We start from the raw sequence: 47254 nt of genomic DNA on the forward strand, positions 1-47254 counted from the left end.
GCGCGGGAGGGCATCCCTGCGCGATGACGCAATACTAATGGGAACTGTTCTCGTTTGCCATGTGGCACGCGGGTCGGGATTGTTCGTCGGGGCTGGAAGGTGAAACCACGATCATCGGCTGGAGCGCAGAATCGGCGGCGGCTAGCCTGCCAGCGGGCTCAAGGAGATGGACCATGCACGTGCTTCTGGTGATGGTGGGTGGGGTGCTGCTGTTGGGCGTGTTCCTGCTGTTCGGGCGGCTGTGGAGCGTAGGCCAGTCGCTGCTGCCCACGGCCCTGATCGCGTTCATCGCCACCTGGCTGCTGGTGACGGTAGCCAACATGTGGGTGGGCGTGAGCAAGGCCGGTTACGCCGTGCGGGAGGAACTGCCGATCCTGCTGCTGGTGTTCGCCGTGCCTGCACTGCTGGCGGGCCTGCTGTACTGGCGCCTGGCGCGCTGAAGGATGGCCATGAGCACACGACTGCGACTGCCCGCCCTGCGTCAGCGCGATGGCCACCACGCCCGCGTGACCTACGAAGAGCTGTTCTTCGACCTCGTCTACGTATTTGCGGTTACCCAGCTCAGCCATCATCTGCTGCACCACCTGGACCTTGCCGGCGTGATGCAGACGCTGGTGCTGTGGTTCGCTGTCTGGCTGGGCTGGCAATACGCCTGCTGGGTCAGCAACTGGTTCGATCCGGAGGCGCCACGCATCCGTGGCCTGCTGTTCGTCACCATGCTGCTGGCGCTGCTGATGTCTTCGTCCATCCCCGAGGCCTTTGCCGATCGCGCCTGGGTGTTTGCCGGGGCCTACGCCACGATGCAGGTCGGGCGCACCGTGTTCGTGCTGCTGGAGGTCGGTCGCGGCCATCCGCTGGCGCCGAATTTCCGCCGGATGCTGGCCTGGGTCAGCGTCTCGGCGTGCTTCTGGCTGGCCGGGGCGGCCACCGAGGGCAATGCGCGACTTGCGCTGTGGGCGGTGGCGGTCGCCTGCGAGTATGTCTCGCCGATGTTCGGTTTTGCGTTCCCGGGGCTGGGCCGTTCGCACACCCGTGAGTGGACCATCGAAGGTGGGCACCTGGCCGAGCGATGCCAGTTGTTCGTCATCGTCGCGCTGGGGGAGACCCTGTTGGCGACGGGGGGCGTACTCAGCGAGATCGAGCACTGGAGCAGCGCTGTGGTATCGGCGGTGTTGGCCACCTTCGCCGGGACCATCGCCATGTGGTGGCTGTACTTCGGCATCTCCAGCCGCGACGCCACCGAGGCGATCACCCATGCGGCCGACCCCGGGCGCATGGGCGCCAACTTCCACTACGTGCATGCACTGCTGATCGCGGGCATCATCGCCACAGCGGTGGGCAATGACCTGGTGATGGATCACCCGGGCGCGGCGGTCACGCCGGTGTATGCGACGGTGCTGGTGGCTGGGCCGCTGATCTACCTGCTGGGCAGCGCCTTGTACAAGCGGGTGGTCTACGGGCGTGCGCCCTGGTCGCATCTGTTCGGTGCCGTGGCGCTGGCCGTGCTGGGCGTCGCGCTGACGCAGGCCCATCTGCTGGCTGCCGGCTGGCTGACCAGTGCGGTGCTGCTGGCCGTGGGACTGATGGACACGCGGTTGAAGCGCCGCCTACAAAGCGCCTGATCCGCACGTTGCCCGGCATTGCTTGCGCAGGCGTGCGACGGGTGTAGCGTTGGCAACGGGACGCATGGATCCGGGAGAGGCGCAGCATGCAGAACGTTCCGCAGTGGTTGGTGTGGGCCGGGTTGTCGGCGTGCTTCGCCGCGCTGACCGCGTTGTTCGCCAAGGTGGGCGTGAAGGGCGTCGACTCGGACCTGGCCATGGCGATCCGCACCCTGGTGGTGGCCGCGGTGATCCTGCCGTTGGTGGTGGTTACCGGCAAATGGTCCAATCCGCTGCTGTTGCCGGGTCGCACCCAGTTGTTCCTGGTGCTGTCTGCACTGGCCACCGGCGCTTCATGGCTGTTCTACTTCCGCGCGCTGCAAAGTGGTGAGCTGGCCAAGGTCGCGGTGGTCGACAAATTCAGTGTGGTGCTGGTGATCGTGCTGGCCTACCTGCTGCTGGGCGAACGACCGACCCTGCGGGAATGGAGCGGGATCGGCCTGGTGGTGGCCGGGGTGATCGTGCTGGCGACGAAGAAGTAGCGGCGTTCAAACCCATCGACGAGGGAGAGCAGGATGCAGGGCGAAGCGCACGGAACCTTTAAAGTGAACCTGCTGCCGATCGGTGGCAACGACGGCCCGATCGGGGTGATGTCGATCGACAAGGTCTTCCACGGTGACCTGCAGGGCAGCAGCGTCGGCCAGATGCTGGCGTTCCGCAGCCCGGTACAGGGCTCGGCCGGCTACGTGGCCATGGAGCGGGTGAGTGGCACGCTGGCCGGACGCCAGGGTGCTTTCACGCTGCAGCACAACGGCCTGATGACCCGTGGCAGGCCGGAGCTGAGCGTGGTGGTGGTGCCTGACTCGGGCAGTGAGGGGTTGCTCGGCCTGAGCGGCACACTGGAGATCACCATCAGTGAAGGCCGCCACGACTACCGGTTCGCCTATGCATTGCCGGAACCGGAATAGCCGGCTTCCGGATTCAAGCGCTGCCCGCCTGCAGGCGGTCATACATTCGCACCAGATCCACCAGGGTGCGCGCACCCATCTTGCGCATCACCTGTGCGCGGCGAACCTTCACCGTGATCTCGCTGACGCCCAGGTCGCCGGCGATCTGCTTGTTGAGACGGCCGCGCACCACGCCATCGACCACCTCGCGCTCACCGGTATTGAGTGTGGCCCAGCGCTGTTGCAGCGCGCCCAGTGCTTCGCCCTCGCGGCGCCGCAGGCGGTCGAGCTCGATGCCCTTGTGGATCGCATCGAGCAGTTCCTGGTCGCGGAAGGGTTTGGTCAGGAACTCGATGGCGCCGTCCTTGATCGCGTTGACGCCCATCGCGATGTCGCCGTGGCCGGTGATGAACACCACGGGCAGCTGCAGGCCCAGGCTGCCCATGCTGCGCTGGAACTCCAACCCGCTCTGGCCCGGCATGCGTACGTCCAGCACCAGGCACGCAGGGGTGTCTTCCAGTTCGTGTTCAAGGAAGGCCTGGGTGGAGGCGAAGGCGCGCACCTGCAGGCCCATCGAGGCCAGCAGGTCTTCCAGCGCCGCGCGCACCGATGGATCGTCGTCGACCACGTAGACGATCGGCGCCGGTTCGGCCGCAGGTGCAGGGGGCTTACGCATGAGGGGTATCCAGGGCGACGGGCAGGTCGAAGATGAAGCAGGCACCGCCGCCTGCGGGGCGTTCGGCGCGGATCTGGCCGTCATTGGCCTCGATCATTGAACGGCTCAGGCTGAGCCCGAGCCCCAAGCCGTGTGACTTGGTGGTCCAGAAGGCATCGAACACACGCTCGGGATGGTCGGCGGGCAGGCCGACGCCGCGGTCACGCACACTGAGACTGACCCGCTGGCCGTCACGCCGGGTCAGCAGTGACAGGCGCCGGTCGGCGGCGGGCACGCCTTCCATCGCGTCCACCGCATTGAGGATCAGGTTGCCGATCACCTGCTGCACTTGCACGCGATCGGCCTGCACCGGAGGCAGGTCGGCGTCCAGCAGCAGCGCCACGGCCACGCCGTGCTGGTCGAGCTCGCTGCGCGACAGCGCCAGCATTTCCTCCACCGCCTGGTTCAGATCGAAGGCGCGTCGTTCCGGTGCCGCGCCCTGGGTCAGGCCGCGGATGCGGGCGATCACGTCGCCGGCGCGGTGCGCATCGGCCAGGATGCGGGCCACGGTCTGCCGTGCCTTGTCCACGTTCGGCGGGTCCTGTGCCAGCCAGCGCTGGCAGGCTTCGGCGCTGCTGGCGATGGCGGCGAGCGGCTGGTTCACTTCATGCGCGATGGAGGTGGTGAGCTCGCCCACGGTGGAAGCGCGCGCCACCCGCAGCAGGCGGCCCTGTGCTTCCTGCACGGCGGCCTTGGCCGCTTCCATGTTCAGGGCGAGGTAGGTGGTGATGCCGATCACCAGCATGCCGATCACCGAGTTGACCAGGCCGATGCGGTAGGTGCCGAAGCGGGTCAGGAAGAAGCTCAGCCCGGTCAGCGCGATGCAGGCAATGGCCAGGGTGATAAGCCCGCGCGCGCTCAGTACGCGCGACGCGGCGAGGATGACTGCTGCGTAGAAGCAGGCGGCGGCAACCGCATAATCGGTGACGGTGTCGATCAGGAAGATCGCCGCCATCACGACGATCAGAGCCAGCAGCACCAGCGGGCGGCGGGGCGACAGCGATGGCATCGGGACGGCTCCCTGGCGTGGGCGGAAAGGATAGCAAAGCCGCCATTGGGTGGATGCCGGCCGGCAGTACCGAACCACTATTCCTCCAGGCTGGCGTTCCAGAACCCCTGCAGTACGCCGGGCGTCGTCGCCAGTGTGGCCAGCACCGCATCGAGCTCACCGGCATCGACGGTGGTGGCATACAGCACCGCCTCGATCTCCACGTCGCGCTCGCCGAACGGCCGCTGGTCCACCGCGCGCACCGGGTACTGCGCCTGCTCGAGCAGCAGCAACAACCGGTCCAGCACCTCGGCCTGCTGCTCGCGCTGGCAGACCACGTTGATCGCATAGGTCGCCTCGCTGAACGCTTCCGGCAGTGGCTGCCGCTGGATGCGGTTCACCACGGGCCGAAGCAAAGTATTGGCGGCCAGCACGAACACCGCCGCCAGTACCGCCTCAGGCAGCAGCTTGATGCCCGCACATGCGCCCACGGCCGCCGATCCCCACAGGGTGGCGGCGGTGTTCAGGCCGGACACCTGGGCGCCGTCCTTCATGATCGCGCCGGCACCGAGGAAGCCGACGCCGGAGATCACATAGGCAACCACATGCAGCGGCGACGGCGGGCCGCCGTACAGGTCATGGAAGCGTACCGCCAGATCGACGAACACCGCCGCTCCCACCGCCACCAGCGTGTTGGTACGCAGGCCGGCGGTGCGTTGCCGCAGCTGCCGTTCCAGGCCGATGATCGTGCCCAGCACGAATGCCACCGACAGGCTGATCAGCGAGCTGAGCGTTGCGCCGGCGTTGAACGCCGGCAGGTTGGGATTGATGTCCATTGTGTTTCTCCCTGGACCAGGCGGCGGGCGCTTACTGCCAGCCGTAACGGCGGATGTAGAACCGCTTCAGCGCAGTGGTCAGCACCGCATAGCCGAACAGGATCGCCACCAGGAAAGGCCAGTAGCCGGCCGGCAGGGCCTGCAGCTTGAAGTAGCCGGCCAACGGGCTCATCGGCAGGGCCACGCCGATGGCCATGATCAGGCCGGTCATCAGCAGCAGGGGCGGTGCAGCGATGCTCTGCAGGAACGGTACTTTCGGCGTACGGATCATGTGCACGATCAGGGTCTGGGTCAGCAGGCCGACCACGAACCAGCCGGATTGGAACAGGCCCTGGTCGGCCGGCGTGCGGGCATCGAACACGTACCACATCAACGCAAAGCAGGTCAGGTCGAAGATCGAGCTGATCGGCCCGAAGAAGACCATGAAGCGACCGATGTCCGTCGGGTTCCACTTCAGCGGCTTGCGCACCAGTTCCTCGTCCACGTTGTCGAACGGAATGGCGATCTGCGAGATGTCGTACAGCAGGTTCTGCACCAGCAGCTGCAGCGGCAGCATCGGCAGGAACGGCAGGAAGGCCGAGGCCACCAGCACCGAGAACACATTGCCGAAGTTGGAGCTGGCGGTCATGCGGATGTACTTCAGCATGTTGTTGAACGTGCGCCGGCCCTGGATGACACCTTCTTCCAGCACCATCAGGTTCTTTTCCAGCAGGATGATGTCGGCGGCCTCCTTGGCGATGTCCACGGCGCTGTCCACGCTGATGCCGATGTCGGCCGCACGCAGTGCCGGGGCATCGTTGATGCCGTCTCCAAGGAAGCCCACCACCTTGCCCTGAGCACGCAGCTCGCGCACCAGGCGCTCCTTGTGCAGCGGCGTCAGCCGGGCGAACACGCGATGGTGGTGCAGCGCCCGCGACAGCGCACCGTCATCCATGCGCTCGATCTGCGGGCCGGTCAGGATGGTGTCGGCATCCAGTCCCACCTGTGCGCAGACACGGGCGGTCACCAGTTCGTTGTCGCCAGTGAAGACCTTGACCTCCACGCCATGCGCGGCAAGCGCCTGCAGCGCCTGCGCGGCCGATTCCTTCGGCGGGTCGAGGAACGCCACGTAGCCGATCAGGGTCAGGCTACATTCGTCGGCCTGCGAATAGGCGGTCTGGCTGGCCGCGGTCTCCTTCATCGCCACCGCGACCACACGCAGGCCCTGTTCGTTCAGCTCCTCGGTGGTCTGCCGCACGCGGGCCAGGCGGCGCTCGTCCAGCGGCATGTCCTGGCCGTTTTCACGCACGGTGCTGCAGACCGCCAGCATCTCTTCTACCGCCCCCTTGCAGATCAGCTCGTGGTGGTCCTCGCGCTCGGAGACCACCACCGACATGCGGCGGCGCTCGAAGTCGAACGGAATCTCATCCACCTTGTGGTAGTCCTGCGACAGCCGCAGCGAACTCTGCAGCTCCACGTGCTCCAGTACCGCACGATCCAGCAGGTTGATCAGCCCGGTCTGGAAGTGGCTGTTGAGGTAAGCGAACTTCAGTACGTCTTCCGAATCGTGGCCGAACACATCGGTGTGGCGCTCCAGCGCGATCTTGTCCTGGGTAAGGGTGCCGGTCTTGTCGGTGCACAGTACTTCCATCGCGCCGAAGTTCTGGATGGCATCCAGCCGCTTGACGATCACCTTGCGCCGCGACAGCAGCACCGCGCCCTTGGCCAGGGTGGAAGTGACGATCATCGGCAGCATTTCCGGGGTCAGACCCACCGCCACCGACAGCGCGAACAGGAAGGCCTCGGTCCAGTCGCCCTTGGTCCAGCCGTTGATCAGCAGTACGAACGGCACCATCACCAGCGCGAAGCGGATCAGCAGCCAGCTGACGCTGTTGACGCCGGCCTGGAACGCGGTGGGTGCGCGGTCGGTGGCGGTGCTGCGCTGGGCCAGGGTGCCGAAGTAGGTGCGGTTACCGGTGGCCAGCACAATGGCGGTGGCCGTACCGGACACCACATTGGTGCCCATGAACAGCAGGTTGTGCTGCTCCAGCAGGCCGGCCAGCCCGTCGCCCGGGTGCGCGAACTTCTCCACCGGCAGCGACTCACCGGTCATTGCCGCCTGCGCCACGAACAGGTCCTTGGCACTCAGCACGCGGCAATCGGCCGGAATCATGTCGCCGGCCGACAGCACGATATGGTCACCGGGCACCAGCTCGCGGATCGGAAGGTCCAGCAGGCGCGCCGGGCGGCGGCTGTGCAGGTGCGCGCCGAAGTACTGGTCGGCCACATCCGCAGCCTCGGTGCCGGGATTGCGGCGCAGCACGCGCGCAGTGTTGCCGACCAGTGCCTTCAGCCGCTCGGCCGCTCGGTTCGAACGACCCTCCTGCACGAAGCGGATCAGCGTGGACAGCAGCACCATCGCACCGATGACGATCGTCGCCTTGATGTCCTCGGTCAGCCAGGACACCGCCGCCAGCACGGTCAGCAGAAGGTTGAACGGATTGCGGTAGCACTGCCACAGGTGGCGCCACCACGGCAGCGGCTTTTCGTGATCCACCTCGTTGGGGCCGAGCGTGGCCAGTCGTTCCTCGGCCTCATGCGGGCTGAGGCCATCGGCATGTGATTCCAGCGTGGCCAGCAGCTGGTCTTCATCCTGCTGGGCGAGGGTGACCAGGCCGGTGGTGAGTGCGAATGGTGCCGCTTCGGCGCTGCCCGGGCCGAAGCCGGCCTCGGGCATCGCGCGGCGGCGGAACAGGTTGCCTGCGCGACGGCTGCGCAGGAAGGCGTTGAACCAGGCGTTGAGCAGGCTCATGGGACGCTCCTTGAATGTCAGAGCCGGCCGGGGCCGGAACACGAACGGAATGGACGAAACAGATCAGGCGTGGCGCATCGCCAGCACCGCCGGTGACCACGGCTGCATGTGCAGGCGCTGGCTGCCGCCGATGCACAGTGGCTTCATCGCATCGCGCAGGGGGTAGGGCAGGTGGCGCAGCACCGTGATGCGTTCGCTGATCGGCAGCAACGACAGCGCGTCGGCCACCACGCGTGGCGAGCCGAGCGACAGCGAACGGGCGAACATGACCGGGCCGTGCTGCAGCAGCTGGCTGCGCAGAGCGGCAACATCGCGCTCACCGATCAGGCGGCGCAGGGTGATGTAGAGGATCTTGTATGACATGGGGGCGATCTCCAGGCAGGCGGCACCTGGCGATCCCCCCTCACTCAGACAGGCAGGGACCGGCGGGCAGGCGCCAGGAACAGGCAACAAGCGGGCATCCGGGGCGCGGTGCGCCCGGCAGGGTCGGGGTCCATCTGCGTCTCCATGAGGGGAGGGGCCGGCCAGGGCTGCCCTGGCCAGTGGCGCTATTGTCCGCCCCTGAATGGGGCAGTCCTAGAGGCTCGTGGGTTACCCCGGCTATACCTTGGTATAGCCGGGTACCCGTAGCGCCAATCGAGGGTTCAGTAATGGATCAATGCGAAGCGCTGGTCTGCTTGCAGACGTCGTACTCGCCACGGGTCAACGTCTTGTCACGGTCGGTATCGCAGGCATGCAGGCGTTCGGCCCAGTCCGGTGCTACCGCATCGACTTCCGCCAGGGTGACGATGCCGTCCTTGTCCCTGTCCAGCGACTCGTACGGCGGTATCAACTTCACTTCGGTGACGTCCTCGGCGGCGGTGGCCTTGCTCGCCTCCTGGGTCCTGGAACAGGCGCCCAGCAGCAGGGCCGCACAAAGCGAGAGTGCAATGGGAAGGTAGCGACAAGCGATCATGGCGTGCTCCTGAAGAAAAGGCGGACTACCGGTGCGGTGGTCACGGCCGGATCTTCTGCGGGAGGCTGTAAGTGGGCTGCGAAGAATGGGGCTCGTGGACCGTTGCCGGTGGGTCGCCATTCACCGGGCCGCACAGCTACGATTGCGCGGAGACGCCTGGGCGAGGTGGCTCGACGGAGACGGCTCGGTAGAGTCGACTGCTAGTCGACTATCGCGCGCAGCGCGGAGCTTTCAGCTTCCTGCCAAGAGCAGTCGACTAACAGCCGACTCTACCCTGGAACGGCAGGAAGCCGGCCAGCGGCCGGCACTCCCGTCTGCTTCAGAAGCGGTCGGCAAAGGCGTCCGTGGCCCGCACCAGCGCATCCACCGTGGCCGGCTCGTTGGCACTGTGGCCGGAGGTCACCATCTCCAGCCGCGCTTCCGGCCAGGCCTTGGCCAGGTCCCAGGCGCTGCGCGGCGGGCAGATGATGTCGTAGCGCCCCTGCACGATCACGCCCGGCAGGTGGCGGATGCGATCGATATCACGCAACAGCTGGTCCGGTTCCAGGAAGATGCCGTTGCGGAAGTAGTGCGCCTCGATGCGGGCCTTGGCGAGGGTATCCAGCGGGTCATCGGTGGATTCGGCATCCACGTCGTGCTGCAGGGTGGCCGCGTTGTCTTCCCAGCCCAGCCAGGCCTGCGCGGCTTCGATCCGGATCGCTTCATCCGGGCCATCCATGCGGCTCCAGTAGGCTGCGATCATGTCGCTGCGCTCGGCTTCCGGAATGTAGGCTTCATAGCGGTCCCAGCGCTCCGGGAAGATCCAGCGCGCACCGCCGTCGGCCTCGGCGAACCAGCGGTTTTCCATTTCGCGGCCGAGGAATACGCCGCGCACGATCAGGCCGGTGGCGCGCTCGGGATGCGCCTGTGCGTAGGCCAGTGACAGGGTCGACCCCCAGGAGCCGCCATAGACCAGCCAACGCTCGATGCCCAGGTGCTCACGCACCTTCTCGATGTCGGCCACCAGGTCCTGCGTGGTGTTGTCGCGCAGCTCGCCGAACGGTGTGGAGCGGCCGCTGCCACGCTGGTCGATCAACACGATGCGGTAGCGTGCCGGATCGAAGAAGCGGCGATGAGTGGGTGAAATGCCCGCGCCTGGGCCGCCGTGCAGGTACACCACCGGAATGCCGTCCGGTGTGCCGCACTCTTCGACATGCAGCGTGTGCAGATCGCTCACCGGCAGGGTGAACTCGCGGTAGGGCTCGATGGCGGGGTACAGGCTGCGCATGGCGGGTGTCTCACAAGCAGGGGCGGCCAGCATAGCGCCGCAGCCGGGTGCCTGCAGTGGCACATGCTTTCGCGATGCTGGAAATGGGCTGACCGATGCGCATAAGCTGCCGCGATGCAAGCGACCACGACCGGGACGTCAACCTTCAACTTCACTCTCCGCAGCGGCGCGCGCGAGCTGCTGAAGTGGATCGCACTGCTGGCCATGACCGGTGATCACGTGGCCAAGGTGGTCTTCGACGGCTACGTGCCGGTGGTCAGCGAACTGGGGCGCATTGCCTTCCCGCTGTTCGCGCTGGTGATGGCCTGCAACCTGGCCCAGCCCGGGGCCGACCTGCGCAAGTCGATGCGCCGGCTGGCGCTGTGGGGGCTGATCGCGCAGCCATTGCACGCATTCGCGTTTGGCGCCTGGTTGCCGCTCAACATCCTGCTTACCTTCACTTTGGCGGCCGTGGCCGTGCACGCGCTGGCGAACCATCGGCCCGTTCTGCTGTTGCTGGCTGCTGGCGTGCTGCCGATGTTCGTGGATTACCAGTGGGCGGGTGTCGGCTGCGTGCTGCTGGGGTGGATCGCGTTCCGGCATCGCGCGTGGTGGCTGCTGCTGGTCGGGCTCGCAGCGGTGTGCTGGGTCAACCACAACGGCTGGGCATTGCTGGCCGTACCGGTGGTGCTGCTGGCCGCGCGGGTAACATGGCCACTGCCGCGCTGGCGGTGGGCGTTCTACGGGTATTACGTGGGGCATCTGGCGGTGCTGGCGTTGGTTGCCCATCTGCTTGTGTAATGTCGGAACTGGCATGTCGAGTGTCTTGAATGCCGGATGCGGTCAAGGAATGCGCGTCGCAGGTGGGGGGTGAAGCATGCCGCCATCGGCGTGTGTAGAGTCGAGCCATGCCCGACTCAGCGGGCGAACCGGAGCCGAGCATGGCTCGGCTCTACACGTTCTGGGAAATCCACGCCATGCGTGACCGGCAAAGCGAGCCGAGCATGGCTCGACTCCACAGGTGATGCATGTCTGGCGTGGAGGCGCCTGTCTCAGAAGTCCATCGTCGCCGACACCAGCACCGTCCTCGGTGCACCCAGCGCCAGGCTCGACAACAACGGCATGCCCCAATACGCCTTGTTGGTCACGTTGTTCACACTGGCTCTCAGCGCAAGCGGTCGACCCGCCACGGTGGTGCTGTAGCGCGCCCCGACATCGAACAGCGTGCGGCCCGGCACCGACAGGCTGTTGTCGGCACTGATGTACTGCTTCGACATCGCCGTGGCATTGCCGGTCAAGGTCAGGCCCTGCAAGGTCGGCACATCCCACTCCACACCCAGCTTGGCCTGCCGCTGCGCAACCGCTGTGGCCATGCGGCCTTCATTCACGCCGCCTGCCGTGCGGGTCAGTTTCGGCTGCACATAGGCCACGCCGCCCAGCAGGCGCACGCCGTCCAGTGGCGCACCGAAGAAGCCCCATTCCAAACCGCGGTTCCGCTGTTCGCCGCCGAACGAGAAAATATTCGTGACCGGGTCGGTGTAGCTGCTGGGCCGCTTGATTTCGTACACGCTGAAGGTGTGCGCGAAGCTACCCATGTCCAGCTTCATGCCCAGCTCCTTCTGCTTGGTGCGGAACGGTGCGAACACATCGCCCGCGTTGGCGGCGGTCATCGGTGCGGTGGCGCCCTGGCTGAGGCCTTCGATGTAGTTGGTGTAGACCGAGATCGTGTCGGTGGCCTTCACCAGCAAGGCTGCCGCCGGGGTAGTAGCGCTCTCGTCATACCGCGAAGTACGTACGCCCGTGGCCACGTTGAAGGTCTCGCTGACTACCTGCTGGCGGCGCACGCCCAGCGTCAGCTGCACGCGGTCATCGGCGAAGGAGAGGGTATCGGCGAAGCCAAGGCTGTCCAGGCGCAGGTCGGTATGCGAGATGTGTGGCGCTACGAACGGCGCGGCCGGGCCCCACACCGGGTTGTAGAGGTTGGTGGTCCAGTCCCAGCCGGGCACGCTGCGGCGGCCATAGTCGTTCTGGGTGTGCTGGTAGTGGGTCACGTTGGCGGCCCATTGGTGGCCTACGCTACCGGTGCGGAAGCTGCCGCGCAGGCCGGCGTCACCGGATTGCTTCTTGATGTCAAAGGCCAACTGGCCGATCACAGTGCTGAAGTCGCCGGCCGGGTTGAGGATCTGCGCGCTGATCGAGCCGTTGTAGCGGTAGTTTGTCTTGCTGGTGCCATAGGCCAGGTAGGCCATCACGCTGTCATTGATGTCGAACTCGCCGCGTAGCATCGCGCCCTTGTCCTGACTGTCCACGTAGGCCCAGTCCGGGTTGATCAGGGTGTCGCCCCGCGGCGGGCGGGGAATGGCGACGCCCGGTGCCAGGCCGACACCACGGGCCGGGCCGTCCACGCGATCGTCGGCGCTGTACAGATCGGCCGACAGGCGGGTGCGATCACCGCGCCAGTCCAGTGCCAGCGATCCCAGTTGAACCTTCTTGCTCTGCTTGCCAACGGCGCCGTCGCCATCACGCCAGGCGCCGTTGAAGCGGATGCCGAACTGCTTGCCTGCGCCGAGGCGACGGCCCATGTCCACGTGGGCGCCGAACTGCGCATCGGAGGCGAAGTTGGTGCTGACCCGCAGCAGCGGCTGCTCGCCAGCGCGCTTCGGCACCAGGTTCACCGCGCCGCCCACCGAGCCGCCCGGTGGCATGCCGTTGAGCAGCGCGGACGGCCCCTTCAGCACTTCGATGCGCTCGAACATCTCCGGCGAGGTGCGGTAGTAGGGCGCCATGCCGCTGAGGCCGTTGAAGGTGGTGTCGCTGGTGTTGGAGGCAAAGCCACGGATGGCATAGTTCTCGCTCCACGCGCCGGTGACGCCGTTGCTGAACACCGTCGGGTCGGTGGCGGCGATGACGTCGGTGAGGTCCTTGGCCTGGCGATCACGGATGAACGACTCGGTGTAGCTGACCGTGCTGAACGGCGTGTCCATGAAGTCCTTGTCGCCCAGCAGGCCAACACGACCGCCGCCCGCCACCTGTCCTCCGGCATAGTCGGCGGTGGCCCGTCGCTGTTCCTGCACCTGCACCGAGGGCAGGGTGGACGGCGCGGAGTCGGCCAGCGCGGCAAACGAGGCCAGCAGCCCCAGCGCGAGGGTCGAAACGCGATAGCGCCGGGCCAGGCCGGGCGGCTGCATCGGCAGCCGGGTAGTTGCCACGGCCGGACGGATGGGCGAAGAGGGGAGGTCAAACACGGTCATGCCAGATTCCTGTGAATCGCAGGTGCGAACGCGCCTGGCGCGTTGCCAACGGCAAGCACGCGGGAGGGCGCAGCGCAGGGTTGTCGGCTGGGTGGGGACCTGGCGGGAAGTGAGCCACGGGCTCGATTCCGGATGGCGGCGGGGTGCGGCCCAGACGCATTCCTAATTAGTTGAGTAAAATAAACTAAATCATATGAAGCGGACAAGAGGGTCCTTTTACTGGCACCCTCGCGACGGTATGAGCATGCAACCCGAGATCCCGGCGCCGGCCCGTGGCCGCCCGCCCACCATCACTCCCGAGCGTCTGGCTGACATCGGCATCAAGCTGGGCCTGCCGAACCTGACCATGGCCAACGTGGCCGCCGAGCTGGCGGTGACCCAGGCCGCGCTCTACAAGCGTGTGGCCAACCTGGAGGCCTTGAAGCGGCTGGTGGCCGATACGGTGTTCCAGCGCTGGCAGATTCCGCGCGCGTCGGTCGAGGCGCCGGGTGGGCTGCAGGGCTACCTGATGGTCTTCGTGGAATCGCTGTGCGAGGTGGTGAAAGCGCACCCTGGATTGCCGCCCTACCTGTTGCGGCGCTCGGTGGCGACCACGCCGATGCTGGAAAAGATCGCCTCGCACCAGGCCCATGTGGCCGAAGTATTCGGCCTGCCGTTGGACAAGGCGCGCTGGGTGCTGGCCACGATTGCGTTCTACTGCATTGCCGGTGCGGACACGGTGTATGGGCTGGTGGATGACGAGGCCGAAGCGTTGACCGGGCGGCGCGTGCAGGACGAGGAAGTGATTGCCGAGTTCAGGCAGGGCATGCGTGCGCTGGTGATCGGCTCGCTGGACGTACTCGGCGTCCGGTAGATCCACGCCATGCGTGGATACCGGCACACGGTCCGTCAGGGCCCCATCCACGCATGGCGCGGATCTACAATGCGGCCATGCCTGCCACGCCCACCCTCGATGATCTGCGCCGCCACGCGGTGGCGCGCACGCTGTTCAAACCCACCACGCTGTTGGCCGCGATCCGGCGCCTGGGTTTCGTGCAGGCCGACCCGATCCGCGCACCGGCACGGGCACAGGACCTGACCCTGCGCCACCGGGTGAAGGACTACCGTGCAGGCGATCTTGAGCGGCGCTATGCGCGACTGCCGGTGGAAGAGGACTGCCTGGTGAACTACGGCTTCCTGCCGCGCGAGCATCTGGCGCTGATGCACCCGCGCGTGTCCAAGCGCGAGTGGGACGCCGAGACCCATCGTCGTGCGGCCGACGTGCTGGCGTTCGTGCGCGAGCGCGGCAGCGTGCACCCGCGTGAGGTTGACCAGGCGTTTGCGCATGGGCGGGTGACCAACTACTGGGGCGGCACCAGCAATGCCAGTACGCATCTGCTGGATGGCATGCACTACCGTGGCCTGCTGCGCGTGCAGCGGCGCGACAGTGGCACCCGCATCTATGCAGTGGCCGAGCATGCCGAGCTGGATGCCAGCGAACAAGCGCAGGTCGAACGCGCGGCCGCCCTGATCGACCTGGTGGTGCGCAAGTACGCGCCGCTGCCCTCGGCCAGCCTGACCTATCTGGTGCGGCTGCTGGGCTACGGTGCACCGCATCTGGCCGAACAGAGCCGGCAGGCGCTGAAGCTGGCCAAGCAACAGCTGGCCAGCTGCACGCTGGATGGAACGACCTGGTACTGGCCAGCCAACGAGAACCCGCGATCGCGCCGACACGCACCGGACGAGCAGGTGCGCCTGCTGGCACCGTTCGACCCGGTGGTGTGGGACCGCCGCCGCTTCGAGCTGCTATGGGGCTGGGTCTACAAGTTCGAAGCCTACACACCCGCACCGAAGCGCCAGTACGGCTACTACGCATTGCCAGTGCTATGGCACGACCAGGTGGTGGGCTGGGCCAACGTCAGCATGCGTGACGGTGAGCTGGCATCCAGCGTGGGCTATGCCGGCAAGTCGCTGGCCCGTGACAAGGTGTTTCGTGGCGCGTTGGACGAAGAACTGCAACGCATGGCCGCTTTTCTGTAGAGCCGAGCCATGCTCGGCTGCGCGTTGCGCTGAGCTGCGTTTCGGTATCCATGAGACCCACCTATTGCGCGCGGGGCGCACGAATGGCAGCCGAGCATGGGCTCGGCTCTACAAGGCGATGATCGAGGCGGACCCTTGAGCAATCTCAACGCCGCGCATGTACCGGCCAGCGGATCTCGAATGAACTGCCGCCACGTTCGGTAGCCCGGCACCGCGCGGTTCCGTGATGGGCCACGGCAATCGCACGCACGACCGCCAGGCCGAGCCCGGAACCGCCGCTCTGCCGCGAGCGCGAGACATCGGTGCGCTGGAAGGCCTCGAAAATGCTGTCGCGCAGTTCGTCCGGCACGCCAGGCCCCCCATCTTCCACGGCCACCGTGCAATGCCCCTCGGCGAGGGTGACGCGTACCCGCAGCGGGCAGGGGATGGCATGGCGTCGTGCATTTTCCAGCAGCGCCAGCACCGCCTGGCGGATGCGGGCCGGATCGCAGTCCGCCAGCGACGGCCGCGCGTCCAGGCTCACCGAGAAGCCACTTTCGGCCAGCGCCTCGGACATCGCCTCCACCACCGCAGCCACCTGCACGCTGACGTCGCTGCGTTGCAGGCGCAGGTCGAGATGGCCGCTCTCGGCCAGGCTGACCACGCGCAGGTCCTCGATGATGCGGGTGAGGCCCTCCAGCTGGGTGAGCATGCTGTTGAACTGTTCGGGCCCCGGCTCGAACACGCCTTCGGCGATACCCTGCAGGCGGCCGCGCAGGATGGTCATCGGCGTGCGCAGTTCATGTGCGATCGCCGCGTTCCAGAACACCCGGTTCTCCGACATGCGGTTGAGCCGCTCTGCCATGGAATTGAAATCGCTGACCAGGGTGGCCGCTTCGGTCATCGAGGTGTCACCGCCGCGCGCGCGGGCCTCCAGATCGCCACTGGCGACCCGGCGCAGGCTCTCGGCCACCGAGTTCAACGGGGTGATGATGCGCCGGGTGAGGCGCGAGGCGACCAGCGTGGCGAAGATGACGACCACGGTGGCGGTCAGGCCGATCCACAACCACTCCAGCCCGGACGGCATGATCGTTTCCGGCTCGTCATACCAGCGCGGATAGAACACCTCCATCAAATAGTAGAACAGGTAGAAGCCGCTGATCGACAGCACCGTCGAGCACAGCGAGGCGACCGTGATGGACAGCGTGATCTGGCGGCCGATGCTCTTGCCTTTGGGGTTCATCATTCAGTCCAGGAAACGATAGCCGACACCACGGATGGTGGCGGGAATGCCGATCACGCCGACGTCTTCCAGCTTTCGACGCAGCTTGCTGACATGGCTGTCGACGGTGCGCTCCTGCGCATCGCCTTCGGGCAGGCAGGCATGCAGCAGGTCAACGCGTGCATGCACCTGGCGTGGGGCGCGGGCCATGTGCACCAGCAGGCGGAACTCGGTGAGGGTGAAGTTCAGTGCATGAACCTGCTCGCCAAGGCGCACCGTCACCTCGTGGCTGCGCAGATCGATCTCGAACGGCCCCTGGCGGATCAGCCCGCTGGGTTCTTCGACCACGGTACGGGCGCTGCGGCGCAGTACAGCCTGGATGCGTGCCACGATCTCGGCCGGGTTGAATGGCTTGGCCACGTAGTCGTCGGCACCCACGCGCAGGCCGGTCAGCTTGTCCACGTCCTGGTCGAGCGCGGTGAGCATGATCACCGGCGTGTTGCCGCGCCGGCGCAGTTCGCTCAGCACCTGCCAGCCGTCCAGCTTGGGCATCTGCACATCCAACAGCACCAGGTCGGGGCGCAGCTGGCGGTGGCTGGCGAGGGCGGCCTCGCCGTCGGCAGCGCGGGTGCTGCGCAGTCCTGAACGAGCCAGGTAGGCGCCGAGGATGTCGGCAATTTCGCCTTCATCTTCGGCAATCAGCACCAGGGGTGCCTGTCGGGAGCGGAGATCGTGTTTCATTGCGTTCTGCAGCGTCATGGCAAGGGCGGGAAGTGGCGGCATCCAGGGCAGCGTCATCGTCGTTGCTCCATCGCCTGCGCTTCCTCGTCCGCTGCCCAGGCCAGGGTGGCCAGCACCAGCGTGCGCTGAAGGCTGGGCTCGACTGCGCCCAGGTCGTGCAACTGCTGCACCATCAGCGCGGATACAGAAGCCGGCAGCTTGCTCCAGCGCGATGCCATGGGCGTCGCCTCAACCCGGGCCTGCAGCCTGCGCGCCATGCCCACGACGGCGTGCAGGCGCAGCGCCAGCAGGATGACAACCAGTGCCGCAGCCAAGGCAAGCAGGCGCTGCAGGGTGGCAGGATTGGCGGTGGGGAGTGCCGCCGCCCAGACGGCCAGGCCAATCAGGGCCAGTGATGCCGGAGCCCCCGCGCGGCCTGCGTGACGCGGGCCTTCGCTGCGGAACCACACCAGCGCGGCGGCACCGGCACCCGCCAGTATGGGCGGCGCCGGGTTCGCGCTGGCAGGCATCCAGGCACTGGTCGACGCCAGCACCAGTGCAAGCGACGAAGGCGCGCACCAGGCAAGGTAAGCGCGGCGGACATCGATGGGAGGCAGGTCTGGAAACGGCAGGGACACGGCGGGGGCGCAGTCGGCGAGGCCGACGAGGCTAGCGACCGTTGATGGAGACTCGGTCGAGATTGTGTCGAGATTGCGTGGACGCAGGCCACGGCGTTCAGGAGCGGGGGGGGATGCCTGAACGGCCGGCGCATCTCCATGCAATCTCCACGATGGCTCCAAGGAATGTCCATCCACGGCTTCCAGACTGCAGTCTCGGCGGTCGCATCGGGCGACTGCAGGCAGCCGGGCGTTTCGATGAGCAATCGCAGGATCTGGATCATTGCCGGTACCGTGGCCACGCTGGTCGCGGGCACCGGATGGTGGGCGCTGGCCGAAGACGGGGATGCCGCGCTGATCACCGCGCCGGCGCAGGTGGCAGATCTGGAAAAGACCATACAGGCGGTCGGCCGGGTCAATCCCAAGGAGCTGGTTGCGGTGGGCGCGCAGGTGTCCGGCCAGGTCAAGCGCCTGCATGTGGTGCTGGGGCAGCGGGTACAGGCCGGCCAACTGATCGCCGAGGTCGACTCGCAGCCGCAGCGCATCGCGCTGCGCAGCGCCGAGGCAGCCACCAATGCACTGCGTGCCCAGCATGCCGCCAGCCAGGCGCGCCATGCGCAGGCCAGCGGTGTCTACGAGCGGCAGTCGCAGCTGGTTGCGTCGCGACTGGTGTCACAGGAGGGCTTCGAAGCCGCGCGCATGGCACGCGATGCGGCGCGTTCGGAAGTGGCCGCGCTGCAGGCACAGATCGACCAGGCAGTGACCCAGGTGGAAACCGCACGGATCAACCTGGGCTATACCCGCATCGTCTCGCCCAGCGACGGCTACATCGTGGCCATCGTGACCAAGGCAGGACAGACGCTGAACTCGATGCAGACCACGCCGACCATCGTGATGCTGGCGCAGATGGACACGATGACGGTGCGTGCCGAGATTGCCGAGGCTGACGTGGAACTGGTGGCGCCGGGGCAACCGCTGTGGTTCTCGACCCTGGGGCCGAGCGGTCGCCGTTATGAGTCCCACCTGCAGCAGCTGGAGCCAGCGCCATCTTCCATTGCCGACGTCGCTACCGGCAATGCAGGCGGCTCGGCGCAGTCGCCCAAGGCGGTGTACTACGCCGGCCTGTTCGATGTGGCCAACCCCGGCCTGAAACTGAAACCATCGATGACGGTGAAGGTGACCGTGCAGCTCGCGCGCGCCGCCAATGCGCTGCAGGTACCGTTGACGGCGCTGGTTGCGCCGGACGACATGGATGGCAACCGCGGCACCGTGCGCGTGGTCGACCCCAAGGGCCGAGTGCGCAAGCGTGCAGTGACGACCGGCCTGCGCACGGCCACCGCCGTGCAGATACTGAGCGGCCTGCGGGCGGGAGAGAACGTGGTGATCGGCCAGGCGCCCAGCGGCGGTGAATCCGAACCGACCAGCCTGCTTGGGATGTGAACATGACCGACGCACTGCTGGAACTGCATGGCGTATCGCGCAGCTACCGCTCGGGTGCTGGCGAGATTGTGGTGCTCAAGGACGTTTCCCTGCGCATCGACGCCGGTGAATTCATCGCCATCATCGGCCCGTCGGGTTCGGGCAAGTCAACGCTGATGAACATCCTCGGCTGCCTGGACAGGCCGACCGAGGGCAGCTATCGGGTGAACGGCGAGGCCACCGAGCAGATGGCTCCGGATACGCTTGCACGGCTGCGCCGCGAGCATTTTGGTTTCATCTTCCAGCGCTACAACCTGATGGAGAACCTGAGCGCTACCGAGAATGTAGCGCTGCCGGCGGTCTATGCCGGCATGGAGGCGGAAGCACGCACGGCCCGCGCGCGCAGGCTGCTGGAAACGCTCGGCCTGGGTGAGCGCACCGCGAACCGGCCGAGCCAGCTGTCCGGTGGCCAGCAGCAGCGCGTGTCCATTGCCCGTTCGCTGATGAACGGCGGCGCCATCGTGTTGGCCGATGAGCCGACAGGGGCGCTGGACCATGCCAGTGGCCAGCAGGTGATGGCCGAACTGAAGCGCCTGCATGCACAAGGCCACACGGTGATCCTGGTCACGCACGACGCGGCGATCGCGGCCAACGCCAAGCGATTGATCGAGATCGCAGACGGCCGGGTGGTGGCCGACCGCGGTGAGCGTGGCCCGGCTTCTGCATCTGTAGTGACCGCGCCCGATCGCGGTGTTCCATCAGTTACCGAGCGCCGCGCACGCATGGACGCCATACGCGAGGCCACGCGGATGGCCGTGCGGTCGATGCTGGCCCATCGCCTGCGCACTCTGCTGACCATGCTCGGCATCATCATCGGTGTGGCGGCCGTGGTGACGGTGGTGGCGCTGGGCAAGGGCGCCCAGGCGCAGGTGGAATCACAGATAAACGAACTCGGTGCCAGTACGCTGGAGATCTTCCCCGGTGCCGATTTCGGCGACCCCCGCTCGGCAGAGATCGAGACACTGGTGGTCGGCGACGCGGATCATCTTGGGGCGTTGAGCTACGTGGACAGCGTCAGCCCGAACCTGACCGGATCAGTGGCTGCCCTGCAGGGCAGCCGTCGTGCCAACACCCAGGTGCTGGGCGTGGGGGCCGACATGCTGCGCGTGCGTGGACTGCGACTGAAGGCGGGGCGCTTCTTCACCGGCGCTGAAGTGAGTGAGCATCGTGCGCTGGGTGTGGTCGACCAGAAGGCCGCCAAGGCGCTGTTCACGGGCAACCCGATCGGCAGCACGGTGCTGCTGGGTGGCATGCCGGTGGAGGTGATCGGCGTGGTGGGGGCCAATGCATTCGCTGGCGGCGCAACCCCCACGGTCTACGTGCCCTACACCTCGGCGGCGTCGCGACTGCTGGGCAGCCAGCGCCTGGAGAGCATCACCGTACGCGTGCGCGACAATGTACCTACCAGCGCCGCAGAGGCCTCGCTGGGTGCCGAACTGGAGCGCCTGCATGGTCGCCGCGATTTCTTCATCTACAACGCCGACCAGATCCGCAGGGCAGTGATGAAGTCCAGCCAGACCCTGGCGGCGCTGGTCTCCGCCATTGCTGCGGTGGCGCTGGTGGTGGGTGGGGTGGGGGTGATGAACATCATGCTGGTGTCGGTGAAAGAACGCGTGCGCGAGATTGGCGTGCGCCTGGCCGTGGGCGCGCGGCAGGGTGACATCCTGCGCCAGTTCCTGATCGAGGCGGTGCTGATCTGCCTGTTCGGCGGCGTGCTGGGGGTGCTGCTTGCATTCGGCGTGGGGGCGCTGTCCAGCCTGCTGTCGCTGGGTGTGCCGTTCCTGTTCACCGCCGGGCCAGTGCTGGCTGCGCTGGCGTGTTCCTCGGCAATCGGGCTGGGCTTTGGCTACTTCCCGGCACGCAGTGCAGCGCAACTGGACCCCATCCAGGCGCTGGCGGCCGAATAGGGCCGCACCCGCTGCTGGAACCTGTAGAGCCGAGCCCGCGCTCGGCTGCTCTTCGGCCTCTTCGGCCTCTTCGGCCAGGCCACGATGAGCGCCGCGCGCAGCAAGCCGAGCGTGGTCTCGGCTCTACAGGAGCGGCGCTGGCGGCGGGGTGGGTGTGTCAGCGCGGCGGGAACTCAATGACGATGTCGTTCAGCGGCAGCTGACTCCCATGCTGCGCGGTCGCGCCGGGTGTCCAGGCCTCCCCTTGGCCGAACAGCTGCGCTTCGCTTTCAGGGCCGAAATCGTTGAAAGCCTGGAAGACATAGGGGATGCCCTCGGAGCCTTCGAACGTTGCCTTGTTGGAGAGCTGGAAGTGCAGATGCGGGGCGGCGGAGTTGCCCGACTGCCCAAGCTGGGCCAGCGCCTGTCCGCGCTGGACGCGCTGCCCGGGTTCCACCTTGATGCTGCCGGTGCGCAGGTGGGCGTAGCTGGCAAAGATGCCCGGTGAAACTTCCAGGACAACGTAGTTGCCAAACAAGCCATCCGCCGTGAGCGAGGCGGGTTCCGGTTGCGCGGTCAGGGGCGCATGTTCGGGTTGCCCGTCACGTGTCGCGCGCACGATGCCGTCGGCCACGGCCAGCACGGGTGCTGCGTAGCCCACCCAATCCGAATGGCGGGTGTGCTCCAGATCGCTGGCCGTTGGGCGCACGGCGCGCCCCTGTTCGTCGACGCCGACCAGATCGAGCGCGAAGCGCTGCGGAATGGTCAGGTCACCATTCACTGCCACCAGGCTGCCCCAATGGTGTGACTGCGCCGCGCCGGGCCCTTCATGGGCAAGCCATCGGCCACCCCGTAGGGGCGGGCCGAGCGCCATCACCTTCGCCGCGCTGACCGCAACAAGGGCGCCGTCCAGCGCCACGCTGCCGTGGTGCTCGGTGCCCAGCAGCATGCGGTGCCGGAGGGTATGCGGCACGCGATCGGCGGCGGGCAGTGACAGCCACAGGAACACCACCAGGCGCTTGCCCGGTGCAATGGATATCGCCCCATCCTCTGAAGGCGATGGCCGTACCCAGTGGCGCAGGGCAGGGCCATCCAGGCTCAGCAGCGGAATGCTGGAATCGTCGCCGAACACCTGCAGCGATTGCGGCAGCAGCGCACCGGTATCGCCGTAGTAGTTGGTGATGTGCAGCTCGTAGGCCAGATGGCGCAGGCCGTCGCTGCCGACGAAGGGCGTCGGCGCGAAGGGTACCCGTGCTTCAACCGGTGCAGGGGCTGGTGCTGGCATCGCAGGAAAAGGAAGGAGCAACAGCAGCAGAGCCAGGCAGACACTGCGGATCATACGTGTTCCCCCAGGCCGACGGTGGCCGCTGCCGAGCATAGCGCCACGCCGGGGGCTCGAGGTATCAGGGCGCCGGCCGGGGATGCTGGCGCACCCGCGCGCGTTCCCGATACAGGCGACTGTCGGCACGCTGCAGGGTATCGGCCACCGATTCGCCCGGGGTGTGGTGGGTCGAACCGAGCGAGAACGGCGTCGGTGACTGTCCGGCCTTCTGCACATACCACAGTTCCAGCGCGGCCAGCCGTCCGGGTTCCGGCGCGGTCAGCACCACCATGAATTCGTCGCCGCCCATGCGCACCACGTGCTCCGCCGCACCCAGCGGGCCACGCAGGAAAGCGACGAACTCGACCAGCACCGTGTCACCCCGCGCATGGCCTTGGGTGTCGTTGATCCGCTTGAAATGATCCAGATCGAACATCAGGCAGGCCCATGGCTGGTCCGCCAATGCGTCCAGCCGAGGCAGGAAGCGTCGGTTGTAGCTCTGGGTGAGCGGGTCCTTCAAGGACATCTCGCGCAATTGCTGTTCCTGCATCCGCAGCGCCGTCACGTCCTGCGCATGGCCCAGCACGTACGGCGGACTGGCCTCGTTGTCGAGCACATTGTGATAGGCCCAGAAATGCCGGGTGCCGTCCGCAGCGATCAGCTCGATGACGCCAGCATCGGTGTGATTCACCGCAATGCGCTCGAGATAGGCCTTGAAAGCGGCGCGCTTGTCCGGCGGCATCAGGTCACACAGGCTGCGCCCGATCATCTGGCTCTCATGGAAGCCCAGTGACTGCACGGCGGCCGGATTGACCGATGTCAGCACGCCGTCCAGCGTGTGGGTGCAGATCAGGCCAAGGCTGTAGTGGAACAGGCGCCGGTAGCGTGTTTCGCTGGCTTCCAGGGCATCCAGTGCCGCGCGCTCTTCGGTGATGTCCTGGATGGCCCCAACCAGCCGCGGGCGTCCATCTACCTGCTGCCGCCCACCGACCACCCGGGTCCAGATCGCGCGCCCGTCGGCGGTGGTCATTGGCAGCTGCACCTCCCAGGACGTGCCTTCGTCGATGCAACGCTGCACTGCCGCGCGGATGATGTTGCGGCTGTCTTCGCGATAGAACGACAGCGCGGTGTCGAGCGTCGGTTCAAAGTTGCTGCGCACGCCGTGCAGCTGCTTGGTCTCACGGGTCCAGCGCACTTCGTTGGTGACCAGGTCCATCTCCCAGCCACCCACCCGTGCTGCGCGGTTGGTGCGTTCCAGGAAGTCCTCGCTGCGCTTCAGCTCTCGATGCAGGGCCTTGGCCTGTCCAACCTGGGCCATCAGCGTGCTGCGCTGCTCCAGGACCTGGGTGGTGACCCGCGCCAGATGCACCATCAGTTCGCGCTGGGAGGGAGACAGCACGCCGGGCATCGGGTCGAGCAGGCACAGCGTGCCAATGCGTGCACCATGGGCCGAGCCCAGCGGGATGCCGGCGTAGTGCCGGATGCGCGGCCCGGCGGTCACCAGGGGATTGGTCGAGAAGCGAGGGTCCTGGCGCGCGTCGGGTATTTCGAACAGCTCGTCGTGACGGATCGCATGCGTGCAGAAGGAGATCTCGCGGGCCGTTTCGGTGACGCCCTCCAGCCCGATATTGGCCTTGAACCACTGCCGGTCTTCGGCCACCACGGTGATCAGTCCCATGGTCATGCCGGTCGCGGCGCGGGCGGCGGCGACGATGGCATCGAACACTGGCTCAGGGGGCGTATCCAGCAGGTGCAGTCGTTCGATTTCGAGCAGACGTTCGGCTTCGTCCATGGCGCTTTTCAGGGCTGGGTAGCGAGGGCGGTTGCGGCGGCTGGCTGGCGCTACGCTTGTGCGCACGGCGATATGTATCGCCATGGCGGAGTGATGCCGATGTGAGGTGGCCGCGCCCGCTCAGTGTTGTTGGAGCGATGCCTGCAGGGCGGTGGCCAGTGCGGCATCGCCGGATAGCAAGTCCTGCCAGCGTAGCGTGATGCCCTTGCGTCGCCCCTTTCCGACCAGCTTGAGGCCTTCGGGGTCCACGGTGAGGGTATAGGGCCGGCCATCGATGTCCAGTTCGCGACGCAGTGGTTTGTCGAGCGGGGTCATCATCGTTTCCTCGCAGGGGCGGGAGTACGACGTGGCTGGATCGATACGTGACGATTGTCACGTATGTGCCAGCGCCAAGGGAAATCGACAGCGCGGGTAATGCCGATGCGTGGACCCACTACCGGGTCGGACGGAGGCGGGGTCCCATCGCTTGCGATCATGATGCCATGGCTGCCGGTCACCAGGTCGGCGCCGTCGAAACTGCGGTCCAGCCCGAATGCCTGCGAGAGCTTGCCGGGGCCGCTGGCCAGATCGTGGTCCCGGCGCGCGGTGGGGCGCAGCTCGTGCATGCGCTCAAGGCCTGCCAGCGGCTCGACGGCCCGCAGCAGCACCGCCACGCCGTCACCGACCTCTCCGCAGACCACGTTGCTGCCCCAGTGCATGCCGTAAGTGAAGTAGACATACAGGTGGCCGGCCTCACCGAACATGCTGGCCGTGCGCGGCGTCTGCCCCCGATAGGAGTGCGCCGCCGGATCGACGCTGCCCGCGTAGGCCTCGACTTCAACGATGCGACCGGCTCGGCCATCGTTACGGACCAGAAGTTTGTTGAGCAGCTCGGGCGCAACCTCGACGGGCGGGCGCCGGTAGAAGCTGCGCGGGAGGATCTGAAGAGAGGCGGGCAACCAATCCGGCACGGTAGAGGCAGGCTCGGGCAAATGTTGGTGGGACTGTGGCATTGGACTGGTGAAACGGGCGCAGGCGCAGCGTCATTCCGGCGCGGGCGGCGCCGCCAGCGTGGCGCGCCGGGCGGCATAGACCTCGGGCGTCTGCGGTTTGATGAACAGTGCCACCAGTTCCGGATACTCGCGCTTTACCGCCGTTTCGATGCGGGTGATGCAGGCTTCAATCTGTGGGGTCTGCCGATCGTCCTCGAACTCGGCGCTGAGCATGGCCACCACCTGTTCCGGGCCCATCTGCATGGTGGTCACGCCATTGGCGCGGCGCAGGTCCGGATCGGTTTCGGCCACCGCCATGATCCGCTCGGCCACCGCGGGGTGGGCAGGCTCTCCAACCAGCAGGCCCTTGGTTTCACGGGCCAGGAGGAAGGCGGTTGCGGCCAGCACGCCGGCGATGCACAGCGACGCCACACCATCAAGCACCGGCATATCCAGCACCTGCGCGGCCACCAGGCCGATCAACGCGAAGCCCAGCCCGAGCAACGCAGCGCTGTCTTCCAGCAGTACGGTGAAGGTGGAAGGGTCCTTGCTGCGGCGGAAGGCTTCGAAGTAGCCAAGTTTGCCTTTGGTACGCCGGAACTCCCGCAGCGCCACCCACCAGGAGGCCCCCTCGAACAGGATGGAAATGCCCAGCACGCTGTAGCTCAACGCATGATTGGTGGCCGGCTCCGGCCGGCGGATGTGCTGGATGCCCTCGTACGCCGAGACGCCGGCGCCAGCGGCGAACACCAGCAGGGCGACGATGAAGCTCCAGAAGTACAGCTCGCGGCCATAGCCGAATGGATGGACCGGGTCCGGCGCCTTGCCGGCACGGCGCAGTCCATACAGCAACAGCAGTTCATTAAGGGTGTCGACCAGCGAATGCACGCCTTCGCTGAGCATGGCCGAGCTGCCGGAGATGCCGGCAGCGATGAACTTGGCGATGGCAATGGCGAGGTTGCCGGCGAGTGCGGCATAGATGACCAGGCGGGAACCGGTGGGAGCGGACATTTCGGCAGCGGGGTGAGGCGGACGCCTGATCTTCCCGTTCAGCGCGTGCCCACTGCGTGCACGGTGCGATCAGCGTCCCTTGGGATTGAGATACAAACGCGCCCCATCCGATTCACGGTACCCCGTCCAACGCCCGCCTCCCGACGCGCGGAACCGCCCGAACACCGTGTTGCTGGTGTCGGTCAGCTGCAGCTGGTTGCCCGACAGCACCCAGCGGTTGGCCGAGAAGAAGCCATCCGGGCAGCCGGCAGGCACATAGGCATTGTAGCCGCCGAACCACTCGATGTTCTTCAGCTCGATGGTGCAGGTGCTGCCGTTCTCCTGGCCCAGTGTCCAGCTGCCGAACAGGTCGCTGTCGCGCAAATCGCGGCCGCCACGGTGGCGGTCTTGGCGCCAGTCGTCGTTGTCGTCGTGGGAACCGAAGCCCACGACGATCTCTTTGCTTCCGCTGCGTGACTCGGACTGCGAGATGCCGCTGGTGGTGGTCTGGGTGGTCACCGCGCCACTGCCCTGGGTCTGGGTGCTGCTGGATTGCGTGGTCTGGTCGGTGTGGGTGGTCTGTCCGCCGAAGCCGAACGAGGCGTCCTGGGCGAGGGCGGGCAGGGCCAGGCAGCACAACGCGGACAGGCAGGTACGGGCGAGCACGGCAGCCATTGCAGCATCCTCGGAAGGGTGGACCGCGCGAGTATCGAACCGGTGGGGCGGGAGACGGTGTGAGGGTGTGCCCTGGGGCAGCCCAGCGAAGGCTGGGTGCTGTCTGCTGAAGGGTAGTGGCGGCCCCCGCCCGCCGCCCCCGTGGGGCCCCCAGACCCAACGAAAACGCGCCACCGCCCGCCCCAAACCCCCCCCCCACACCCGCACGAACGACGCACACCTCCGCCACCCCCACCAAGACCAATTCTCGGCCCAACCCCAGCACGCCCCTGACGCTGCATAACCAGACCGCCCCCCCCCTCAGCGAGCGGCCCGTCGTAGGCGGAAGAGCAGGGAATTACACGGGAAAGCCCACCCCCCCCACCCCCCCGCCACCCGCACCCACCCCGCCATCGACAGATCTCCGCGAGCTGTCAAAACGGCATCCTTTGCTGCTGTGGGTAGGTGTCGACCTTGGTCGACACGCTTGATCCACGCCACGCGTGGATGCTCTTCGATGAATGTTCGAAATGCTCGACTTCAACGGGGTTCCATCCACGCATGGCGTGGATCTGCTACCCGGTCAGTAGATCGGCGTCACCTTCATCTGCGGCAGCGGGCGTGGTGCGCCGTCGGTCAGGTCCGGGCCAAGGTCTTCCCAGGTGCGGCCCTGCTCGACCATCTGCGCCCACAGCTGCTGCGAGCCGCGACGCTTGTCGTCCGAGCCCAGCTTGTACGACGGCGGTGCCGGTTCACCCCGGGCGACCATCGAATAGGCCGCGCGGTAGGCCAGCACCTGCTGCGCCGGGTCGTCGGTACGCGCCACTTCCAGCGTGTAGCGCTGGTAGGCCGAGGCCAGGTTGCGCCAGCGGATCCAGTAGTGGTTCTCGAACGAGAACGAACAGAAGCGCGCACCGGCCAGGCTGCCCTTGTCGGCGATGCGGGTGAGCACCTCCTGTGGCATGTCCAGGTTCATGCCGCCTTCGTCGCCCTGCAGGCTGACGTGCACGATGCGGTCGCGGTAGCCCGGCGCGCGCGCCTGCAGCAGATCACGCCAGTTCTGCATGGTTGCCACCACCGCGAACAGAAAACGCCCCAGTTCCGCAGCCGCCAACGGCGTGGCGATCGACTGGTAGGTGCGCTGCCAGCCATGCCGGTTTTCGGTGGGCAGGAACACCGCGTGTTCCAGCGCCTGGCGGCCACTGCTGCCCTGGTTCACCTCTTCGGCGTGCTGCGGGTAGACCAGATTGATGGCGAAGGTCGGCCAGCGCGGCAACGCGGCATCGAACAGATGAATCGGGAAGTTGCTGCTGATGCCGCCATCGGAGAACCAGCAGATGCGGAACGCGGTGATCACCGGGCCGCAGGCCTGCCCGGCACTGGTCAGCCCTTCCATGCTGTCGGCCACGTTGTGCTCGGGGTCGGCCGCTGGCGCAGTCGGATCGCAGCGACGCTCGCGGCGCGAAGGTTCGTGCAGCGGCACGGCGCTGATCAGCAGCGGGAAGCTCAGGCTCATGCGCGTGGCCACCAGCACCGGCAGCTGCGGGCCCGGCGGCAGGTGATAATACTGGCGCCCCTCCACCTCCAGCGGCGGGCCAGCCTGCTTCACCAGCCACTGCACCACGCTGGCCGGGAACAGCTGCTCGAATTCCTCGCGCAGGAACCAGAACTGCGCGCCGCCCAGCGGCAGCGTACGCGGCTCGTTGTGCGACACGCAGGTGGTGATCATCTGCAGGCTGATCGCATGCGGGCTGTCCGGCTCGCCGGCATAGCGCGGCGCGTCGTGCAGGTCGGCGAAGGTGAGCGGTGCATCCAGCGGCTTGCCGGACAACTGCTGCAGGCATTCGTGCAGCCACTCGGTCAGTGCCGGCGTGCGTGCATCGCGGCCGAGTCCACTGCACAGGCCCAGCAGATTGCGTCGCGCCACGCGTGCCACACGCAGCGCGGCACCGGCCACACCCGCACCATACGCACACAGCAGCGACGGCAGCAGCGTGGCCGCCACGCCGCTCCAACCACCGCCCCACCAGCCCAGGCCGAGCAATAGCGCCAGCGACACCAGCACTTCCAGCGGTGCGATCTCGAACACGGCAACGGCCAAGCACAGCAATTTGTGCGGCAGGCTGGCATTGCCGGTCAGCACCACCAGCAGCCGATAGGCCGCGCGTGCGCCGCGCGCCGGCTGGAACAGGCTGTAGATAAAGCCGCGCCGCGACAGCTGCGCCGATACCGCCGACAACCCACCATAGCCGGCATCGCCGGGCAAGTGCTCACCGGCCTGCTGGCGGCGATCACCGCAGGCCGCCGCAGCCGCCACCGCCGCAGCGATGGCGCCGGCCGAAGTGCCGCCGATGCTCTTGAATCGATACTCGCGCGCCAGCGCCAGTACCGCATTGGGGTACACGATGCCGCTGGTGATGCCGCCTTTCATGACCAGATCGCAGTACTTGTCTGCCACTGTCTTGCCCCCGAGCATGCCGTCCGCCGCGTGGGTGCCAGTATGGCGCAGAGGCTTCTCAGGGCCTGAGAACACCACCGCAGTCCGAGCAGGAATCTGCGGCGTTCAGCCGATGGCATGCCTGCAGGCTTGACCCGCCCCGCCATCGGCGTAGCATCTGCAGCAAGCCAAGGGACAGACCTGCGGCTGCCACAACGACATGAGGGATTCTCATGGAATTCGACTATCTCGTCTTCATCGGGCGTTTCGAGCCCTTTCACAACGGCCACGCCGCCGTTGCGCGCCTGGCCCTGAGCCGGGCCCGCAAGCTGATCTTCCTGGTCGGCTCTGCCGATACCCCCCGCAGCCTCCGCAATCCCTGGACCGTGGCCGAACGTGCCGTGATGATCCAAGCCGCCCTCGACGGCCATGGCGACCGCCTGCTGATCCGCCCGCTGCGTGACCACCTGTACAACGAAGCCCAGTGGATCGCCAACGTGCAGCGCCAGGTGGCCGAGGCCCTGCGCAACGACGGCGCCGCGGCCGATGCCAGAGTCGGCCTGATCGGCATGGACAAGGATGCGTCCAGCTACTACCTGCGCGAGTTCCCGCAGTGGCCGCTGGTGGACGTGCAGCACACCGCCACGCTGTCGGCCACCGAACTGCGGCGTTACCTGTTCGAGGCCGGCGACGTGGACTTCCACGGTGCATTGCTGATGCTGCGTGGCAATGTGCCGGCGCCGGTCTTCGACATGCTCGAAGCGTTCCGCAAGAGCGCGCCGGCCTATGCCCAGCTGGTGGCCGAGTACCGCTTCATCGAGCAGTACAAGGCCGCCTGGAAGGATGCGCCCTACGCGCCGACCTTCGTCACCACCGATGCGGTGGTGGTGCATTCGGGCCACGTGCTGCTGGTGCGCCGCCGCTCGGAACCCGGCAAGGGGCTGTGGGCATTGCCCGGCGGTTTCGTCGGCCAGGAACAGAGCCTGCTCGACAGCTGCCTGCGCGAACTGCGCGAGGAAACCCGGCTGAAGATCCCGCTGCCGGTGCTGAAGGGGTCACTGAAGGGCCAGCAGGTCTTCGACCACCCCGACCGCAGCCAGCGCGGCCGCACCATCACCCACGGTTTCCACTTCGAATTCCCCGCCGGCGAGCTGCCGCCGGTGCGCGGCGGCGATGACGCCGACAAGGCGCGCTGGGTACCGGTAAGTGAAGCCCTGGACATGGGCCCGCAGCTGTTCGAAGACCACCTGCACATCCTGGAGTATTTCCTCGGCCGCGGCTGACAGGCCCGGCCTCCTCACTGGCGGATAGACCGCCGGTGCCACCCGACGCGAAGGAGCTTCCGTCATGCACTACCTCGATAATCTTCTCCTCAACACCGACAGCTACAAGGCCAGCCACTGGCTGCAGTACCCCCGGGTACCGATGCCACGTTCTTCTACGTCGAATCGCGTGGCGGCCTGCACGATCGCACGGTGTTCTTCGGCCTGCAGGCGATCCTCAAGGACGCACTGGCACGGCCGGTCACCCACGCCGACATCGACGACGCTGCTGCGGTGTTCGCCGCGCATGGCGAACCGTTCAACGAGACCGGCTGGCGCGATATCGTCGACCGGCTTGGCGGCCACCTGCCGGTACGCATCCGTGCCGTGCCCGAGGGCAGCGTGGTGCCCACCCACCAGGCACTGATGACGATCGAGTCGACCGATCCGGCCGCGTTCTGGGTGCCGTCGTACCTGGAAACGCTGCTGCTGCGGGTGTGGTATCCGGTCACCGTGGCCACCATCAGCTGGCACGCACGGCAGACGATTGCCGCGTTCCTGCAGCAGACCAGCGACGATCCGCAGGGGCAGCTGCCGTTCAAGCTGCACGACTTCGGCGCGCGCGGTGTATCGAGCCTGGAATCGGCCGCGCTGGGCGGTGCCGCGCACCTGGTCAACTTCCTCGGCACCGATACCGTATCGGCCCTGTGCCTGGCCCGCGCGCACTATCACGCGCCGATGGCCGGCTATTCGATTCCCGCCGCCGAGCACAGCACCATCACCAGCTGGGGCCGCGAGCGTGAAGTGGACGCCTACCGCAACATGCTGCGCCAGTTCGGCAAGCCCGGTGCGATCGTGGCGGTCGTGTCGGACAGCTATGACATCTACCGCGCGATCAGCGAGCACTGGGGTACCACCCTGCGCGATGCAGTGATCGCCTCGGGCGCCACCCTGGTCATCCGTCCCGACTCGGGCGACCCGGTGGAGGTGGTGGCCGAAAGTCTGCGCCGGCTGGATGAAGCGTTCGGCCACGTGATCAACGGCAAGGGCTATCGCGTGCTCAACCACGTGCGGGTGATCCAGGGCGATGGCATCAACCCGGATATGATCCGCGCCATCCTGCAACGCATCACCGACGATGGCTACGCCGCCGACAACATAGCCTTCGGCATGGGCGGCGCCCTGCTGCAGCGACTGGACCGCGACACGCAGAAGTTCGCGCTGAAATGCTCGGCGGCACGGGTCGACGGTGAGTGGGTCGATGTATACAAGGATCCGGTCACCGATGCCGGCAAGACCAGCAAGCGTGGCCGCATGCGCCTGCTGCGCCGCCTGGGTGACGGCAGCCTGCATACGGTGCCACTGCCGGCCAACGGCGACGACACCCTGCCGGTCGGCTTCGAGGACGCGATGGTGACCGTGTGGGAGAACGGGCACCTGCTGCACGACCAGCGGCTGGACGACATCCGCGCGCGGGCTGCGGTGGGACGTTGAAGGTACGTCCCGCCCGGGGTCGGATCCCGTTGCAGCGCAACGGGCTCTGCCCCCTTGACCCTGGCCAGCAACCCGTCCACCGTGGGCGCGCCGAAGGTATCCCTCCAGGCGTTCACGCGCGGGGAGGGATTTAAACGGGAATCCGGTGAAGGCGCCTCACGCGCCCATTCCGGAGCTGCCCCGCAGCGGTGAATGGAAACGAATCCTGCCAACAGCACTGGGCTCACGCCTGGGAAGCGGCAGGGAGTAGGTGGGCTGCGGCCCGTGTCCATCAGCCCGAATACCGGCCCCGGCCGGGGGACACGACCGTCCCCTGATTCGACCTGGACTCTCCGCGGGGAGGGTGCCGGGGCCGTCGTCGTCCTGCGCGCGCAGGCGGTGTGGCCGCGCGCGTCCTGTTCACGGTATCCGGCCAGCCCACTTCCACGCCCTGACGCACCCGACGATGACCGAGTTCCAACGCCCCGCCCTGACCCTGCCCGCCGACGGCAAGCGCCTGCTGCTGCATTCGTGCTGCGCACCCTGCTCCGGCGAAGTGATGGAGGCGATCACCGCCTCCGGGATCGACTACGCGATCTTCTTCTACAACCCCAACATCCACCCGGTGAAGGAATACGAGCTGCGCAAGCAGGAGAACATCCGCTTCGCCGAGAAGCACGGCATTCCGTTCATCGACTGCGACTACGACACCGACAACTGGTTCAGCCGTGCGCGCGGCATGGAGAACGAACCCGAGCGCGGCATCCGCTGCACGATGTGCTTCGACATGCGTTTCGAGCGCACCGCCCTGTACGCGCACGAACACGGTTACGACACCATCAGTTCTTCGCTGGGCATCTCGCGCTGGAAGAACATGGCGCAGATCAACGACTGCGGCATCCGTGCCGCGTCGCGCTATGAAGGCCTGCAGTACTGGGACTACAACTGGCGCAAGGGCGGCGGTGCCAGCCGCATGATCGAGATCAGCAAGCGCGAGCAGTTCTACCAGCAGGAGTACTGCGGCTGCGTGTATTCGCTGCGCGATGCCAACCGCCATCGCCGCGAGAACGGCCGCGAACGGATCAAGATCGGCCTGCTGTACTACGGGCAGGACGCTGGGACGCCGCAGGGCGATTGACCTGTGCCGCCGGGGCGGCCACGCTGGTCGCCCCTTTGCGTTGTAGTGGATCTGCCATGACCGCCCTGCCCGCCGACGTCGCCCTGCTGGTGATCGACCTGCAGCCGGACTTCATGCCCCGTGGCGCGCTGGCCTGCGACCAGGGCGATGCCCTGGTGGCACCCATTGCAGGGCTGCTGGCGCAGCGCCGCTATCGCACGGTGGTGGCCACCCAGGACTGGCACCCCGCCGATCACGCCTCATTTGCCAGCCAGCACCCCGGCAAGCGTCCGTTTGAGACCATCCTGCTGCACGCACAGCCACAGACCCTGTGGCCCGACCATTGCGTGCAGGGCAGCGACGGCGCCGCGCTGCATCCGGGCGTGGACTGGACTGTGGCTGATCTGATCCTGCGCAAGGGCACGCGCCAACAGGTGGACTCGTACAGCGCCTTCCGCGAGAACCATGGCCCCGATGGCGAGCGTCCTGCCACCGGCCTGGCCGGTTGGCTGCACGAGCGCCGCATCCGCGAAGTGCATGTCTGCGGCCTGGCCCGCGACTACTGCGTGCTGTGGAGCGCGCAGGACGCAGTGAAGTCCGGCTTCCGGGTGAAGTTCCTGTGGGAGCTGACCCGACCGGTGACCGACGCCAACGATGCGATGGTGCGCGAGGCGCTGGGCAAAGCAGGGATCGCGATCATCTGAGTTGCCCTGTAGAGCCGAGCCATGCTCGGCTCATCCGTCAGATTCACGGCCTTGGGCCGAAGTGCAGCCGAGCATGGCTCGGCTCTACAGAAAGGCCCCTACCGGAATACGACGGTGCGATGCCCGTTGAGCAGGATGCGGTGCTCCACATGGCGGCGAACCGCGCGTGCCAGTACCAGCGATTCGGTATCGCTGCCCAGCCGCACCAGCTCGCGCGGTGCCATCGCGTGGTCCACGCGGGCCACGTCCTGTTCGATGATCGGGCCTTCGTCCAGATCCTCGGTGACGTAGTGCGCGGTGGCACCGATGATCTTGACCCCGCGCGCGTGCGCCTGGTGATACGGCTGCGCGCCCTTGAAGCTGGGCAGGAAGCTGTGGTGGATGTTGATCGCACGGCCGGCCAGTGCGCGGCACAGCGTGGGCGACAGGATCTGCATGTAGCGCGCCAGCACCACCAGGTCGATGCGCTCGTGCTCGACGAGGTCGATGATCTGCTGTTCCTGCACCGCGCGCGTTTCGGCGGTCACCGGCAGGTGGTGGAACGGCACCTGGTAGGACGCGGCCAGCGGCGCGAAGTCGGCGTGGTTGGACGCCACTGCCGCGATGTCCACCTTCAGCTGGCCACTGTGGGCGCGGAACAGCAGATCGTTGAGGCAGTGGCCCTGCTTGCTGACCAGCACCAGCAGGCGTGCGCGGCGGCGGCCATCGTGCAGCTGCCAGTCCATGCCGAAGCCTTCGGCGAGCGCGGCCATGCTCGTGTGCACGGTCTCCAGCGGCAGCCCGGCGTCGCGGTCGAAGTGCACGCGCAGGAAGAAGCGGCCGCTTTCCTCGTCACCGAACTGCTGGGCGTCGAGGATGTTGCAGCCGTGGTCGAACAGCAGGCCGGACACGCGGTAGACGATGCCGGTACGGTCGGGACAGGACAGGGTAAGAATGGAATCGGGGCGCATCCCCCGAGTGTAGGGCAGCGCCGCGTCCGCCGGATCGATGGTCACCGATGCAACCGAACAGCTTGGTTCAGTCCCAAGCGATACTTGGGTGTACCCGTGGCAAGCTGGTTGGTCATGAACCTGTTGCAACTGATCCGCAGCTTCACCCGCACCGCAGAGACCGGCAGCATTGCCGCCGCGGCCCGCATCCTTGGCATCAGCGCCACCGCTGTCGGCCAGAACATCAACCGGCTGGAGGCCCATCTGGGCGTGCGGTTGCTGAACCGAAGCACGCGGCAGCTGGCTCTCAGCGAGGCCGGCGCGCTGTACCTGGCGCAGGTGCGCCACATCGAAGCCGACCTGGCGCGTGCGCAGGCCATGGTCACCGCCGGCGACATCGAACCGGCCGGGCCACTGCGCATCGCCAGCAGCAGCGCGTTCGGCCGCCACGTACTGGCGCCGTTGCTGCCGTCACTGCAGCAACGCTACCCGCAACTGCAGCTGGAACTGCGCCTGACCGACCGTGCCGTGCAGCATGGCCCTGAAGCCGTGGATGCCAGCATCCGCATCGGCGCACAGCTGGAGGACGGCGTGGTCGCACGGCAGCTGGCGCGCGTACCGTTCGTGTTCTGCGCCTCGCCGGCCTATCTGAAGGCGCACGGCACCCCGCGGCAACCCTCCGACCTGGGCAGCCATCGTGGTCTGCTGCACCGCTTCCCCACCGATGGCCGGCCATTGCGCTGGGGCCTGCTGAAGGACGGCCAGCGCGTGGACGCCGCGCTGCCACCAAGCATGGTCTGCGATGACATCGATGCGCTGGCGACGCTGGCGGCGGCCGGTGCCGGCATCACTCGATTGGCTGCGTTCGTGGCCGAGCCCTACCTGCGCGATGGCCGCCTGCAGGCGGTGTTCGGCGCCGATACCGCGTGGCGCCCGGAACCGATGGAGGTCTACTTCTGCGTCAGTGACCGCCGCGACTTCACCGCCAAGATCCGCGCGCTGTTCGAACACCTGCAGGCCGGCATGGCGCCCGCCTGGCGGGTGTGAGCCTCAGCGTGCCTTGAACACGCCACGCGCGTCGCGCGGCTCGCAGCGCAGGTACTGCGGCGCCGGTACCACGCTCTCGCGCAGTGCAGCTGCGGCATGCCACGGCCAACGCGGGTCGTAGAGGATGCCGCGCGCCAGGGCCACGGCATCGGCGTGGCGATGGCGCAGGATCGATTCGGCCTGTTCCGGTTCGGTGATCATGCCCACCGCGATGACCGGCATGCGCACCTTGGCCTTGATCGCCGCCGCGAACGGCACCTGGTAACCCGGGCCGACGGTGATCTTCTGGCGCTCGTCCAGGCCGCCGCTGGAGACATGCAGGAAATCGCAGCCGCGCGCGTCCATCACCTGCGCCAGCGCCTCGCTCTGCACCAGATCCCAGCCGCCATCGACCCAGTCGCTGGCGGAGATGCGCACGCCCACAGCGACCTTGTCCGATACCGCCGCACGCACGGCGTCGAACACTTCCACCAGCAGGCGCAGGCGGTTGGGCAGCGAGCCACCGTAACCATCGGTGCGGCGGTTGCTCAACGGCGACAGGAACTGATGCAGCAGGTAACCGTGCGCGGCGTGCAGCTCGATCAGTTCGAAGCCCAGGCGCTCGGCACGCACCGCGCTGGCGGCGAAGGCGGCGATGACGTCGGCGATGCCGGTCTCGTCAAGTTCCTGCGGCGCTGGATCGGCGGCATGGAACGGCAGCGGCGACGGCGCCACCGTAGTCCAGCCACGGGTATCGTCGGCCGGCAGCTGGCCGCCGCCGTCCCAAGGCCGGTTCACCGAGGCCTTGCGGCCGGCGTGGCCGAGCTGGATGCCCAACGGCATCGGCGACCAGCGGCGGACGCTGGCCAGCACCTGTGCCAGCGCGGCTTCAGTGCCATCGTCCCACAGGCCCAGGTCGGCCCAGCTGATGCGGCCGCGCGGTTCGACGGCGGTGGCTTCCAGGATCAGCAGGCCGGCACCGGACTGCGCCAGGTTGCCCAGGTGCATGGCGTGCCAGTCGCTGGCGCGGCCGTCCTCGGCGGAGTACTGGCACATCGGCGCGATGACGATGCGGTTGGACAGGGTCAGGGGGCCGAACGAAATCGGCGAAAACAACTGGCTCAAGACGGTGATGGACGACGAAGGGGTGCGTATTGCACCGCCGCACGGCCTGCGAATCAACCGTCTGGATGGATCGCTGTTTCGCGCGGCCTGCTGAAGCCGAGCGTGGGCTCGGCTCTACAGAAACCAACACCCCCTTGTAGAGCCGAGCCCGCGCTCGGCTCAGCCCGCCACCCAACCGGCCAACGCCTCGGCGCAGTCCCGCTCGTCCTTGAACTGCAGCAGGTCGTCGGCACGGGTACGGCCACGATTCAGCGCCGCCACCGGCAACCCTGCCTTCGCGGCCGCCTGCACGAAGCGGAAGCCGGAATAGACCATCAGCGACGAGCCCACCACCAGCACGGCATCAGCCTGTTGCAGGTGGTCATGCACCGCCGCCACGCGTTCACGGGGCACGTTTTCGCCGAAGAACACCACGTCCGGTTTCAGCAGGCCGCCGCAGGACGGGCAATCGGGCACCACGAAGCTGGAGAAATCGGTCTCCAGATCGGCATCGCCATCCGGGGCGATGCCGGCCTCCAGCGCGTCCCAGCCCGGGTTGGCGTCCAGCAGGCGCTGCTGGAAGTCCTCGCGGCCGCTGCGGCGTTCGCAGCCCATGCAGCGCACCTGGTCCAGGCGGCCATGCAGGTCGATCACGTTGTGGCTGCCGGCGCGCTGGTGCAGGCCATCCACGTTCTGGGTCAGCAGCACCTGCAGCGTGCCGCGCGCTTCCAGGGCGGCCAGGGCCTGGTGGGTGCCGTTGGGCCGGGCCAGGCCGAAGCGCGGCCAACCCAGCAGGCTGCGCGCCCAGTAACGCTGGCGGGTGGCCGCCTCGCCCATGAAGGCCTGGTAGGTCACCGGCGGCGTGCGTTTCCACTGGCCGTCGGCATCGCGGTAGTCGGGAATGCCCGAGGCAGTGCTGCAGCCGGCGCCGGTCAGCACGAACAGGCGCTGGGCGCGGTCGATGAAGTCGGTCAGCGGCGGGGTCATGGGAGCCAGATGGGGGCGCGTGGGCGCCCCCGCAAGCGCTGGTCAGTTGGCCGGGTCAGGCCGCCGGCAGGGGCGGCACCGCGATCGGGTGGCCTTCCTCGTCCAGCGCGATCATCACGAAGTGGCCGCGGGTACACAGCTTGCGCTCGCCGCTGTGCAGGTCCTCGGCGACCAGCTCCACCTCGACCTTCATCGAGCTGCGGCCGACTTCGACGATGCGGCCGATGGTCTCGACCATCTGGCCGATGCGGATCGGCAGCTTGAAGTCGACCTGGTCGCTGCGCGCGGTCACCACGGTGCGGCGTGAGTAGCGGGCGGCGGCCAGGAAGGCGGCCTTGTCCATCCACGCCAGCGCCTGGCCACCGAACAGGGTGCCGAGGTGGTTGGTGTGGTTGGGGAAGACGATTTCGGCCATGCGCACTTCGGTGGGCGGCACGGTCTCGGGAATCGGGGTCATGGGAGCGGCTTCGGTGTGTGGGGTCCCGTGATTTTATGCGACCGGCGTGACGGCCATCGGAACGAATGTGCAATGGCCACCTGGCAGTGGTGCCTGCGCAGGCCGCGTCCATGGCAGGCGCTACACTGCGCCACGACCACCGCCAGGACCACCCATGCCCGCCACTTCCGACCTTCTGGCCTTTGCACTGATCTCGCTGGCCATGGTGATCACGCCCGGGCCGAACATGATCTACGTCATCTCGCGCTCGATCTGCCAGGGGCCGATGGCGGGACTGATCTCGCTGGGCGGGGTGGCGCTGGGCTTCGTGTTCTACATGCTGTGCGCGGCGCTGGGCATCACCGCCCTGCTGATGACGGTACCGTTCGCCTACGACGCGCTGCGCATCGGCGGCGCGCTGTACCTGCTGTACCTGGCCTGGCAGGCGCTCAAGCCGGGTGGCCGTTCGCCGTTCGCGGTGCGCGACCTGCCGCAGGACAGCCCGCGCAAGCTGTTCACGATGGGCTTTCTGACCAATCTGCTGAACCCGAAGGTGGCCGTGATGTACCTGTCGCTGCTGCCGCAGTTCCTGCACCCGGACGGCGAAGGCAGCGTGCTGATGCAGTCGATCGTGCTGGGCTCCACCCAGATCCTGGTCAGCGTCAGCGTGAACGGTATGATCGCGCTGACTGCAGGCAGCATCGCCGGCTTCCTGGCTGCGCGCCCGACCTGGCAGGCGGTGCAGCGCTGGCTGATGGGCACGGTACTGGCCGGGCTGGCGGTGCGAATGGCGGTGGAAGGGCGGCGGTAACCGCCCTTTGTAGAGTGGAGCCATGCTCCACTGCTGTTCGCGAAGATCAATCGAGCATGGCTCGACTCTACAGAAACGAAGAACCCCGGCATTGGCCGGGGTTCTTCGTTGCGGCAGGCCTGACCGGTTCGATCAGAAGTTCATGTCGAAGGCCACTTCGCCCTGCACGCCCACCTGGTAGGCCGAGACGCGGCGTTCGAAGAAGTTGGTCAGCTCCTGCACATCCTGCAGTTCCATGAACGGCAGCGGGTTGCGCACGTTGTACTTCTTTTCCATGCCCAGCTTGGCGAAATGCTGGTCGGCGCAGTGCTGCAGGTACTGGCGCATGTCGCGGGTCGAGATGCCGGCCACGCCGCCGGACAGCACGTCCTCGGCGAACTGCACTTCGCATTCGATGGCTTCGGCCAGCATGTCGTAGACCTGCTGCTTCATTTCATCGTCGAACAGGTCCGGCTCTTCCTCACGCACCACGCGCACCGACTCGAACGCGAACTCCATGTGCGCGCTCTCGTCGCGGAACACCCAGTTGGTGCCCGAGGCCAGGCCCGGCAGCAGGCCGCGCGAACGGAAGTAGTACACGTAGGCGAACGCAGCGAAGAAGAACAGGCCTTCGATGCAGGCAGCGAAGCAGATCTGGTTGAGCAGGAACTGGCGGCGCTGTTCGCGGGTCTCGATGCGGGTCAGGCTCTGGATCGAGTCGATCCACTTGAAGCAGAAATCGGCCTTCTTCTTGATCGAGTCGATGTTCTCCACCGCCGAGAACGCCTTGGCGCGCTCTTCCGGATCCGGCAGGTAGTTGTCGAGCAGGGTGAGGTAGAACTGCACGTGCAGCGCTTCTTCATACAGCTGGCGCGACAGGTACATGCGCGCTTCCGGCGCATTGAGGTGCTGGTACAGGTTCAGCACCAGGTTGTTGGACACGATCGAGTCGCCGGTGGCGAAGAACGCGACCAGGCGGTGGATCAGGTGGCGCTCACCCGGCGACATCTTGCTGTGCAGGTCGGTGATGTCGATCTGGAAGTTGATCTCTTCCACCGTCCAGGTGTTCTTGATCGCGTTCCGGTACATGTCATAGAACTGCGGGTAGCGCATCGGGCGCAGGGTCAGTTCAAAACCGGGATCGAGCAGCATCTGCTTGGGCTTGTCGGCCATGGGTGTTTCCTTGTCTTCTCGGGTCAAAACGCCGGGCATGGCCCGGCGCTACCTGGGTGTTTCCGTGCGGCAGCCGAGCATGGCTCGGCTCTACAGGTGCGAGGTGCCGGCAAGGCCGGCACGCCGCGTCTTACTGGCAGGCCTCGCAGGCTTCCGGGTTTTCCAGCGAGCAGGCGATGGCTTCGTCCGGGCTGAACACCTTGGCCGGTGCGGCGGCACTCACCGTGGTCTTGGCGATCTTGGTGGCCGGGCGCGAACGCAGGTAGTAGGTGGTCTTGATGCCCTGCTTCCAGGCGTACATGTACATGGAGGACATCGCGCCGATGTTCGGGCTTTCCATGAACAGGTTGAGCGAGGCCGACTGATCGATGAAGGCGCCACGCTCGGCGGCCATGTCGATCAGCGAACGCATCGGCAGTTCCCACGCGGTGCGGTAGACCTCGCGCAGCGTTTCCGGAATCTGCGCCACGCCGGCGATGGAACCTTCGGCCAGCTTGATGGCGTCGCGCATGTCGGCGGTCCACAGGCCCAGCTTCTTCAGCTCGTTCACCAGGTAGCGGTTGACCTGCAGGAAGTCACCGGACAGGGTCTCGCGCTTGAACAGGTTGGACACCTGCGGCTCGACGCACTCGTAGCAGCCGGCGATCGAGGCGATGGTCGCGGTCGGGGCGATCGCGATCATCAGCGAGTTGCGCAGGCCGTGTTCCTTGATGCGCTCACGCAGGGCATCCCAGCGCGCGGTGTCTTCCGGCACCACGTTCCAGGCGTCGAACTGCAGTTCGCCGCTGGCGGCACGGGTGTCGTTGAACGACGGGTGCTTGCCGCGTTCCTGGGCCAGCTCGCAGGAGGTTTCCAGCGCGTGGAAGTAGATCGCTTCGGCAATCTTCTTCGACAGCGCGCGGGCTTCGGCGCTGTCGAACGGCAGGCGCTTGCGGAAGAACACGTCCTGCAGGCCCATGCAGCCCAGGCCGACCGGACGCCAGCGCAGGTTGGCACGGCGCGCGGTTTCGATCGGGTAGAAGTTCAGGTCGATGACGCGGTCGAGCTGGCGCACGGCCAGGCGCACGGTCTCGGCCAGCTTCTCGAAGTCGAACTCGTTGTGCTCGTCGAAGTGGTTGCCCAGGTTGATCGAACCCAGGTTGCACACCGCGGTTTCATCGTTGGAAGTGACTTCCAGGATTTCGGTGCACAGGTTGGACAGGTGGATCACGTTGCCCGGACGCAGGGTCTGGTTGCTGGCGCGGTTGCACTTGTCCTTGAAGGTCATCCAGCCGTTGCCGGTCTCGGCCAGCGTACGCATCATGCGGGCGTACAGCTTGCGGGCAGAGATGGTGCGGTTGGCCTTGCCCTGCGCTTCGGCCTGCAGGTAGGCGGCTTCGAAGGCTTCGCCGAACAGGTCGGTGAACTCCGGCACCACGCGCGGATCGAACAGCGACCATTCCTGGTCGGCTTCGACGCGCTTCATGAACAGGTCCGGCACCCAGTTGGCCAGGTTCAGGTTGTGCGCACGGCGGGCTTCGTCACCGGTGTTGTCACGCAGTTCGAGGAAGTCCTCGATGTCGGCGTGCCAGGTTTCCAGGTAGACGCAGGCCGCGCCCTTGCGCTTGCCGCCCTGGTTCACCGCGGCCACGGACGAATCCATGGTCTTCAGCCACGGCACGATGCCGTTGGAGTGGCCGTTGGTCGACTTGATGAGCGAACCACGCGAACGCACGCGGGTGTAGCTGACGCCGATGCCGCCGGAGAACTTCGACAGCTGGGCGATGTCGCCGTACTTGGAATAGATCGACTCCAGCGAGTCCTGCGGCGAATCCAGCAGGAAGCACGAGGACAGCTGCTCGTGGGTGGTACCGGAGTTGAACAGGGTCGGGCTGGACGGCAGGTAGTCCAGGTTGCCCATGCGCTTGTACAGCGCCAGGGTCTCGGACACGTCCTCGCTCAGCGCGCTGGCGATGCGCAGGAAGAACTGCTGCGGGGTCTCGATCACCTTGCGGGTGTGCGGGTGGCGCAGCAGGTAACGGTCGTACAGGGTACGCAGGCCGAAGTAATCGAAGTTCAGGTCCAGCGAGATGTCGATGGCATCGTTGAGCTTGCGCGCGTTGGTCTGCACGAAGTTCAGCAGGCGGTCGTTGATCAGGCCGACTTCATGGCCACGGCTGACCGACTGCGAGAAAGCGTAGATTTCCTGGCCCGAGACTTCCTTGGCGATGTAGTTGGCCAGCAGGCGCGCAGCAAGGCGGCCGTACTCGGGCTCTTCACCGATCAGCAGGGCGGCGGTGCGGATGGACAGTTCGTCCAGCTCGCGGGTGGTGGCGCCGTTGTACAGGCCGGAAATGGTGCGGGTGGCCACGCGCATCGGATCGACGGCGTGCAGGCCTTCAGAGGAACGCTGCACCGCGCGCACGATCTTGTTCAGGTCCACCAGTTCGGTGGTCCCGTTGCGCTTGGTCACACTCATCGCGTTGGCCGTCGGCGGCGACGTCAACAGGAACTCGCTTTCCTTCTCGATGGTGGCGCTGGATTCGGTGCTCACGGCGTATGTCCTCTTGGCGTGATTGGGGGTGCTCGATGCATCGGGGTGACGCAGCCCGGGACATGACGGCCCAGGATGGCAGGACGGCGTCGCAGGGAATGAGACCCTGCGCCTGCCACTGCCGTTGACGATCGCGGATGGGTGCTGCTGCCAACCCCCAGACTTGGGGTTGCTGCGACCGACGGCCACAAGATAGTGGGGGTAATGGGGTCCGTCAACGCCAAATGTAGTGAAATTCGGCAATCCCTTGCGCCGCAAGGATCGTGCCATCGGCGCCCTGATCAGACGCTTCAGACCTGCCGGAACGGGCTGCGCAGTCAAGCCCGAAAGGCGTCACTGCGGTGGCACAACACACCGCGGAAACGGAACAATGAGAGCTTCACATGACAGTGATGAAGCTGGCTAGGGACAACCCTGTGGATAGGTGGTGGGCAGCCGGTGGGAATGCGGTGGACGGGTGACTTCCGGCCGGTGACGCCCGCGCGCGGGCAGCCGATGCTGGCCCCTCGCCTGCGGAGAAGGATGATCCGATGCACCTGCGACTGCCCCTGCTGGCACTGCTGCCCGCTCTGTTCACCGCTCCCGCGCTGGCCGCCGAGGGGCCGGGCCTGCGTTCGGACCAGTGCGGCATCCACACCGACTACGACGTGCTGGTGGACAGCGGTGGCATCTGGCTGCGGCATGGCCCGCAGGCGCCGCATGAAGTGGTGTTCCACGACGGCGAGCTGAGCCTGGACGGCACGATGGTGCCGGTCAGCGCCGCCGACGCTGCCCGCCTGCGGCAGATGGAGGCCGGCGCCCGCCAGCTGATGCCCGCCGCCACCGCGCTCGCCCATGAAGTCTCCGGGGTCACCTTCGATGCGCTGGACGCCGCCTTCGAAGCCATCACCGGCAAGTCCCGCAACCGCCAGATGCGGGCGATGCGTGGCGAGATGCAGGACTGGATCGAGGCCAGCCTCGGCCGCGGCTACTGGGAGCAGGACACTTTCGGCGATGGCTTCGACGCGCACATCGAGCAGATGGCCGAGACAATGGCCACGTCGATGACCCGCAGCGTGCTGTGGCAGGTATTCACCGGCCGCGCCGGCGCCATGGAGCGCCGCGCCGACCGCCTCGATGCCGAGGTCGACCGCCGCATGGAAGCGCGCAGCCAGCAGCTGGAAGCCAGGGCCATGGCGCTATGCCCGCTGGTGCAGTCGCTGGCGGATGCCCACGACGCGCTGGAGCTGCGCTACCAGGGACAGCCGCTGCGGCTGCTGGAGCGCGGCGACAGCGTGCGGGTAGAGCATGGCAGCGGTTCGGGGCTGCATGTGTCGGCCGGGCCGGAGGAGCGGCCGCGTGACGACGCCTTGGCGCCCTCCCGATAACCACGCGGCTCTACAAACGGCACGACCCTCACGCCCGGTGCGGGGTACCCAGGTACTCGGCGCTCTGCATCTCGATCAGGCGCGAGGCGGTGCGCTCGAACGCACCCTGCAGGCGCTGGCCGGTGTACAGCTCGATCGGCGAGGTGCTTGCGGTGCACACCAGGTTGACGTGGCGGTCGTACAACTCATCGATCAGGTTGACGAAGCGGCGCGCGGCATCTTCGTTCAGGCGGTCAAAGGCGGGAATGCCGCCGAGCAGCACCGTGTTGAACTCGTGCGCGATCTCGATGTAATCCGACGGGCCGCGCGGACCTTCGCACAGCGCGGCGAAATCGAACCAGGCAATGCTCTTGCCGCGGCCACGGACCGGGATCTTGCGGCCCTCGATCTCGATGTTGCCGGGCTTGGCCGGCTGACCACCACTCAGTTCGTTCCAGCGCGTGGCCAGCCAGTCGTCGCTGTCGGCGGCCAGCGGCGCGCGGTACACCGGCGAGCGGGTCAGCGCGCGCATCCGGTAATCCTCGGTGCCTTCGGCGTACAGCTCGACGCAGAACCGCTGCAGCAGGCCGATCGCCGGCAGGAAGCTCTCGCGCTGCAGCCCGTTGAGGTACAGGTTCTCCACCGCCGTGTTGGAAGTGGTGACCAGGGTCACGCCTTCGGCAAACAGGCGTTCCAGCAGCCGCGCCAGCAGCATCGCATCGCCGATGTCGGTGACGAAGAACTCGTCCAGCACCAGCACGCGCAGGTTGCTGCGCCACTCCTGGGCGATCTTCGCCAGCGGGTCGCTCTGCCCCTGGTGCTCGCGCAGGCGCTCGTGGACGCTGCGCATGAAGCGATGGAAATGCGTGCGGTACTTCTGCTTGATCGGCAGCCCGTCGTAGAACAGGTCGACCAGGAAGGTCTTGCCGCGGCCGACGCCACCCCAGAAATACAGGCCCTTCACCGGCTCCGGCTTCTTCCAGAACGAGGACAGGCGGTCCAGCCAGCCGTCCTCGGCGCTGTCCAGCAGGCCCAGGTGGATGCGGTCCAGCTCGGCCAGCGCAGCATGCTGGGCCGGGTCGTTCTGCCAGTCGCCACGGGCGACCCCTTCCGCGTACCGCTGCGACGGGGTCAACTCGGTTGCACTCATGCCGCTGCGCCCAGCCAATGTTTCACGCCGTGGGTCAGCGCGCCGCGCAGGTCGATCAGCTTGCGGTGGAAGAAGTGGCTGGTCTCGGGCATGCGCACCAGCTCATGCGGGAAGTCCAGCGTGTCCAGCCACTGGTAGACGGCCTGCGGGTCGACGATCTCGTCCTGCTCGCCCTGGATCACCAGCCAGCGCGCCGGCGGTGCGATGCCATCGAAATCCCAGCGACCGGCCGGCGGCGCGATCGAGATCAGCGCTTCGGGCTGCAGCGCGGCAGCGGCCTTCAGCGAAACGAACGAACCGAAACTGAAACCGGCCAGCCACAGGCGGTCGTCGGGGCGCTGGCTCTGCACCCAGGCAGCCACGGCCTTCAGGTCATCCTGCTCGCCCACGCCGTGGTCGAACTCACCGGCCGAACCACCGACGCTGCGGAAGTTGAAGCGCACCGTGGCGATGCCCAGCTCGCGCAGGGTGGTGGCGGTCATGGTGACCACCTTGTTGTGCAGGGTGCCGCCTTCGGTGGACAAAGGGTGGCAGATGATGGCCACGATCGGCTGCACCGGCACATCGGCCTTGGGCAGGTCGACGACCACTTCCAGCGGGCCGGCCGGGCCGTCCAGTTCGAGGCAGGCGGTTTCGCCGGGGGCAACGGGGAACAAGGGCTTGTGCATGGCACCATGATACCGTCCCCCGCCCCTGCCCTGTGCCCGCCCCATGCTCTACCTGTCCTTGGCCGTGATCTGCAGCGTGCTGGTTTCGGTGGTGTTGAAGCTGGCCAACCGCCGCCAGCTGGATGTCGCGCAGATGGTCACCTGGAACTATCTGGTCGCTGCAACGCTCACCGCCGCGGTGCTGCAGCCGCCGTTGGATGCACTGCGCGCGCCGCATGCGCCGTGGCTGTCATTGCTGGCGCTGGCGGTGGTGCTGCCGTCGATCTTCCTGGTGCTGGGCCGCGCGGTGGCGGTGGCCGGCATCGTCCGCAGCGACGTGGCGCAGCGGCTGTCGCTGCTGCTGTCATTGGCCGCCGCGTTCCTGTTCTTCGGCCAGACCGCCACGCCGTGGAAGTTGGTCGGCCTGGCGCTGGGCCTGGTCGCCATGGTGGCGATCAGCCTGCGCCCGCGCGGACCGGCGGTGTCGTCCTCACCCGGTGGCTGGGGCTGGCTGCTGGGCGTCTGGGCCGGGTTCGCGGTGGTCGACGTGCTGCTCAAGCAGGTGGCGCTGTCGGGCACGCCGTCGATGGCGGCGGTGCTGGCCAGCTTCAGCGTGGCCTTCGTACTGATGCTGGCGCTGCAGCTGTGGCGGCATGTCAGTGGCCGCAGCCGGCTGGCCTGGCGCAATCTCGGCGCGGGTGCACTGCTGGGCCTGCTCAATGGCGGCAACATTCTTTTCTATGTGCACGCGCATCAGTCGATGCCGGAGAGCCCAGCCACCGTGTTCGCCGGCATGAACATCGGCGTGGTGGTGCTGGGTGCACTGGTGGGCGTGTTCGCGTTCGGCGAGGCAACCACGAAGTGGAACCGCGCGGGTCTTGCGCTGGCGGTGCTGGCGATCGGGTTGATCGCCTGGGGGTGAGCATGTGCATCGGGGTCGGGCGCCCATTCCTTCGAAAGGGCTCCCACCCCACCGGTTGGCGGTTTTTTTTGCAAACCACCCGCACCCGGGCGCGGGCCGCCCCCCGGCACCCGCCCGCCACAATTCGGCCCCGCTAAACCCATGCGCAAATATACTTCGCCTTTTATTTGAAATATCTCGCCCACCGCCAACCCCATTCCAATTACCCGCACAACAAACAAATATATAGGAGTGCCGG

Annotated in this window: 42 protein-coding genes, 1 pseudogene and 1 riboswitch; of the genes and pseudogenes, 17 read left to right on the plus strand and 26 right to left on the minus strand. The window is 66.9% G+C overall.

Annotation, left to right across the window (positions count from 1 at the left end; genetic code table 11):
- The first annotated feature begins 173 nt into the window (after nucleotides 1-173).
- The 4 genes from QRO91_RS09785 to QRO91_RS09800 all read left to right on the plus strand — a co-directional run bounded on the left by QRO91_RS09785 (nucleotide 174) and on the right by QRO91_RS09800 (nucleotide 2569).
- A complete protein-coding gene (locus QRO91_RS09785) occupies nucleotides 174-440 on the plus strand; it encodes a hypothetical protein (RefSeq protein WP_049427891.1) in 267 nt (88 codons plus the stop codon).
- A gap of 9 nt (nucleotides 441-449) precedes the next feature.
- A complete protein-coding gene (locus QRO91_RS09790; RefSeq protein ID WP_049427890.1) occupies nucleotides 450-1622 on the plus strand; it encodes a low temperature requirement protein A in 1173 nt (390 codons plus the stop codon).
- A gap of 86 nt (nucleotides 1623-1708) precedes the next feature.
- Complete coding sequence (locus QRO91_RS09795) at nucleotides 1709-2143, plus strand: EamA family transporter (RefSeq protein ID WP_049427888.1); 435 nt, start codon at nucleotides 1709-1711, stop codon at nucleotides 2141-2143.
- 33 nt (nucleotides 2144-2176) lie between these two features.
- Nucleotides 2177-2569, plus strand: coding sequence for a DUF3224 domain-containing protein (locus QRO91_RS09800; protein WP_049427886.1), 393 nt, complete (start codon nucleotides 2177-2179; stop codon nucleotides 2567-2569).
- Between the two features lie 13 nt (nucleotides 2570-2582).
- Here the strand turns inward: QRO91_RS09800 and QRO91_RS09805 are convergent, their stop codons facing one another.
- The 7 genes from QRO91_RS09805 to pip all read right to left on the minus strand — a co-directional run bounded on the left by QRO91_RS09805 (nucleotide 2583) and on the right by pip (nucleotide 10100).
- Nucleotides 2583-3224 (minus strand): response regulator transcription factor, encoded by a 642-nt coding sequence (locus tag QRO91_RS09805; RefSeq protein ID WP_100443841.1) that lies wholly within the window; start codon nucleotides 3222-3224, stop codon nucleotides 2583-2585.
- Complete coding sequence (locus QRO91_RS09810) at nucleotides 3217-4272, minus strand: sensor histidine kinase (protein ID WP_049430486.1); 1056 nt, start codon at nucleotides 4270-4272, stop codon at nucleotides 3217-3219. The genes QRO91_RS09805 and QRO91_RS09810 overlap by 8 nt, the downstream gene beginning before the upstream one ends.
- A 77-nt stretch (nucleotides 4273-4349) precedes the next feature.
- The gene (locus QRO91_RS09815; protein WP_049430484.1) at nucleotides 4350-5087 is read right to left on the minus strand and encodes an MgtC/SapB family protein; all 738 of its coding nucleotides are present in this window, start codon (nucleotides 5085-5087) and stop codon (nucleotides 4350-4352) included.
- 31 nt (nucleotides 5088-5118) lie between these two features.
- Nucleotides 5119-7878, minus strand: a complete 2760-nt coding sequence (mgtA, locus tag QRO91_RS09820; protein ID WP_049430482.1) for a magnesium-translocating P-type ATPase — start codon at nucleotides 7876-7878, stop codon at nucleotides 5119-5121.
- 63 nt (nucleotides 7879-7941) lie between these two features.
- Nucleotides 7942-8241: a hypothetical protein gene (locus tag QRO91_RS09825; RefSeq protein WP_005413574.1), complete on the minus strand. Its 300-nt coding sequence runs from the start codon at nucleotides 8239-8241 to the stop codon at nucleotides 7942-7944.
- 292 nt (nucleotides 8242-8533) lie between these two features.
- The gene (locus QRO91_RS09830; RefSeq protein WP_049430480.1) at nucleotides 8534-8833 is read right to left on the minus strand and encodes a hypothetical protein; all 300 of its coding nucleotides are present in this window, start codon (nucleotides 8831-8833) and stop codon (nucleotides 8534-8536) included.
- A 319-nt stretch (nucleotides 8834-9152) separates the two neighbouring features.
- The gene (pip, locus tag QRO91_RS09835) at nucleotides 9153-10100 is read right to left on the minus strand and encodes a prolyl aminopeptidase (protein ID WP_197619257.1); all 948 of its coding nucleotides are present in this window, start codon (nucleotides 10098-10100) and stop codon (nucleotides 9153-9155) included.
- Between the two features lie 114 nt (nucleotides 10101-10214).
- On the opposite strand from pip, the gene QRO91_RS09840 reads away from it, so the two are divergent.
- Nucleotides 10215-10880, plus strand: coding sequence for a TraX family protein (locus QRO91_RS09840; protein ID WP_049430475.1), 666 nt, complete (start codon nucleotides 10215-10217; stop codon nucleotides 10878-10880).
- Between the two features lie 251 nt (nucleotides 10881-11131).
- On the opposite strand, the gene QRO91_RS09845 is transcribed toward QRO91_RS09840, so the two are convergent.
- Complete coding sequence (locus QRO91_RS09845; protein WP_370672013.1) at nucleotides 11132-13267, minus strand: TonB-dependent receptor; 2136 nt, start codon at nucleotides 13265-13267, stop codon at nucleotides 11132-11134.
- Nucleotides 13268-13568: 301 nt separating this feature from the next.
- On the opposite strand from QRO91_RS09845, the gene QRO91_RS09850 reads away from it, so the two are divergent.
- The gene (locus QRO91_RS09850) at nucleotides 13569-14183 is read left to right on the plus strand and encodes a TetR/AcrR family transcriptional regulator (RefSeq protein WP_049430471.1); all 615 of its coding nucleotides are present in this window, start codon (nucleotides 13569-13571) and stop codon (nucleotides 14181-14183) included.
- A gap of 77 nt (nucleotides 14184-14260) precedes the next feature.
- On the plus strand, nucleotides 14261-15349 hold the full coding sequence (locus tag QRO91_RS09855) for a DNA glycosylase AlkZ-like family protein (RefSeq protein WP_049430501.1): 1089 nt from the start codon (nucleotides 14261-14263) through the stop codon (nucleotides 15347-15349).
- A 145-nt stretch (nucleotides 15350-15494) separates the two neighbouring features.
- Here the strand turns inward: QRO91_RS09855 and QRO91_RS09860 are convergent, their stop codons facing one another.
- Genes QRO91_RS09860 through QRO91_RS09870 form a run of 3 tightly spaced genes read right to left on the minus strand, consistent with a single transcriptional unit; the run spans nucleotide 15495 to nucleotide 17908 of the window.
- On the minus strand, nucleotides 15495-16571 hold the full coding sequence (locus QRO91_RS09860; protein WP_049430499.1) for an ATP-binding protein: 1077 nt from the start codon (nucleotides 16569-16571) through the stop codon (nucleotides 15495-15497).
- A 3-nt stretch (nucleotides 16572-16574) separates the two neighbouring features.
- On the minus strand, nucleotides 16575-17291 hold the full coding sequence (locus tag QRO91_RS09865) for a response regulator (RefSeq protein WP_049430497.1): 717 nt from the start codon (nucleotides 17289-17291) through the stop codon (nucleotides 16575-16577).
- 53 nt (nucleotides 17292-17344) lie between these two features.
- Nucleotides 17345-17908: a hypothetical protein gene (locus tag QRO91_RS09870; RefSeq protein ID WP_180848961.1), complete on the minus strand. Its 564-nt coding sequence runs from the start codon at nucleotides 17906-17908 to the stop codon at nucleotides 17345-17347.
- Nucleotides 17909-18145: 237 nt separating this feature from the next.
- Here QRO91_RS09870 and QRO91_RS09875 point away from each other — a divergent pair, with 237 nt between their 5' ends.
- Both QRO91_RS09875 and QRO91_RS09880 read left to right on the plus strand, forming a co-directional pair.
- A complete protein-coding gene (locus QRO91_RS09875; protein WP_049430469.1) occupies nucleotides 18146-19327 on the plus strand; it encodes an efflux RND transporter periplasmic adaptor subunit in 1182 nt (393 codons plus the stop codon).
- 2 nt (nucleotides 19328-19329) lie between these two features.
- Nucleotides 19330-21273, plus strand: a complete 1944-nt coding sequence (locus QRO91_RS09880; protein ID WP_049430467.1) for a MacB family efflux pump subunit — start codon at nucleotides 19330-19332, stop codon at nucleotides 21271-21273.
- Between the two features lie 157 nt (nucleotides 21274-21430).
- Here the strand turns inward: QRO91_RS09880 and QRO91_RS09885 are convergent, their stop codons facing one another.
- From QRO91_RS09885 to QRO91_RS09915, 7 genes are all read right to left on the minus strand, one after another.
- The gene (locus QRO91_RS09885) at nucleotides 21431-22591 is read right to left on the minus strand and encodes a M23 family metallopeptidase (RefSeq protein WP_049430466.1); all 1161 of its coding nucleotides are present in this window, start codon (nucleotides 22589-22591) and stop codon (nucleotides 21431-21433) included.
- A 64-nt stretch (nucleotides 22592-22655) separates the two neighbouring features.
- Complete coding sequence (locus tag QRO91_RS09890; protein WP_285310375.1) at nucleotides 22656-24365, minus strand: PAS domain S-box protein; 1710 nt, start codon at nucleotides 24363-24365, stop codon at nucleotides 22656-22658.
- Between the two features lie 120 nt (nucleotides 24366-24485).
- A complete protein-coding gene (locus QRO91_RS09895; RefSeq protein ID WP_049430465.1) occupies nucleotides 24486-24680 on the minus strand; it encodes a hypothetical protein in 195 nt (64 codons plus the stop codon).
- The gene (locus QRO91_RS09900) at nucleotides 24680-25315 is read right to left on the minus strand and encodes a DNA-3-methyladenine glycosylase (protein WP_049430492.1); all 636 of its coding nucleotides are present in this window, start codon (nucleotides 25313-25315) and stop codon (nucleotides 24680-24682) included. Before QRO91_RS09900 ends, QRO91_RS09895 begins: the two co-directional genes overlap by 1 nt.
- Nucleotides 25316-25387: 72 nt before the next feature.
- Entirely contained in the window at nucleotides 25388-26347 is a 960-nt protein-coding gene (locus QRO91_RS09905; protein ID WP_049439609.1) for a cation diffusion facilitator family transporter, read from the minus strand.
- A 69-nt stretch (nucleotides 26348-26416) separates the two neighbouring features.
- Nucleotides 26417-27001 carry an AprI/Inh family metalloprotease inhibitor gene (locus QRO91_RS09910; RefSeq protein ID WP_049430461.1) on the minus strand — a complete coding sequence of 195 codons (585 nt, stop codon included), beginning with the start codon at nucleotides 26999-27001 and terminating at the stop codon, nucleotides 26417-26419.
- Between the two features lie 562 nt (nucleotides 27002-27563).
- Entirely contained in the window at nucleotides 27564-29456 is a 1893-nt protein-coding gene (locus tag QRO91_RS09915; protein WP_049429762.1) for a patatin-like phospholipase family protein, read from the minus strand.
- Nucleotides 29457-29650: 194 nt separating this feature from the next.
- Here QRO91_RS09915 and QRO91_RS09920 point away from each other — a divergent pair, with 194 nt between their 5' ends.
- The 4 genes and pseudogenes from QRO91_RS09920 to pncA all read left to right on the plus strand — a co-directional run bounded on the left by QRO91_RS09920 (nucleotide 29651) and on the right by pncA (nucleotide 33973).
- A complete protein-coding gene (locus tag QRO91_RS09920; protein ID WP_049429763.1) occupies nucleotides 29651-30700 on the plus strand; it encodes a bifunctional nicotinamide-nucleotide adenylyltransferase/Nudix hydroxylase in 1050 nt (349 codons plus the stop codon).
- 64 nt (nucleotides 30701-30764) lie between these two features.
- A pseudogene (locus QRO91_RS09925) lies at nucleotides 30765-32173 on the plus strand (nicotinate phosphoribosyltransferase).
- An 89-nt stretch (nucleotides 32174-32262) separates the two neighbouring features.
- A riboswitch (cobalamin riboswitch) is annotated at nucleotides 32263-32480 on the plus strand.
- 138 nt (nucleotides 32481-32618) lie between these two features.
- On the plus strand, nucleotides 32619-33290 hold the full coding sequence (locus QRO91_RS09930) for an epoxyqueuosine reductase QueH (protein WP_049429765.1): 672 nt from the start codon (nucleotides 32619-32621) through the stop codon (nucleotides 33288-33290).
- 56 nt (nucleotides 33291-33346) lie between these two features.
- On the plus strand, nucleotides 33347-33973 hold the full coding sequence (gene pncA, locus QRO91_RS09935) for a bifunctional nicotinamidase/pyrazinamidase (protein WP_197620499.1): 627 nt from the start codon (nucleotides 33347-33349) through the stop codon (nucleotides 33971-33973).
- 98 nt (nucleotides 33974-34071) lie between these two features.
- On the opposite strand, the gene purU is transcribed toward pncA, so the two are convergent.
- Nucleotides 34072-34923 carry a formyltetrahydrofolate deformylase gene (gene purU, locus QRO91_RS09940; protein ID WP_049429870.1) on the minus strand — a complete coding sequence of 284 codons (852 nt, stop codon included), beginning with the start codon at nucleotides 34921-34923 and terminating at the stop codon, nucleotides 34072-34074.
- Nucleotides 34924-35037: 114 nt separating this feature from the next.
- Here purU and QRO91_RS09945 point away from each other — a divergent pair, with 114 nt between their 5' ends.
- Nucleotides 35038-35949 (plus strand): LysR family transcriptional regulator, encoded by a 912-nt coding sequence (locus QRO91_RS09945; RefSeq protein ID WP_049429767.1) that lies wholly within the window; start codon nucleotides 35038-35040, stop codon nucleotides 35947-35949.
- 3 nt (nucleotides 35950-35952) lie between these two features.
- Here QRO91_RS09945 and QRO91_RS09950 read toward each other — a convergent pair whose 3' ends face one another.
- The 3 genes from QRO91_RS09950 to QRO91_RS09960 all read right to left on the minus strand — a co-directional run bounded on the left by QRO91_RS09950 (nucleotide 35953) and on the right by QRO91_RS09960 (nucleotide 38476).
- On the minus strand, nucleotides 35953-37053 hold the full coding sequence (locus QRO91_RS09950; RefSeq protein WP_197620495.1) for an NADH:flavin oxidoreductase/NADH oxidase: 1101 nt from the start codon (nucleotides 37051-37053) through the stop codon (nucleotides 35953-35955).
- Between the two features lie 159 nt (nucleotides 37054-37212).
- Nucleotides 37213-38019 (minus strand): NAD-dependent protein deacetylase, encoded by an 807-nt coding sequence (locus QRO91_RS09955; RefSeq protein WP_100443743.1) that lies wholly within the window; start codon nucleotides 38017-38019, stop codon nucleotides 37213-37215.
- 55 nt (nucleotides 38020-38074) lie between these two features.
- Complete coding sequence (locus tag QRO91_RS09960; RefSeq protein ID WP_004153688.1) at nucleotides 38075-38476, minus strand: acyl-CoA thioesterase; 402 nt, start codon at nucleotides 38474-38476, stop codon at nucleotides 38075-38077.
- Between the two features lie 154 nt (nucleotides 38477-38630).
- Here QRO91_RS09960 and QRO91_RS09965 point away from each other — a divergent pair, with 154 nt between their 5' ends.
- Entirely contained in the window at nucleotides 38631-39266 is a 636-nt protein-coding gene (locus QRO91_RS09965; RefSeq protein ID WP_197620493.1) for a LysE family translocator, read from the plus strand.
- A 132-nt stretch (nucleotides 39267-39398) separates the two neighbouring features.
- Here QRO91_RS09965 and QRO91_RS09970 read toward each other — a convergent pair whose 3' ends face one another.
- Both QRO91_RS09970 and QRO91_RS09975 read right to left on the minus strand, forming a co-directional pair.
- Nucleotides 39399-40418, minus strand: a complete 1020-nt coding sequence (locus tag QRO91_RS09970) for a ribonucleotide-diphosphate reductase subunit beta (protein ID WP_049429771.1) — start codon at nucleotides 40416-40418, stop codon at nucleotides 39399-39401.
- Nucleotides 40419-40548: 130 nt separating this feature from the next.
- Nucleotides 40549-42951, minus strand: coding sequence for a ribonucleoside-diphosphate reductase subunit alpha (locus tag QRO91_RS09975; RefSeq protein WP_049429772.1), 2403 nt, complete (start codon nucleotides 42949-42951; stop codon nucleotides 40549-40551).
- A gap of 530 nt (nucleotides 42952-43481) precedes the next feature.
- Here QRO91_RS09975 and QRO91_RS09980 point away from each other — a divergent pair.
- Nucleotides 43482-44318 (plus strand): DUF2884 family protein, encoded by an 837-nt coding sequence (locus tag QRO91_RS09980; protein ID WP_197620491.1) that lies wholly within the window; start codon nucleotides 43482-43484, stop codon nucleotides 44316-44318.
- Between the two features lie 28 nt (nucleotides 44319-44346).
- Here QRO91_RS09980 and zapE read toward each other — a convergent pair whose 3' ends face one another.
- On the minus strand, nucleotides 44347-45447 hold the full coding sequence (gene zapE / locus QRO91_RS09985) for a cell division protein ZapE (RefSeq protein ID WP_049429774.1): 1101 nt from the start codon (nucleotides 45445-45447) through the stop codon (nucleotides 44347-44349).
- Complete coding sequence (locus QRO91_RS09990) at nucleotides 45444-46115, minus strand: alpha/beta hydrolase (RefSeq protein ID WP_049429775.1); 672 nt, start codon at nucleotides 46113-46115, stop codon at nucleotides 45444-45446. Before QRO91_RS09990 ends, zapE begins: the two co-directional genes overlap by 4 nt.
- A gap of 43 nt (nucleotides 46116-46158) precedes the next feature.
- Between QRO91_RS09990 and QRO91_RS09995 the strand changes: the two genes are divergently transcribed.
- The gene (locus QRO91_RS09995; protein ID WP_191863739.1) at nucleotides 46159-47016 is read left to right on the plus strand and encodes an EamA family transporter; all 858 of its coding nucleotides are present in this window, start codon (nucleotides 46159-46161) and stop codon (nucleotides 47014-47016) included.
- Nucleotides 47017-47254: the final 238 nt, after the last annotated feature.

This window comes from Stenotrophomonas maltophilia group sp. Smal32 (genome assembly GCF_030237085.1).
GTDB classification, from domain to species: Bacteria; Pseudomonadota; Gammaproteobacteria; order Xanthomonadales; family Xanthomonadaceae; genus Stenotrophomonas; species Stenotrophomonas maltophilia_Q.

Coding starts and splice junctions, on each gene's coding strand:
- QRO91_RS09785 (WP_049427891.1), top strand. CDS start 174: ATGCACGTGCTTCTGGTGATGGTGGGTGGGGTGCTGCTGTTGGGCGTG.
- QRO91_RS09790 (WP_049427890.1), top strand. CDS start 450: ATGAGCACACGACTGCGACTGCCCGCCCTGCGTCAGCGCGATGGCCAC.
- QRO91_RS09795 (WP_049427888.1), top strand. CDS start 1,709: ATGCAGAACGTTCCGCAGTGGTTGGTGTGGGCCGGGTTGTCGGCGTGC.
- QRO91_RS09800 (WP_049427886.1), top strand. CDS start 2,177: ATGCAGGGCGAAGCGCACGGAACCTTTAAAGTGAACCTGCTGCCGATC.
- QRO91_RS09805 (WP_100443841.1), bottom strand. CDS start 3,224: ATGCGTAAGCCCCCTGCACCTGCGGCCGAACCGGCGCCGATCGTCTAC.
- QRO91_RS09810 (WP_049430486.1), bottom strand. CDS start 4,272: ATGCCATCGCTGTCGCCCCGCCGCCCGCTGGTGCTGCTGGCTCTGATC.
- QRO91_RS09815 (WP_049430484.1), bottom strand. CDS start 5,087: ATGGACATCAATCCCAACCTGCCGGCGTTCAACGCCGGCGCAACGCTC.
- mgtA (WP_049430482.1), bottom strand. CDS start 7,878: ATGAGCCTGCTCAACGCCTGGTTCAACGCCTTCCTGCGCAGCCGTCGC.
- QRO91_RS09825 (WP_005413574.1), bottom strand. CDS start 8,241: ATGTCATACAAGATCCTCTACATCACCCTGCGCCGCCTGATCGGTGAG.
- QRO91_RS09830 (WP_049430480.1), bottom strand. CDS start 8,833: ATGATCGCTTGTCGCTACCTTCCCATTGCACTCTCGCTTTGTGCGGCC.
- pip (WP_197619257.1), bottom strand. CDS start 10,100: ATGCGCAGCCTGTACCCCGCCATCGAGCCCTACCGCGAGTTCACCCTG.
- QRO91_RS09840 (WP_049430475.1), top strand. CDS start 10,215: ATGCAAGCGACCACGACCGGGACGTCAACCTTCAACTTCACTCTCCGC.
- QRO91_RS09845 (WP_370672013.1), bottom strand. CDS start 13,267: ATGCAGCCGCCCGGCCTGGCCCGGCGCTATCGCGTTTCGACCCTCGCG.
- QRO91_RS09850 (WP_049430471.1), top strand. CDS start 13,569: ATGAGCATGCAACCCGAGATCCCGGCGCCGGCCCGTGGCCGCCCGCCC.
- QRO91_RS09855 (WP_049430501.1), top strand. CDS start 14,261: ATGCCTGCCACGCCCACCCTCGATGATCTGCGCCGCCACGCGGTGGCG.
- QRO91_RS09860 (WP_049430499.1), bottom strand. CDS start 16,571: ATGAACCCCAAAGGCAAGAGCATCGGCCGCCAGATCACGCTGTCCATC.
- QRO91_RS09865 (WP_049430497.1), bottom strand. CDS start 17,291: ATGAAACACGATCTCCGCTCCCGACAGGCACCCCTGGTGCTGATTGCC.
- QRO91_RS09875 (WP_049430469.1), top strand. CDS start 18,146: ATGAGCAATCGCAGGATCTGGATCATTGCCGGTACCGTGGCCACGCTG.
- QRO91_RS09880 (WP_049430467.1), top strand. CDS start 19,330: ATGACCGACGCACTGCTGGAACTGCATGGCGTATCGCGCAGCTACCGC.
- QRO91_RS09885 (WP_049430466.1), bottom strand. CDS start 22,591: ATGATCCGCAGTGTCTGCCTGGCTCTGCTGCTGTTGCTCCTTCCTTTT.
- QRO91_RS09890 (WP_285310375.1), bottom strand. CDS start 24,365: ATGGACGAAGCCGAACGTCTGCTCGAAATCGAACGACTGCACCTGCTG.
- QRO91_RS09895 (WP_049430465.1), bottom strand. CDS start 24,680: ATGACCCCGCTCGACAAACCACTGCGTCGCGAACTGGACATCGATGGC.
- QRO91_RS09905 (WP_049439609.1), bottom strand. CDS start 26,347: ATGTCCGCTCCCACCGGTTCCCGCCTGGTCATCTATGCCGCACTCGCC.
- QRO91_RS09910 (WP_049430461.1), bottom strand. CDS start 27,001: ATGGCTGCCGTGCTCGCCCGTACCTGCCTGTCCGCGTTGTGCTGCCTG.
- QRO91_RS09915 (WP_049429762.1), bottom strand. CDS start 29,456: ATGCTCGGGGGCAAGACAGTGGCAGACAAGTACTGCGATCTGGTCATG.
- QRO91_RS09920 (WP_049429763.1), top strand. CDS start 29,651: ATGGAATTCGACTATCTCGTCTTCATCGGGCGTTTCGAGCCCTTTCAC.
- QRO91_RS09930 (WP_049429765.1), top strand. CDS start 32,619: ATGACCGAGTTCCAACGCCCCGCCCTGACCCTGCCCGCCGACGGCAAG.
- pncA (WP_197620499.1), top strand. CDS start 33,347: ATGACCGCCCTGCCCGCCGACGTCGCCCTGCTGGTGATCGACCTGCAG.
- purU (WP_049429870.1), bottom strand. CDS start 34,923: ATGCGCCCCGATTCCATTCTTACCCTGTCCTGTCCCGACCGTACCGGC.
- QRO91_RS09945 (WP_049429767.1), top strand. CDS start 35,038: ATGAACCTGTTGCAACTGATCCGCAGCTTCACCCGCACCGCAGAGACC.
- QRO91_RS09955 (WP_100443743.1), bottom strand. CDS start 38,019: ATGACCCCGCCGCTGACCGACTTCATCGACCGCGCCCAGCGCCTGTTC.
- QRO91_RS09960 (WP_004153688.1), bottom strand. CDS start 38,476: ATGACCCCGATTCCCGAGACCGTGCCGCCCACCGAAGTGCGCATGGCC.
- QRO91_RS09965 (WP_197620493.1), top strand. CDS start 38,631: ATGCCCGCCACTTCCGACCTTCTGGCCTTTGCACTGATCTCGCTGGCC.
- QRO91_RS09970 (WP_049429771.1), bottom strand. CDS start 40,418: ATGGCCGACAAGCCCAAGCAGATGCTGCTCGATCCCGGTTTTGAACTG.
- QRO91_RS09980 (WP_197620491.1), top strand. CDS start 43,482: ATGCACCTGCGACTGCCCCTGCTGGCACTGCTGCCCGCTCTGTTCACC.
- zapE (WP_049429774.1), bottom strand. CDS start 45,447: ATGAGTGCAACCGAGTTGACCCCGTCGCAGCGGTACGCGGAAGGGGTC.
- QRO91_RS09990 (WP_049429775.1), bottom strand. CDS start 46,115: ATGCACAAGCCCTTGTTCCCCGTTGCCCCCGGCGAAACCGCCTGCCTC.
- QRO91_RS09995 (WP_191863739.1), top strand. CDS start 46,159: ATGCTCTACCTGTCCTTGGCCGTGATCTGCAGCGTGCTGGTTTCGGTG.